Genomic DNA, 53,785 nt, shown 5'->3' on the forward strand with positions numbered 1-53,785 from the left:
GGCCGTTCTCACAGCTCTCCCAGGGCCGGCAGCAGCTTCGTGGCGGACCGGTCCAGGAACGGTTCCTGTTGGTAGCCGCCGATCTGGACCAAGGCGATCTCTGTGAATCCGGCGTCGGCGTAGGGGCGTACCGCGTCGACGAAGGCGTCCACGTCGTTGCCGCAGGGGATGGCAGCCGCGACGTCCTCGGGCCTGGTGTACTGCGAGGCCTCATCGAACCCGCGGGGCCGGGGAGTTCCGCGTTGACCTTCCAGCCGCCCAGCGCCCAGCGGAACTGGTCGTGCGCCCAAGCCACCGCTGCATCACGGTCGGGGTCGTAGGAGACCGGGAGCTGGCCAACCCGTGGTGCGCCGGAGCCTCCGTACGCGCCGAACCCGGTCACCAGTTCTGTCCTGGGCTCGGTGGCGATGAGCAGGTCGCCGTAGCGGCCCGCGATCTCGCAGGAGCGGTCTCCGGAGACGGCGATGCCGGTCGGGGGTGGTTCGTCGGGGAGGTCCCACAGTCTGGCGTTCTCGACGTCGAAGGGCCGCGGCGAGCAGCCGGGTGTCCGCCTGCGGCCGGTAAACACCGGGCAGAGCGATCAGGCCGGCCGGCAGCGTGCTCCCGGCCAGAGCCGAACAGGACATGGCGCACCTCCTTGACCGACCGACACGCTCGCTATGACGGATCACGGGGCCGTCAGACCGCTGAGGCTTTGCGCCTGCCCCTCCGACTGATCACCATCCGGAAGTCCGTCGACCTTAGGAGGATCAGACGAAACTCCGATTCGGGCGCCCGCCGCATTCATTACTTGAAAATTCCAGTTACCCATGCACTGGCAACAAGGGTGACCGTGCGAGCGGTCTTGCAACTGCGGTCTCAGCCGTCTTCCGAGTCCGCCTGCCGGGCGTCATCCGGGCGGTTCTGCTCTTCACGGCCAATACCGGGACGCTGCCGCTTGGCACGGTGGCCCCCAGCATCCGCATCGTCCTCCACCCTGCTCGAAGGCCGGACGGCGGCATCGTCCGTCTGCCGGCGGACCTCACGGCCCCCGCTCTCGCCCACGGCCTCGGCCGACGCCGTCGGCGGGTAGCGTCTGGACCTCTCTCGGCCTGTCATCGCGCCTCCTATGTGGTGTCTGTCCTCAGCCGCCTACCCCGCCTCATCGCCCCCACGTCTTCCACCCGTGAACGCCACTGGGCGCGGTGCTGGTCGGTGCTTGCCGTCCAGCGGAGGCCTCGCGCACTGGGCAGGGCCCTCCGCCGCGCACGCCACGCCGACGGTGACGAAGCCGCCTAGGCTGGAAGAAGCGTCACAGTGAATCGGAGGGCCTCATGATCGTCCTCGGCGTAATTCTGCTTGTCGTCGGCTTCGTTACGGGAATCAGCATCCTGTGGACCATCGGCATCATCCTCGTCATTATCGGAGTCATTCTCTGGATCCTCGGCGCCCTCGGACATTCCGTCGGCGGACGCAAGCACTACTGGTAATAGACCGGCCACCACGGGGGTTTCTCCACACCCACAGGAAAGGCAGGCAGGAAAAATCATGGCCAAGCAGCCAGAGTCATCCCAACCCAGGCACGGTGAGGGCCCCAGTCGACACAAGGGCACCAAACAGCACGGCTGGTCTCCCGATGTCGACGAGACCCGTCAGCAGGACAACCCGAGCGCCCACCGCTCCTTCCACCCCGACCAGTACGCCCCCGCCAAAGGCCCCGGGCGCGAGGTTTCCAAAGAGGAAGCCGGGAACCCGCACGGCCGGCCCGTGAAGAGCAGCGGGCGCCGCGGCGAGGACCAGAGCAAGGCCGGCCGCGACGAGAAGGGCATGCATGACACCGGTCCCCGAGGCCGCTCCCAGCGTCCCAGCGGAACCAAGGATGCGTCCGCTTCCACCGGCATCGACCCCCAGGACCCGCCCGGCACACGCAGCGCCGGCTGACCCCCGCATCTGCACCCGTTCTGCACGCCCTCTAGGGCGGCCCCTGCTCCCCGCGCAAACGTGTGACGGCTTCGCAAGGAGCAGGAGTCCTGGTCGCCACGGCAGGTGGACAAAGGTGCACCGCCAGCAGCGCCCCTCCATCAAACAACAAGAACTCGCGGCCACATGGCAGCCGTACCGCAAGCCCCACCTCGGCCCACCCGTCCGGCGCATCCCCTGCACGACTACGGCTGCCCCGCTCTCTCGGTTCCGGCAGAAGGACTTGACCCATGGCTGTTCGACACCAGTTGATCCGGCGTCCCCCTCAGGCGGTGTGGGCGGTCCTCGCGGATCCGGACGCGTACGGGGAGTGGGTGGTGGGGCCCTCCGAGTCCGCGCCCCTTGATGGCGCCTGGCCCGCGGTCGGTGCGCGGCTCCGCTACACCGTCCGCCTGGGCCCCTGGTCGCTCGACGGCGTCACCACCGTCCGGCACACCGAGCCGGGCCGGGAGCTGGAACTGGAAGCCTCTTTCAAGTCCCTCGGCACGGCGCGGATCTTCCTCCAACTGCGTCCGTGGGGCGAGGAGACCCTCGTCGTCTGCGACGAGCACCCCCTGCGCGGCATCGGCGGCACCCTCCACAACCCCGCCACCGAAGCGCTGCTCCAGCTCCGACACCGCGGCATGCTGCCCCGTCTGGCCAAGGTGGTGGAACGGCGGCAGGGCGAGGTGCTCCATGCCTGACGCGGTCGTGATCGGCGCGGGTCCCAACGGGCTGGTGGCCGCGAACCTGCTCGCGGACGCCGGCTGGAGCGTGGAGGTCCTGGAAGCGCAGGAGGAGCCCGGCGGAGCGGTACGCAGCGACCGGGGTGTCCATCCGGATTACGTCTCGGACCTCTTCAGCGCGTTCTACCCGCTCGCCGCCGCCTCTCCGCTCCTCGCCCGCCTCGACCTCGCCGCCGAGGGCCTGCGCTGGAGCCACGCTCCCCGCGTACTGGCACACCCCCTGCTGGACGGCAGGTGCGCGGTGCTCGAACGCCGCGTGGAGGAGACCTCCGCCGGGCTGGAGGCGTTCGCGCCGGCCGACGGGGACGCCTGGCGGAACATGTACAAGACATGGAGCCGTGTGGGGCCCGATCTCGTACAGGCCCTGTTCACCCCCTTCCCCCCGGTCCGCGCCGGGCTCCGCCTGGCCGGGAAGCTCCGAGCCGCAGGCGGACTCCGGCTGGCCCGGAACCTGGCCCTGCCCGTGCGCCGCCTGGGCGAGGAGGAGTTCGCGGGCGCGGGCGGCCGGCTCCTACTGGCCGGCAATGCCCTGCACGCCGACCTGTCCCCCGAAGCCGCGGGCAGCGGCGGATTCGGCTGGATGATGTCGATGCTCGGCCAGAGCCACGGCTTCCCGGTCCCCGTCGGAGGGGCCGGCGCCCTGACCGCAGCGCTCGTCAGCCGTCTCAGGCGCCGCGGAGGCACCCTGCGCTGCGGGGAACGCGTCGCCAGCGTCGTCATACGGAACTGCACGGCCGTCGGGGTCAGGACCGAGGCCGGGGAGACCATTGGCGCGCGTCGGGCTGTGCTGGCCGACACCTCGGCACTGGCCCTGTACCGGGACCTCGTCGGGGAGGAGCACCTCCCGTCCCGTCTCCTGCGGGACCTGGAGCGCTTCCAGTGGGACTTCGCGACCTTCAAGGTCGACTGGGCCCTGACCGGACCGGTGCCGTGGACGGCACCGCAGACCGCCGGGGCCGGCACCGTCCACGTCGCCGACGGCATCGACGGCCTGACCCGATTCGCCTCACAGATCGCCATGGGACACGTCCCCGACGAACCCTTCGCCCTCTTCGGGCAGATGACCACAGCGGATCCCAGCCGCTCGCCGGCCGGCACCGAATCCGCATGGGCCTACACCCACCTCCCCCAGCACATCACCCGCGACGCAGGCCCCGACCACATCACGGGCCGGTGGGACGCCCGTGAGCAGGAGGCCATGGCGGACCGCATCGAAGCGCAGGTGGAGCGGTTCGCTCCCGGATTCCGTGCCGGCATCCTCGCCCGCCGCCTCCTGGCCCCCACCACCCTCCAGACCATGAACGAGAACCTCCACAACGGCGCCATCAACAACGGCACCACCGCCCTGCACCAACAGGCGATCTTCCGCCCCACCCCCGGCAGCGGCCGCCCCGAGACCCCCGTCAAGGGCCTCTACCTCGCCTCCGCAGCCGCCCACCCCGGCGGAGGAGTCCACGGAGCACCCGGTGCGAACGCAGCCCGGGCAGCGCTCCGGACCCGGGGATTGCGCTCCCTCTTCCACGGCGCCCAACGCATCTGACGACGAGTCCCGGCTGGTGTCCCCAGCCCCCGCACCCAGGTGTCAGCGCAGCGCACCTCGTGCGGCACACGCAGACCCTAGGTGTCGCCGTTCCCGCTTGACGCTTCCCTATCCGGGTAGGCGCCAGCCGTGTCCGGTGGGTTGTCCGGGCACCGACGCAAGGAGCAGTCCATGATTCTCATCGTGGGATTGATCATTCTGATCGCCGCAGCGAGCATCGGCGTCGTCGGCGTGTTCGGCAACATGGGAGCCGAACACGCTCTCGGCACCGGCGGCGATTTCTCCATTTTCGGCTACCACGTCATGGGCTCCACAGGAAGCGTGTTCCTGGCAGGAATCGTCGTGGGCGGCGCCGCCCTGCTAGGCCTGGCCCTGGTCATGCTCGGAGTCCGTCGCTCCGCGCGGGCCCGACGCGGAGTCCGCATGTCACGCCGCGAGGCCGCTGTCGTCGACCGGGAACGCGACGACCTGATCAACCAACGCGACATCGCCCGCGCCGAGACCGACGGCCCGGTGAGCGAATCCCCCGGCAGCCGCCGCCACTGGTTCGGTCACCGCACCGCGACGCGCTGAACGCACCGGCTCTTCGAGCGCAGCGTGTACCCACGATCGGAACAGGCTTAGCCGGTACGGCCGTTCTTGAGGTGCCTGAGGCGGGCAAGGGAGAAAGGGTTGCGCCAGGGCGCGACGGCCATCAACCGGTCGGGCGGCAATGGATGGCAGGCCGGGGAATCCGCAGAGGGAGACACCAGAAATGGCCCAGAAGAAGGCGACGACTGCAGCCGGCCAAGAAGACCACGACAGCAAGGTCCGGAAAGCAGGCGAAACCCGACACCGCCCCCGGCAGGCCCGCACCGAAGCCTCTGAAGGTGACCGAGGCCACCGAGCCGCGCGCGCCCCTGCCGCCCGAACAGGACCAGGCCGGCCCGGACACGCTCAGCCCCACGGGACAGCCCACCGGCGCACCCCAGGCCGCCGTGGCCCAGGGCGGCGCCTACCTGACCACTGCTCAGGGGGCCCGGCTCTACGACAGTGACCATTCGCTGAAGGCCGGCCCACGGGGGCCTGTGCTCCTGCAGGACCACCACCTGCGGGAGAAGATCACCCACTTCGATCACGAACGGATTCCAGAGCGGGTGGTGCACGCGCGGGGTGCCGCCGCCCACGGGGTCTTCCAGAGTTACGGCACGGCGGGCAAGGTCACCAAGGCGGCGTTCCTGGCGAAGGGCGTGGAGACGCCGGTGTTCGTCCCTTCTTCATCCAGGACGCGATCAAGTTCCCCGACGTCATCCACGCCGGAAAGCCCCACCCGGACCGGGAGATCCCGCAGGCCCAGAGCGCCCACGACACCTTCTGGGACTTCGTGTCCCTGCACACCGAGGCCACCCACCACACCGAAGCTCGGCGTCCACTCGCTGGTCTGGGAGGAAGCGCAGATCACCAGCGGAACGGACCCCGACTTCCACCGCAGGGATCTCGCCGACGCGATCGAGGCCGGCGCGTACCCGCGGTGGGAACTGGGCATCCAGACCTTCCCCGACACCCCGGAACAGACCTTCGAGGGAATCGACCTCCTCGACCCCACCAAGATCGTCCCGGAGGAGCTCGCACCCGTGCGGCCCGTCGGTGTGATGACGCTGAACGCCAACCCGGCCAGGCGAGGACGGTCTTCGGTGTCAGGGTCAAACGTGCGGAGAACAGGGAAGCGGTAGTAGTCATGATCGCGGACTCGTTCCCGGACCGCCCTGCCGGGCGGCGCTTTGTCTTGATCGCCGGAAACGACGTCCGCGTGGGCGCGGGTGCACGAGCTACTCCCGGTGATCCCAGCTTACTCCGCGGCGGGGTCGGACGAGAGGCTTCGAAAGTCGGCCTGGGCGGCGACGCCTGGGGACGAGGTGCCCACGCGCTCCGTCATCCGCGCCACTCGACGAGGACGAGGGTGGCGTCGTCCGAGGTGACTTCGCCGCGTGCCCGCTTGAGGGTGTGAGACAGGTCCCGGGCCACCGTGCGGATCCCGTGGTCGGCCTGCTCCAGTTGGTTCACCCAGTCGATCAGCTGCTTCTCGCCGAACTGCTCCTGCCCGCTTTTGTGTTCTTCGATCAGGCCGTCGGTGAAGCAGAGGACGCGGTCGCCTGGCTCCAACGCCACCGCGCTGACCTGTGGCTGAGCCCCTCCGAAGCCGACGGGGAGGGTCGTGGGGCTGTCCAGACGGCGTACGACGCGGTGCGCGCGGATCAGCATGGGCGCGGGATGCCCCGCGTTGACCCACTGGAGGCGCCCCGTGTCCGGGTCCAGCCGCATCATCTGGGCGGTCACGAAGTGGTCCGGGTCGAACTGCTCCGCGACCGCCCGGTCCATGAAGAGGTAGATCTCCGACAGTTCGATGCTGATCCGGCGGGCGTGACGGTACGCGCCGATGGCTACCGTGGCCATCGTGGCCGCGTCCAGGCCGTGCCCCATGGCGTCGACCATGGCGAGATGGAGGACGTCACCGTTCAGGGCGTAGTCGAAGCTGTCTCCCGCCACGGCGTAGGCGGGCTCCAGGACTCCGGCGACCGCGACGTGCGGCATCACCATCGACAGCGGGGGCAGCAGGGACCACTGGATCTCCGCGGCCACGCTCATCGGTTCTCTGCGGCGGGTCCGGAAGAAGAGGTCCGTGTAGCCGTTCTTGGTCTGCAGCAGGTCGGCCGCCAGGCCCGCGATCCTGCGCAGGAGGCGGCGGGTGTCGTCGTCGACCGCGTCCAGGGTGGCCGCGAGGACCCCCACTTGGTCGCCGCCGTCCAGCAGGGGCAGGTGGACCCGTATGCCGTCGGGCGTCAGGACTTCGACGGGGCGTGACTCCAGGAAGCACCGGCCGGCTTCGGACCGGTCGATGGGCTGCGGGTCACCGGCGGCCATGCCGCCGGCGGGCAGGGGGACCAGCTGTTGCTGTCCGTAGTCCTGGAGCAGGATCTGTGTTGCGCGGCCCCCTATCCGGGCCACCGTCTCGGCGACGAGCGGGCCGACCAGATGGGGCGGCAGCTCGTGCGCCCCGTCCAGGAGCGGCCCGAGCAGCTCCTCCCCGAAGCTCTCCGAGCGATCCGGGTCCGCGCGGCCTCCGACGGTCATCCTGTTGCCTCCAACCGGGCGGCGGGCGGGCGTCCGGGCTGCACGGGCGGCGTGGCTTCCAGGATGCTCCCCGGCGACCGGGCACGCCACACGGCTTTCGTGCCCGGCGGCCTTCACGACCCGGATCCCCGGCGGGCCGGTTCACGCAGGGCTTGCGCGGCCGGGTTTCGTCGCGCGTCGGCGGAGGCTGACCGGTTGCAACCAGGTGTTTCCGGCCCGCGGTGGTGAGGAGGGAGCCGCCTGGCGACAAACCACCCCGTCGCTGACCTGGGGCTTCCTCACGGAGCGGAGGACAGCAGCCGCGGCGGGGTCTGCCCCCGTGAGGTGCCGCTGTGCCGTCCAGTGCCGCCGGCCTGAAGGCCGACGGGCGCGTCCCGCACACATCGGCCGATGATGGGAGTACGGCCGAACACGCGGAGCTGATCATGACGGGTTGGCGTGTCAGGGACTACGCCCAGGACGATCTCGAATCGGTACTCCGAGTCGACGCCGAGAGCGGCACGGCCGAAGGGCCACCGCTCTTTCCGCTCTCGGACGCCGTGGCGGCCCTCCAGGCCCTCCACCCGGCGGTGGTGGCCACCGCGGACGACGTGGTGGTCGGCGCCGTGGTGAGCAGGGTGGAGGGTGAACGGGCGTGGATCCTGCGCATCAGCATGGCGCCCGCCTGGCGGCACCAGGGTCTGGGCAGCGACCTGATCACGGCCCTGGAGCACCGGCTGTTCGCCGGTGGCGTCCGAACCGTGCACGCCGTCCTGCCCGACGGCGAGACCGGCGCCACCGCCTTGCACAACTGCGGCTTCGAGGCCCGTCCGGGCCTGGTCTTCTTCGAGAAGCGTGGGCGAGTGACCCCTCAGGCGGTCAGCATGCTCGCGTCGCTGGGAGCGGAGCTGCCGCCCGGGAATCTGTGGCAGAAGGTCGCCGGCATGCAGAAGGAGAAGGAGCTCATCGAGCGGCGCCTGGTCCTGCCACTGGCCCATCCCGAAATGGCCGCCCAGCACGGCGTGGAGCTGCCACGGGCGGTGATGCTGTTCGGACCGCCCGGGACGGGGAAGAGCACGTTCGCGCACGCCATCGCCAGCCGCCTGCAATGGCCGTTCCTCGAACTGTTCCCCGCCCGGCTGGCCGCCGAGTACGGGCTGGCGAGCGGGCTGTACCGGCGCTTCGACGAGATCGCCGGGCTCGACCACGTCCTGGTCTTCATCGACGAGGTCGAGGAGATCGCCGGAACCCGGAGCGGTGCGGACGCGACCGCGGTCGGCGTCGTCAACGAACTGCTCAAGGCGATCGTCCGGTTCCGGAGCCAGGACGGGAGGCTTCTCGTCTGCGCCACGAACGACGTGACCACCCTCGACTCCGCGTTCCTACGGCACGGCCGTTTCGACTACGTCCTGCCGATCGGCCCCCCGGACCAGCGCGCGAGGACTGCGCTGTGGGAGAGCTACCTGACCCGGGCGGGAGCGCAGGCCGACAGTGCGGCGCTGGCGTCAACCAGCGAGGGGTTCACCCCCGCCGACATCGCCCATGTGGCACGCACCGTCTCACAGGTCCAGTTCGAGCACACCTTCGACACCGGGACCCGGGCCCGCCCCACCACGGAGGACTACCTGCGCACCATCGGCGAAACCAGGCCCACGGTCAGCGCGGCCATGGCCCAGGAGTTCGCCCAGCAGACCGAGAAGTTCGCCCGTGTATAGGACCTGTGTTGGGGCCTGTCCCTCGAATCAGGCCGAGCCCGCCGTCCCTTCCTCCTGGGCCTCCATGTGCCGGATTCCCTCGTGGGTGAGGGTGACCATCGCCGGGGTGTTGCCGGGTTCCCAGTCGACGGTGATCAGTCCTTCGCCCGCCAGGTAGGTGCAGGCGGCGGCCAGGTCCTGTTCCGGTACGTGGAGGTCGCGCCGCAGCTGTGCTCCGGTGGTGCCGAGGAGGCGGTTGCCCTCGACGGCTTCGTACAGGACCCGGAGCACCTGGTCGCGGTAGGTCTTGCGTTCGCGCAGTGTGGCCATGACCGCGTCCTTTGTGTGTGGGGTGGAGTGGGCTCCGGTGCCGGTCGGGGCTTCTCAGATCTCGTCGGAGTGTGCGCCATTGCCGGCGGAGGGCCTGATGGCGGCAGGCCGGGAGCGGTCGAGGCCCGCGGGTGTCGCCGTGTCCACGGTGAGGTGCAGGCGGGTGTCGCCGTCGAGGGCGGGGTAGCTGCGCTGTTCCCCGCCTGCGAAACAGCGGCGGAGCGCCTCCGCGACCGCTCGGGCGGCTTCGGGCGTGTGCGCGATGATCCGGACCTCGGCGTGCCCGAGCGAGGGCAGTGTCTGGGTCTCGATGAACTTCACGTAGGCGTGTTCCCTTTCTGAGGGGGTGAGGAGGCCGGCGGATGCGGGGCGCCGGGGCGTCCCGCCCGCTGCCCCCGGTCGGAGGAAGGTCTGTTCCTCACCGGTCGGCACCCGTGTGGTGGGCTCGACGACCGGTGTCGTCCGGCAGGCCGGGAGGCCTCGGCCGGGGGTCGCTGAAGCGGTAGGCCTCGATCCGCGCATCGTGCTGGGCGTTCAGCAGGTGGATCCAGCGCATCCCGATGCCGATCATGAAGATGATCACCGCGATGAGGACGACGGTCTCCACGGAGCTCACCTCCACCTGTTTCCGGACAGCGGCAGGGCGCTTCGGCCCATCGGCTCCCCGAAGGGGGACATGCAGGCCCCGCCTTCACCCTCCCAGGTGGCTTCCCGGCGGCGGGCGTCGCGGATGCCGCGCCCGATGACGGTTTCGTTGGCCATCAGGACGTCTGCGGCCAGGACGCTGCCAGGGATAGCGGCGGCGGCCATCAGCCGGGCCGCGGCCGCGGGCTCGGTCTCGGGCGGGATGACGAGGAGGTCCCAGCGGCCGACGGTGTAGGAGAGCAGGATCAGCTTGTCGGGGTCCTGCTCGGTGAACCAGCCCACGTGCAGCGTCCGCCCGTCCACAGCAACCGTGTGGGGGATGACCGGCCAGCGGGCGGGATTCACGGTGACGCGGGTGATGCGCCCCCAGGCCTCGTCCAGTGCGGCGGCGAGCGCCGGAAGCTCGGCTTCGAGGTCACGTGAGTGGGGCCACCAGGCCCCGTCCAGCTGACCGGCGAGGGTGGTCTTGGGGGTGAGGGACAAGCGGGCCGGGACGACTGCGGCGAGGTCGCGGGGCGCGGTCCGGTCGAGGGTGGAGGTCATGATGCGGACCTGCCCCCGGACTGCCCGTCAGCAGTCCGGTTTCTAGGCGATCGCCGGAAACGACACCCGCGTGAAAGCCGGTGTGCGAAGTACTCCCGGTGCTTTCACTGTACGCCTGTTCGGCTGGCCATGGCCGATCTGACCAGGCATTTTTCCGGCGGGCGGCGGAGCGGGCGGCGGAGCGGGCGGCGGGAGTACCGTGAAAGGACGACAGGCCCGCGCACGTCGCCCGACCGGCACCCATGCTGACCTGTGACGCAGTACCGCAGCACCCGTAGACGGGCGGACCCACATGGCTGACTCCGACATCCCCCACCCTTCCTCGCTGCTCCTGCCAGATGAGATCCACCAGGCGGTCAAACCGGGTACGGCCCTGCTGCGGCTGGAGACGACGCGGTCCCGGGAGGGGCTCCTGGACGGTGCGTGGTGGCCGCGCACGCGCGACATCGAGACCGAGCTGCCCGCCCTGATCACGGCGCTGACCGGGCACCTTGGGCCCATCGAACGGATCGGCCTGGACGCCACCGCCTGGCACAACATCCCTACCCGCTTGGTTGTCGACGACCAGGTCGTGCACCTCGACTCCGACCCGGTCGGAGACGACACCGTGCTCATCACCCGCGGCCACAACGACCACTTCGCGCTGCTGGTGGTCCCCCCGGACACCACCGCCGACGCCGCCCGCGAAGCGATGGCCCGCGCCGTCCGCGCCGACAACGTCACCCAGGCCGCACAGATCCTCATCGCCACCACACCCGAATGCACGGGCGGCGGCCCCACCGACCCGGCGGTCTTCCCGAAGCCTTAGCGGCCGAGGTACGGCTCGACGGCCGCGGCGACGGCCTCGGCGGACTCTTCCGGTGCGTAGTGCCCCGTGTTCGGGAGCACCTCCAGCTGGGCGTTCGGATACCACTGCATCCAGGGGGCCCGCAGGGCCTCGGCTCCCAGCGGCGGGCACCGGCGAGATGCCGATGACCGAGCGGATCCGCTCCGGGGCGTCCAGCAGCATCAACTGGGCCGCCTTGGCGCCCATGGAATGACCGGATGACCGAGAAGGGCTCCCAGCCCAGATGGTCGGCCACGGCCAAGGCATCCTCGGCAACTTCCTCCATCGTGAACGCACCGTCGGCGCCGATCGCCTCGCCGTACCCGCGGCAGTCCAGGAACGCGTAACTGAACGCGTCCCCGCTCAGGTGCTCGCGCATCGGGTCGAAGCCCGACCGGTCGCCGAACCAGCTGTGCAGCAGAAGGACCCGCTCGGAGCCGGTACCCACCACGTCGTGCGGAAGGACCAGTCCTGTCACAACATTCCCTGCGCAACAGGTGATCGCGTACGGTCACCGGCGATCAAGTCTTGCGACCTCCACCAGGCTGTGCAACGCGACCCCGCCCGCACGCGTTGTACGACGAGCGCGGAGGGGAGTTGCCGGCGTCACCTGAAGGAGAGCGCCGACGCGGTGGATCGGCGCCCAGCCGCAGTGGTGAGGTGTAGGACGTCGCGGCCGGTGCTACCGAAGGCGGCGACGATTCGAGGACCGGGAACGTCGTACGGCCATGAACCCCAGGTCGGCCACGACGAGCACGATGGGGCGATGACGAGGAGATAGAACAGGCCCGTCCATCACCGCGCCGATGAGGCCCAAGACGAAGGCCACAAGCAGCAGCGACAAGAAGATCACCAATCGCCGAACACCTCCTCCGATGTCGGGCTGGGGCGCTCAGCGGCGCGCCGGTCGGCGTTCGCCGCCGACGCCAGGCTGATAGGGCACGCCGTAGTGCTTGAAGATCGCTTCTTCCTGCTTGGCGGGCAGGATGTCGTCGGTGCCGATGGCCGGGTACTCCTTCACGACTGCCCCGGCGTGCGCGACCTTGACGTGGCGGTGTCCGCATAGACCGCTTCCAGAGCGCCGATCCGGTGCCCTTTCGTGTCGAGGACGTCACAGTCGCGCCAGTCCCGTACATCGGCTGAACGGATCATGTCTCGCCCCCCTAAAACGCGACGACGGTGATACAACGACCCCGGCACATTCACACGCCGGGGTCGCCCTTCCGGACGCCACACGTGAGAGTGCGACGACCTACTACCAGGATATGCCCCCTGGCGACCCTCCGGCAGTGGGGACTTTGTCCCGCCGATACAGGCCGGTCGATCGACATGGATTTAGCGCACCTCGATCGAGAGGCTCGCGACGACGATCGTGGCCACTCGGGCCGTCGTTTACGACGTCGATCGGGTCGTGGAATCCGGCGGACCGCAGTCCCACCCAAGCCACCACAAGCAGGCGGCCAATCCGAGACGGGGCACCAGTTGAGCGGTCCACATGACAGTCTTCCTGTCATGACTCTGCCGCCCTGGGAAGACGGCGAGTATTACCTGCGAACGACCTGTGTGCGAAGCGATGACGCTGCACTTCAGAGCAAGCTCGTCCAGCAACCTCGCCCAGAACAGCCAGATACCGCCGCGACACCCTCCCGGGGCCTCGCCGCCGTCCCCGTCGTGGCCTGTGCCCGCCCATCAGGAGAAGAAACCGCCCATCGTCGGCTTCGACGGCCTGCAGGAACTCCCGTCGTTCGAGGCACTTGCGCCCTTCGTTAGACGAAACGACAAGTTCAAGGCATCCCTGAAGCGCCCGCAGATCCGGACCCGGCGGCCGCTTCCGGGGACGTACCGTAAGACAAGGAGATCCACCATGGCCGAACGGCCGACGCTGCTGTACGACGGCGACTGCGGATTCTGCACCCAAGCCGTCAACATCGCCTTGCGCCTGCTGGATCCCGACGCCGTCGTCACCCCCTGGCAGTATGCCGATTTGGACGCACTGGGCGTCACCGCCGAACGAGCCGACCGGGAGGCCCTTTGGATCGAGCCCGGTAGGGCCGATGTGCACGGCGGCGCGGAGGCGGTTGCGCAGCTGCTCAAACAGGGCCCGCGCCGGCCCTGGCGGCTCGCAGGGCAGGCCATGACGCTGCCCCCGATCAGCTGGATCGCCCGGCTCGTGTACCGGGTGGTGGCCCTGAACCGGCACCATCTACCGGGGGGCACGGTGGCCTGTTCCCTGCCTGCTCATCTGCGATCTGCCGCGCGTGATGGTGCATGACAGCGAACCCGCCAAAGCCTGAAGACGACACAGTGATCGTGGCCACCAGCTGCGACGGGGACATCGTCACCGGGCGACCCCGGGCCCCTGCCGACCACTGAGATGGCGTCACAGCACTGCGCCCTGAGCGCTCCGGGCGCAGTGCTGGGAGTCACCGGCGTGGGCGGCGTTGCCCCCCCCGCACGACCACGGGGTCCTTCAAGCTCCTTGCAGAGGGGCCCGCTGTGGAGATCCTCGCCGATGCACCTGGGGCCCTTGGACCGGCGGGCGCGTGGTGACGGCCCCGCCCCACAAGTCCAAGAAGAACGCTCCGTCGTATGGACGAGGCGGGGTCTCGCCGGGAACAGCACTTTCGGTCGGAGCAGGTCCAGAGTCTTCTCGGTGCACCGGTGGGAGTGTGCGCCACTCGCCCCATCCGGCATCGGAGGGTCGAAGAGGTCGCTTTGGTGCGCGAGCATGGTCCAGGCAGGTAAGGGACATATTGATGGGCGAATGCTTCCACCCAGGTGACGGTACGGTGCGGGTTTCCTTGTCGCCGCCACGCCCACTCACTCCAGATCTCGTCGAATCACTGGAATGGCGGAACTTTCACATGTGTGCCGGGGTGGGATTGTCGGACTGATTTGAGGCCGAGTGCCCACATAGGGGTAATGACACCCCTACGCCCGGGCATGACATCGGATGACCATCCATATGAACTCAGATATTAAGGGCGCATACTACGGCGCTCCGTCCTCAATCACGGGCCTCGCCCTGCCGCTTGAAATCGGTGCACCCAATTGCCCGCGTAATATGCCATCTCACTAGTACGGCTTCCCGGGCAATCGGTTAGGGCCCGGCACGCCACGGCCCCCACAGAAAATGGCCTCTCGATGAAGCTGAGATTTCCTCAAGCGGCTCGACTCCGTCCTCTGTCCGGCTGGCTGGCCTCGGCCCTTGCCGCAACAGTTGCCGCTGCGATGGTCGCCACGACGTCGACGCCGGCGTCGGCCATCGCAACACCCGTACCTCTGGGCACGACCGCCAGTTACTCCGTTCTGGCAGGTCAGGGAGTCACCAACACCGGCCCCTCAGTGATCAGCCACGATCTCGGGACGCACCCGAACCCGGCCATCACCGGGTTCCCGCCCGGCCTGGTGCTCGGTGCCGTGCACGCAGCGGACGCTGCGGCCCTCCAGGCCAAGAGCGATCTGACCGTGGCGTACAACAATGCGGCGGGTCAGGCCCAGGACTTCGCACTTGCGGCGGGGATCGGCGCGGGCCAAACGCTGCTTCCGGGCGTCTACAAGGCTACGTCCGGTGTCGGACTCACCGGCGACCTGATCCTGAACGCCGGGGGAGACCCCAACGCGGTGTGGGTGTTCCAGATTCCGGAAGCCCTGACGACGGCATCCTCCAGCCGGGTCCTGCTCACGAACGGCGCTTCGGCGTGCAACGTGTTCTGGCAGATCGGGAGTTCGGCGACCCTCGGTACCGACTCCACCTTCGTGGGCACCATCATGGCTCTGACCTCGATCTTCGTGACAACGAGGGCGAACATCGAGGGCCGGGCGCTGGCCCGTAACGGCGAGGTGACGCTCGACAACAACCGGATCTTCCTCGGGACGTGCGCGACCGGCGGCACGGGTGGAACGACGACCGGCACCACGACCGGCACCACGACTTCGGGTGCGACCTCGGGCGTCCTTGGCGGCGTGCTCGGTGGCGTGACGACGGGAGGCGGTCTCCTGGGCGGCCCGATCGCCAGCCTCGTGACGGGCGGCACCTCGGGGAACATCTCCGGCAACACCTCGGGGAACGTCGCGGGCAATACGACGGGAGCGAGCACCGCGGGGAGCACCACGGGCGGTAACACCACCGGTGGAAGCATCACCGGCGGGAACGTCACGGGCGGGAACGGCGGCAAGCCCGGCCACCAGCACGGCGGCAAACCCGACCACGAGCACGGCGAGGGACCCGGCAAGCCCGACCACGAGCACGGCGAGAAGCCCGGCAAGCCGGGCTACGGCGAGCACTACGACCACGACTACGGATACGGCAGCAAGCCCATGAGCACCGAGGGCTAGCCAGCGGACTGCACGAGGTCCGCTCGTCGGACAGCGGCGCGCGGCGGAGCCCTTTCGACTCCGTCGTGCGCCGCCGCCGGATCCAGCGGGAAACCAGACGCGAGCAGTTGATACGAGAAAGACAGGGTGGGCTGGTGTCGAGCAAAATTGAATCAGCGGCCGTGAAGGAACTCCGGGTGTCCGATTCTGATCCGGACCCCCGGGCACGTCGCGATGAAGCGGCCACGCCGTGCCGGCGACCCCGGCGTTCCCGTCAACTGGCAGCGGTACTGCGCACCGTCGTGGCCCTGTGCCTGGCGACGACTGTGACCCATGTGGTTCTGGTGTTCCTCCACGTGGCTCCCCCCAATGCCGTCTCGAAGCGGTACGGCCCACAGATCAACGCATGGGTGTACCCCCTCTTCGAGCAGAATTGGCGGCTTTTCGCCCCGGATCCCGACTCCGTCAACCGGCGCATTCTCGCGAGAACCGCACGCACTGCCCCGGACGGTGCGACTCAGGTGAGCAGCTGGGTCGATCTGACATCCGTGGACAATTCCGCAGTCAAACACAACGTGTTCCCGAGCCATACGACACAGAATCTCTTGCGCCGCGCCTGGACCTCCTACGTCGACACGCACGGCGCAGACGACAGGACAGACTCGGATCGCGCCGTGATGATGCAGAAGTACCTGCGCAACATCGCTGCGGACCGGGTCGCCGCCCACGACCAAGGCGCCACCTTCGGCTTCATCCAGCTTCGTGTCCTCACGTTGCCCGTCGCCGCGCAGGGCGCAGCAGCTGGCAACCGCCCGCCGACGCCCGCCGAAGAGCGGCTTCTTCCCTGGTGGAAGGTGACCCCCCGTGGGAACTGAGCACATCACCCAGCCCCCCTCCACGGCAGCTGCATCGGGGGGCACCGCCGACCGGAGAACCACGGGCGCAGCCCAGCGGTTCGTCGCACTACTGACCGGCCGGCCGGTGTCCCTGTACGCCGTGTCGGTCATGCGCGCCGGCTACGGAATGCTCTACCTGGTCTTCCTTCTGCGTGAATTCCCGCACCGTCACGAGATCTGGGGCCCCGGCTCCCCGTGGACGCCCGCGCTTGCGGAGCAGCTCTTCGCACAGACGGGCTGGAACAGCATCCTGACCCTCTCCGACAGCCCGGCCTACTTCGAACTCTGCTATGTGACGGCCCTCTTCACCTCCGCGCTGTTCATGCTGGGGTGGCGGACCCGCGCCATGTCCGTCCTGTTCGCCATCGTGGTGACCTCGTTCCATGCAAGAGCGATCTTCATGACGGACGGCGGCGACAATCTGATTCTGCTGATGGCCGTCTATCTCGTCTTCACCGCGTGCAGTCGCCGCTGGTCCCTGGACGCACGCAGGAACCGTCTCAAGACGGCTCGTGCGGGCGACGATCCCGAACGGGCGAGAAGATTCGCTTCGCCCCGACTCCGTCAAGCACGGAGCACCTTGACGACGGTCGTGCACAACTGCGGCATCTTCGTCATGGCGGCAGAGGTCTGTTTCCTCTACGGGTCAGCCGGCCTGTACAAGGTCCAGGGCGCTTCCTGGGTCGGCGGCACCGCCCTCCACTACGTCCTCAACCTCGAACTCTTCCAGCCCTGGCCCGCGCTCTCCCACCTTGCGGACGACTACGCGGTCCTGATCGCGGTCGCCAGCTACGCGACGGTACTCCTGCAAGTGGCCTTCCCGTTCGTGCTCTTCGGCAGGCTCAAGTACCCGGTTCTGGCCATGTTGCTGGGGATGCACGTCGGCATCGCGGTGGTCATGGGGCTGCCTCTCTTCTCCGGAGCGATGATCGTGGCGGACGCCGTGTTCCTCCCTGACCGCTTTTACACCTCCCTGGCTCACCTGTGCCGCCGCGCGACACGGCGAACCGGCGCGTCGCGGCCGGTGTCCCGGGGGCCGGGATCCGGATCGGTACCGCAGCAGGGCAGGACCGGCCTGCCCGGCTCGCGGCAGCGCGCTGCCTCCCCTCGCACATAGCGATGACCGAACGCCTACCGGGCGGCCCGGGGCCAGGGCCCCAGGCCCGTCTCGACTGCGAGCTGCGGCAGTGCAGCCAGGCGGGGGACGCACGGCTATCAAACGACAGCAGACGACTCATTCGGCCATCTCGATGACGACGGCTTCCCCGCCTACACCATGGGCCGGGCCGCGGAAATGCTCGGCACCACCCAGAGCTTCCTCCGCGCCATCGGCGAAGGCCGCCTCATCACCCCGCTCCGCTCCGCCGGCGGACACCGCCGCTACTCCCGCCACCAACTGCGCATTGCCGCCCGCGCCCGGGAACTCGCCGACCAGAGCCCCCATCGAGGCCACCTGCCGCATCGTCATCCTCGAGGACCGGCTCGAAGATGCCAGCGCCTCAACGCTGAATACCGCCGCGCCGCCGAACCCAGCTACCGCAGCCTGAGGTGGGTGCGCCAGTATGGGTAGACCCGCACGCACGTCCAGGGCCTGACGCGTGGTCGTTGCCCCTGGGACAGGGCGTGTGGACGTGTACCGTCTGCGTCAGCTGTCGTGGTTCGGAAATTCCCCTTGCCCACACCCTCGGCGTGGGCGTTTTGCTGTGCTGTGCCGCAGGAACCAGGGCGATCACCTCTGCCTTCCGCAGCAAGCGGGAGGCGTCATCGACTGGAGGCATGTGACATGGCTACGGGAACTGTGAAGTGGTTCAACGCGGAGAAGGGATTCGGCTTTATCGCCCAAGACGGCGGCGGGCCGGACGTCTTCGCCCACTACTCCGCGATCAACTCCTCGGGCTTCCGCGAGCTCCAGGAAGGCCAGACCGTGACGTTCGACGTCACCCAAGGCCAGAAGGGTCCGCAGGCCGAGAACATCACCCCGGCCTGACTCTTCCCACCCACCTGCGGACCAATCAGCGTTCGGCGTGCGGGCTGCCTCATGCAGCCCGGCCCGAACAGCTGGTCGCCGGACTTGTCCGGCGACGTCGGCAGGATCCGAGGCGCACGCGATAAGGGCCGTAACGACCACTTCGCCCTGCTGGTGGTCCCCCCGGACACCACCGCCGACGCCGCCCACGAGGCGATGGCCCGCGCCGTCCGCGCCGACAACATCACGCAGGCCACTCAGATCCTCATCGCCACCACACCCGAACCTGAGGACGGCCCCGCCGACGCGGCGGGCTGACCCCGAATCCTCAGCGGCCGAGTGGTCTAGTGGTGCGCCGATCAGAGCCCCTCGTCGTGCAGGTCCTCCTCGCGCAGAAGATCTACATTTTCGGCACGCACGTGTTCGCCGGGTTCATCTGGCTGCTGTTCTACCTGGGGCAGCACGCCCAGAAGTGATACCGGGACCGAATGGGATCCAGGCGCGCCCGGAGTGCGGGTTCGGCATGGGAGAGAGCGGCCGCCTTCCGGTGTCAGAAGCGCGTTGAACCCGCACTAACGGAAGACGGCCGCCGCATGTGGGGGCGGGCCCCGCAGGGCCGACACCGTGGAGCACCGCTCAGGCGTGGCGGCCGGCCTTGAGGTCGGCCAGGAGTTCCGCCTGGCCTTCCAGAACGCCGGAGAGGATGCCGCGGGCGACCCGCAGGAGCTCGGCGATCTGGGGATGGGTCAGGCTGTAGTAGACGTTCGAGCCTTCGCGGCGGGTGACCACCAGGTTGGCCTTGCGCAGGACGGCCAGCTGCTGGGAGAGGCTAGCGGCCTCCACCCCGACCTCGGGCAGCATCTCGGCGACCGCGTGCTCGCGTACGGCCAGGAGCTCCAAGACGCGGATGCGGACCGGGTGCCCCAGCGTTTTGAAGAACTCCGCCTTCAGCTGGTACAGCGGCGTGCTCACCGGTGTGCCTCTCCCCTGACTGCCCATCTCATCCACCCAGAACCGTTCCTTCGTAGGGGCATCCGTTCGCCCCTCTTCACACGTTGCGACCTCCACAATTGCAGATCCCTGCAACTCGCGGGACCTGGCAGGGCGTCTTCGTGACCTTCGACTCCCCAGAGCGGGTCCTTCGCGGGTCAGGACCTCTTGAGGAACTCGGTCTTCAGGACCAGACCCTTGGATGGTGGTGCTGGTCTCAGATGAGGGCGGATGCCTCGGGCGACTGCTCGGCGGGCCAGTCATCGGTGGCCCACTGCCTGACCGTCCCGCGTGCTCCGTGGGCGGCCAGAGCGGCGGCGAGGTCGCAGTGGACGGGCACGGGCGGGCAGGTCGCATCGGGGACGAGCGAGCCGTCGGCGGGGATCGCGGCGAGCTCCAGTCGGCGCCCGCTCTCGCCGAGACGGCGGGCGGCCTGGGCGACGGCGATCTGCCCGCCGGCCGACCAGCCCAGCAGGCCGGTCAGATCGAGGATGACCGGTCCGGTGCCCCGGGCGAGCGCCCAGCCGATCGCTCCGGTGAACCGGTCTGTGGCCTCCGCGCCGAGATACCCGGCCAAGGACAGCACGCCCAGGTCCTGACGGGTGGTGTAGCGCCATTCAATCGTCATCGTCAGCTCCTCGGTTCACAGGGGAAGGGTGATCCAGATGGCCTTGCCACGCCCGTCCGCATCCGCCCGTACGACAGCGGTGCCGCCGAGCTCCATCGTCATCTCCACCACCATGGCCAGGCCGCTGCCCGGCGCGGTGCCGAGCGCACCGAACAGGGCAGGCTGGTAGGGGTGGCGGTCGTGGACGGCGAACGCAAAGGCCCCGGGTCCGTGGGCATAGGTCACGGTGATCATCGGTGAGGACCCGGCGGCGTGACGGACGGCGTTGGTGACCAGCTCGGCCACGATCAGCAACGCCGGCCCCACGCTCGGATGCCGCAGGCCCACCCCGCATTCCACGAGGACCAGCTCGGTGGTCTCCCGGGCGATGCGCACGGCCGAGCCCGTGGTCGGCACGTCCAGCACGTGCCGGTAGGGCATCGCCTCGGCCCGGACGCTCACCGGCCCGCCCCCGAGACCGTACGGGCCAGACGGAACCCCGACACGGACTGCGGGTGCAGGCGCAGCAGGGTGTCGTGCGGGCCGTGGCTCCAACCGGGCAGGGTGCGCCGGTAGTGGGCGGCCTCGTCCGGGTCGGCGATGACGTCAGCCGGCCCGTGAGCGCTGACCGTCCAGCCGGTGCCGGCCGAGCTGCGGATCTCGTCCACCTGGTAGGTCAGTAGCGCCCGGCCGGGAATCGTGGCGGCCTGCACGGGGGCTCGGACGACGAGCCGCCCGTACTCCATCACGTGTGCGGCGGGGCGGACGACGGCCACCTCCCGCTGGACGTAGACGAGGCGGCCCCGGGCGGAGCCTTCAAGGAGCCACAGGGCCTCGGTACCGGAGACCTCGATCATGCGCAGGTCGGCGGGGACGGTCATCGTGAGGCCTTCCGGATGCGGTGCGGTCGGTGATGCGTACGGGGCAGCAAGCCCGCCTGCTCCAGGTACTTACGGGCGCCGGCGATCGCCTCGGGAGTGGTGGCGTACTCGCGGCCCTCCAGACGCAGCAGCTCCAGGGCGCCGACGGCGTCCAGGGCCTGGCGCTGGCCGGGGCGGATGCCGGAGGTCATCACGGCGATGCCGCGCCGGTTCAGCTTCTCCACCGCGTCCTTCAGGACGAGGGCGCCGGTGGCGTCCAGGGTGGTCACCCTCGCCATGCGCAGGATGACCACCTTGACGTCGGCGACCCCGGAGAGTTCGAGGAGGAAGCGGTGGGCGCCGGCGAAGAAGAGGGGTCCGTCGATGCGGTAGGCCACGATGTGCTCGGCCAGCAGGGCGTGCTCTTCGTCGCTGTGCTCGCCAGGCAGATCCGGGCGGAAGTCGACCTGCTCCATCTGCGCCTGGCTCGCCACCGCCCTCAACGCCAAGCCACCCGCGACGACGAGCCCGATGACCACCGCGTACACGAGGTCGAGGAGCAGCGTCGCGGCGGTGGTCAGGACCAGGACGACAGCGTCCGAGCGGGTCGCCTTCGCCATCGCGCGCAGCGAGCCGACCTCCACCATCCGGATCGCCGTCGCCAGCAGCACCCCCGCCAGCGCGGCGAGCGGGATTTTCGAGACCAGAGGAGCGGCGGCGAACACGATCACCCCGAGAACCGCGGCATGGGTGAGCGCGGCCAGCCGGGAGGAGGCGCCCGTACGGACGTTGACCGCGGTCCGCGCGATCGCGGCGGTGGCTGGTACGCCGCCGAACAGCGGGGCCGCCAGGTTGGCGACGCCCTGCCCGAACAGCTCCTTGTCCGGATCGTGCTGCTGCCCCACCGTCATGCCGTCCGCCACCGTCGCCGACAACAAGGACTCCAGCGCGGCGAGCGCGGCGACCGCGACCGCCGGGGCCAGCAGCGACCCGAACGCGGACACGTCGAGGAAGGCCAGAGACGGGGCGGGAAGCCCGGAAGGCAGGTCACCGATCGGGGCCGCCGCGTCGAGCTGGAAGAGCTGGGCGACCACGGTCGCGGCGATGACCGCGACGATCGAGAACGGGACCGTCGGCTTCCACCGCGCCCCGGCCAGCATCACCGCCGCCACACCCACGGACAGGCCGATCGCCGTCCAGTTCGGGAACGCCACGAATTCCACGACGGCCCGCCACGCCACCAGCAGGACCTTCTCCCCCTCCGGCTTGTCGACGCCGAGCGCGTTGGGTATCTGCTGGAGGCCGATCACGCACGCGATCCCGAGGGTGAAGCCCTCCACCACCGGAGCCGGCACGTACCGCATGTACTGTCCGGCCCTCAGCAGCGCGAGACCGATCAGAAGCACCCCGGCCATCAGACCCACGGTGAGGACGCCGCCGGGCCCGTACTGGGCGACGATCGGCACCAGGACCACGGTCATCGCCCCGGTCGGGCCGGATACCTGGAGGTTCGACCCGCCGAACAGGGCGGCGAGCGCGCCCGCGACCACGGCGGTGGCCAGCCCCGCCTCCGCGCCCAGGCCGGAGGACACCCCGAAGCCGAGCGCGAGGGGAAGCGCGACGATCGCCACGGTGAGACCGGCCAGCAGGTCCCGGCGGGGAGTGTGGGCCATCACCGCATAGTCGGCACGGGCGGGCAGGACAGAGCGAACCCGGCTCACTACGGCCGTCACCGTAGTGTTCACGCTCACGAGGCCGCACCCTCGGACTCGCGCAGTTCCTCGAGCAGCACGCTCTGCCCCGTCAGGACCTCGGTCAGGATCCGCCGCGCCGCCAGCATCAGCTGCGCCACGTCCCCGCCCGCCAGCTGGTAGACGACCGTCGCGCCGTTACGGATCGAGGTGACGATCCCCGAGCGGCGCAGGACCGCGAGCTGCTGGGACAGGGCGGAGGGCTCGACCTCGATCGCGGCCAGCAAGTCCCGGACCGGCATCGGCCCGTCCTGCAGCAGCTCCAGAACCCTGATCCGCACCGGGTGCGCGAGCATCCGGAAGAACTCGGCCTTGGCCTGGTACAGCGGAACCGGCACGGTCTCGCACCCTTCTCACCACCCCGAGCGGGGCAAGCGCCTGGTGTTGTGCCCGCGGCTACCTACGGACACAACATCTGCAGCATCTATGAAATTGCAGACTTTTGCAATTTGCTACTATCGCTACTCCATCGCGCGGGTGCCCGTTGGTCGGCCAGCCGGTCCCCTCCAGGGCGCCCCGCTTCCCGACGTCCAGAAATCTGCGTGAATGAGCGACAACCTTCCTCCATGTCCGAAGTGCTCCAGTGAGTACACGTACGAGATGAACGCGCTGGTGGTCTGCCCGGAGTGCGGCCACGAATGGGTACCGGCCGAGAGCACGGGAGGCGACGCCGGCGACGCCGGGGAGCGGGTGGTCAAGGACGCCGTCGGCAACGTGCTGTGCGATGGCGACAGCGTGACCGTCGTGAAGGCGTTGAAGGTCAAGGGCAGCCCCTCGGGGATCAAGGCGGGCACCAAGGTCCGCAACATCCGCTTGATCGACGGCGTCGACGGCCACGACATCGACTGCCGGATCGAGGGCTTCGGATCCATGCAGCTCAAGTCGGGCGTGGTCAAGAAGGCCTGACCCGCGGATCGCGCACGCAAGACTGCCGTCTCGGCTGCGTGGAGCGCACGACTCCCCTCCGCTCCCCCGCGGCGAGCCTGGTGACGAGCGCCCCCGTAGGCCGACCTCGGTGTCGGCCCGGATTCAGAGCGAACTCGAGGACACGGCGGGCCAGGGCGTCGGAGCCGTCCGACCCATCCGGGACGAAATCAAGGCTCTGCTCTCAGCGACCCGAAGGTGCGGGAGCTGTTCGCCGAGAGCGGGCAGGACCAGTCCGGTGAGGTCGTCCGGACGGGGCAGGGCGAAGCCCGGCAAGCCCTTTGGCACAGCACCGCTGACAGCAATGCCCTGGCCCTCGTCCAGTGCAAAGGATGCGACTGCCGCCGTGGCCGGGGGGCGGAGTCGTGAAGCGCGCGGGCGGCGGCTACGGGCTGCTCGGCAGCAGCCGGAATCCGGTGACGAGGTCGGGCCTGATCCGGATGGCTCCGGACGTGGTGCCCTCGACCCAGGGTTGCAGGAGGCCGGCGTAGCGCTCGATCTCGTGGGGGTCGGTCACGGCGGTGGCGTAGCCGGTGACGACCACGCTCCAGCCCAGGTGGTCAAAGGGCTCGATGGAGTCGGCTTCATAGGCGACGACCACCCCCGTACCCGCATGGGCGCTGAGGAGGGCGGCCAGGGTCGAGTCGTCCTGCACGCGTATGACGATGTCTCCGGCGTCCACGACATGGTTCACCGGGCGCACCGCGGGCAGGGCGTTGCGCGTGAAGACGACCCGGCCCACTTCGACCGTGTCGAGGAGTGCCAGCGCCTCGTCCGTCTCCATCTCCTCCGCTCGACGTACGGGTCTGGCAGCGGACAGCTGACCGGCGGGCTGACCGGACGAGCGGCTCTTCATCGTGGGACCCTTCAGTCGAGCGGGGGCGGGCATGCCCGTTCCCCGCTGTCGGCATCTCAACGGGGCGTCGGCCCCGCGGCATGGCTCCGCAGCACGGCGAGCCGCCGCTTGTACTCCTCGTCGTCGATCTCGCCCCTGGCGTACCGCTCGGCGAGGAGCGGCTCGGCCCTGGTGGAGGCAGTTCCCGCAGCCGGACGGGGTGCCGCTCGTCCGGCCGCACCATCGCGCTTGAGGGTCCGGACCACCAGGACAGCGACAGCGGCGATCAGTCCCCAGACGATGAGCGTCGTGAAGGACATCGCGAACCAGTCCCAGGCACCCATGTGATCGTTCCAGTACATCGCGCACCTACCAGATATGGAGGGACGGGGCGACGGTGTCTCTCGGCCGTCTGCTGCCAGGATCCCCGGCAAGTCGGCACGGGGGCGTGGGCCGGTCGGGCCCCGGAGGGGGCCATAGGGCCCCTGCCTGGGAAAGGCCGGCCAGCGAAGACTGGAGGCGGACTCGAACCTGGAGGCCGTCCATGAGCACTTTCTCCCCCACCCGCATCGCCGCCGCGCTGCCCGCCGAATACCGCTCGCGCCTGATGGAGCTGGCACGGGAGGTCAACTTCGCCGAAGGGACCCGCCTCTTCCGCGAAGGCGGCCACGCCGACCGGTTCTGGATCGTCCGGTCGGGCAGCGTCACCCTCGACGTCCACGTGCCCGGCCGGCGCGCGGCCGTCATCGAGCACCTCGGCGCCGGCGAGCTCGTCGGCTGTTCCTGGCTGTTCAAGCCGCACACCTGGCGCCTGGGCGCCGAAGCCATGACCCTCGTCCGCGCATACGAGTTCGAAGCCGAGCCCGTGCGGATGCTGATGGACGCCGACCCCGGCTTCGGCTCGGCCATCGGGCACTGGGTCGGGCAGGTCCTCGCCCGTCGGCTCCAGGCCGCCCGGGTCCGCCTGCTCGACCTGTACGCGCCGTACGGCAGCGGCAGCTACCTCTGACCCCACCCACCGCACCCCGAGGAAACCGCCATGTCCGCATCCCGCCACACCGTCAGTGACGTCATGACGCACACCGCCGTCGCGATCGGACGCGAGGCGTCCTACAAGGAGATCGTCGAGCTCATGCACCAGTGGAAGGTCAGCGCGCTGCCCGTCCTGGAGGGCGAGGGCCGTGTGGTCGGGGTCGTATCGGAGGCGGACCTCCTGCCGAAGGAGGAGTTCCGGCGCACCGAGCCCGTGCTGCCCGACCAGCTGGAGGAGGCGTCCAAGGCCGGCGGGGTACTGGCCGAGGAGCTCATGTCGAGCCCGGCCGTCACCGTCCATCCGGACGCACCGGTCGCCGAGGCGGCCCGGATCATGGCCCGCAAGCACGTGAAGCGCCTGCCCGTCGTGAACGATGTCGGCATGCTCGAGGGCGTGGTGAGCCGCAGCGACCTCCTGAAGGTGTTCCTTCGCCCCGACGAGGAGCTCCGGGAGGAGATCCGTCTGTCGGTACTGCCGGAGCTGACGCCTGGCGTGACGCTGGACTTCGTCGTCCAGGACGGTGTCGTCACCCTGCGGGGACCGGTACGGGACCGTGCCCTGATCCCCCTGCTCGCGCGGGCGATCCGCGCGGTCGAAGGGGTCGTGGACGTCCGGATGGATCTGGAGGGCGCTCTTGGCACCGCGGCTTGGCCGCCCACCACGTTGGTGTGGCAGTGACCGTCGTGGGGTGAGTTACGCCCCTTCCTGGGATAATTCGGGTGAAGCGCACAGGCCGGACCGAACCAGGGGCGCGACCATGTCCGACGATCCGAATGCCTCGCGCGAGGCGCCGATCAAGGTGTTCCTCCTCGACGACCACGAGGTGGTCCGGCGCGGCCTGCGGGACCTCCTGGACGCCGAGCCGGACATCACCGTCGTGGGTGAGGCGGGCACGGCCGAACAGGCGCTGGCCCGCGGGCCGGCGCTGCGTCCGGACGTCGCCGTGCTCGACGTGCGGCTGCCCGACAGCGACGGCATCACCGTCTGCCGGGAGCTGCGGTCCCACATGCCGGGGCTGGCCTGCCTGATGCTGACGTCCTTCGACGACGAGGACGCGCTGCTGGACGCCATCATGGCCGGCGCGTCGGGCTACGTGCTCAAGCAGATCAAGGGCTCCGACCTGGTCTCGGCGGTGCGTACGGTCGCCACCGGGCAGTCCATGCTGGACCCGGCCACGACCGCCCGTCTGATGCACTCCCTGCGCGACCCGGAGGCCGCGAAGGCACCGGAGGACGCCCGCCTGGCGGCACTCACCGAGCGGGAGCGCGCCGTCCTGGAACTCATCGGGGACGGTCTCACCAACCGGCAGATCGCCAAGCAGCTCTACCTGTCCGAGAAGACGGTCAAGAACCACATCTCCCGGCTCCTGGGCAAGCTCGGCGTGGAACGCCGGGTCCAGGCAGCGGTGATCGCCGCACAGGTCCACGGTCACGACCACAGCGGCCCGGTCGAACGATGAACGCTTTCCGTCCACGTGTGGACGGAAAGAGCCCGCCCGCTTCTCGCGGAACCTGATTGTGCGGTGCACGGCCGTGAGCCGCTTCTCCGCGTCCTTTCAGGGACTCTTTCCGTCACCTTCATGACAGCACGGGTCAACGCGGCCCACCAGGGCCGAACGGTCCCACTGTGGTCCCGTCCGGCCCTGGTGCCGGGCGACATTCACGCCGGTGAGGGGGCCAGCGGTACTTGCCATTCGAGGCGGGTGCCGTGCTCGCCGGGGCCCGGGGAGGCCACGGTCATCCGGCCGCCCAGTTTCTGCGCGCGTTCGCTCAGGTTGCGCAGGCCACTGCGGCGGCCGCCCTCGGGCATGCCGGTGCCGTCATCCGTCACCGCGACGGTGAGGACGCCGTCGGCCGCGGCGATCAGGACCTCTGCGTGCTCGGCACGTGCGTGGCGGGCGACGTTGGTCAGTGCTTCGCCGATCACGGCCAGGGCCTCGTCGGCGACGGCCGGGGGGACGTCGGTGTCGATCAGGCCCTCCATCCGCAGGGCCGGCGCGAAGCCGAGGCAGGCTGCGGCCTCGTCCAGGCCCTGGACGGCGCGGGCGCGGAGCTTGGAACCCATGGCCTGGGTTTCGTGCTCGCGCAGCCCGAAGATGGTGGAACGGATGATCTTGATGGTGGCGTCCAGGTCGTCGACCGCGCGGGCAAGCCGTTCCGAGGCTTCGGGGTGGTCGACGAAGCGCTGGGCGCTCTGCAGGGTCATGCCGGTGGCGAAGAGGCGCTGGATGGCAAGGTCGTGGAGGTCGCGAGCGATGCGGTCGTGGTCCTCCAGCATGCTCATCTGCTCGGCGTCGCGCCGGCGGTCGGCCAGTTCCAGGGCCAGAGCCGCCTGGCCGGCGAAGCCGGGGAGGGCTACAACCTCTGAAGGTGCGAACACGGGACGCCCTTGGCGGCGGGCCAGCATCAGGACGCCGCTGAGCTTCTCCTTCGTGCCGACCGTGACGGCGACGGCAGGCCCGAAGCCCTGCCAGCGTTCGGGCTGCACGGTGACTCGTTCGTCCGTCGCCACGTCCGTCACCGTGATCAGGCCGTCGCGGGCCAGTGCGGCCTCGGCCAGGGTGCCGCGGGTGCTGGGCAGGACAATCCCCCGGTGCGCCTCGGCGCCCTCTCCGAGAGCCAGGGAGCCGCGCAGCTCGCCGCCGGCGCCGAGGAGGTAGACGACGCCCAGGTCGGCGGCGGTGATGTCCTTGGCACGCTCCAGCATTCCCTGGAGGACCTCGTCCTGAGGGGTGCCGGAGAGCAGGGCGCTGGTGATGTCCGCGCCGGCCTCGAGCCAGCGCTCGCGCAGTCGTACTTCCTCGAAGAGGCGGGCGTTCTCGATGGCGATGCCGGCGGCGACGGCGAGGGTGGACAGCACTGCCTCGTCCTCGGGGTCGAAGTCGGCTCCGCCGCGCTTCTCGGTGAGGTAGAGGTTGCCGAATACTTCTTCGCGGACCCGGATGGGCACGCCGAGGAAGGAGTGCATCGGCGGGTGGTGGGCCGGGAAGCCGTACGAGGCGGGATGCTCGGACAGCTCCGGGAGCCGGAGGGGCTCGGGGTGGCGGATGAGCTCGCCGAGGATGCCGTGGCCGGACGGGAGGTCACCGATCTGGGCGCGGAGTTCGTCGCTGATGCCGACGGGGAGGAACTCGGCGAGCTTCTTGTCGTCGCCGATCACGCCGAGAGCGCCGTACTGGGCGTCCACGAGGACGACGGCTGCCTCGACGATGCCCCGCAGCACCTGCGGCAGGTCCAGCTCCCGGCCGACGGACATGACGGCTTCCAGGAGACCGTTGAGCCGGTCGCGGGCTCCGCGCACCTCCTCGATCCGTACCTGGAGCTCGTCGAGGAGCTCGTCCAGGCGCAGCCGGGGCACGCCCTGTCCGGCAGGCCGGTCGCCTGCGCTCATGTCCCACCTCCGGCCGGTGGCAGCAGTGACGGCACTTCTCCGTCCCCTCACACGGTAATCCCAGCACGGCCGAAGGTGCTGGCGGGCCGGTGGCCGTGGCCGTGGCGACGCCCCGGCCTGTACGACGACGGTACCGGCGCTCACCGGCTCGCCCACCGCCCGGGGACGCCGTCGCGCAGGACCCGGGCGTGTGGGGCGGACAGGGCCGGTGCGTCGGTCGCCTGGGTGGTCATCGTCGGCTCAGCCGGTGGGGACGGTGATCACGGGGCAGTGGGCCCGGTGCAGGAGGCCGTGGGTGACGGAGCCCAGCCGCATGCCGGTGTAGCCGCCCCGGCCACGGCGCCCCACGACCAGGGCGAGGGCGTGTTCGGCGGTCCGGGCGAGTTCTTCGACGGGGTGGCCGGTGAGGACCTCGTGGGTGACGTGGACGTCCGGGTACTTGTCCGCCAGGCCGGCCGTGGCCTCGCTCAGCAGGAACCGCTGGGCCTTCAGCGCGACCTCCTCGTCGTTGAGCAGGAACAGTGGCGGCTGCCACACGCACACGACCCGCAGGGCGGCGCCGCGCCGGTCGGCCTCGTCGATGGCGAAGGTCAGGGCGTCGGTGGTGGCCGCGCTGCCGTCGATGCCGACGACGAGGTAGGCCGGCTGCTGGGTGACGTGCTCGGCGTCGCCGACCACGGCGACCGGGCAGGCGGCCTGCGCGGTCACGGGGACGACGGTCGAGCCGGCGCTGAAGAGTTCCGCCGCGCGGCCCAGGTGCCGGGACCCGAGGACGACGAGACGGGCGTGCCGGGCCTGTGCCAGCAGGACGTGGGCGGGGAAGCCGCCGAGGAGGTCGGTGTGGACGGTGACCTCCGGGTGGCGGTCGCCGACCCAGCTCGCTGCCTGGTCCAGCCGGTCGGCGCCGGTGCGGCGCAAGGCGGTCTGATGCGGAGCGTCGTCCACGTGCTGCGTGTCGTGTTGCGGTGGTATCGCCAGCACCAGACGCAGCGGCAGGCGGCGCCGATGGGCCTCGTCGGCGGCCCAGGCCATCGCGAGGTGCCAGTCCCGGACCGGGTCGACGCCGACGACGATGTCACGGGCCTGTTCCCAGGTGGCGGTCATGACGTGCTCCCGGAGTCGCTGCCGAGCCGGGGAATGAGCAGGACCGGGCAGTGGGCGTGGTGCAGGAGGCTGTGCGTAGCCCACCCGAGGCTGGGCCGCAGTCCCAGCGGGGTGGGGGCGCGGCGGCCACCCATGACGAGCAGGTCGGCGTGGCGGGATGCCTCGACGAGGACTCCGGCCACGGAGACGCTCTTCTCCGCATCGGTCTCGATGGTCAGGTCGGGGAACTCGTCTCGGATCGTGTCCGTGATGGCGAGGAGGGTCTCCTCGTGGCGGCCTGCGATCTCGTCCACGCCGTCGAGCATGGGCACCACGGTGCCCATGGACTGGAGCATGGTCCACACGTGCAGCAGGCGCAGTGACGCCTTGCGCAGTTCGGCTTCCCGGGCCGCGTAGCGGGCGCACATCAGGTCGTGCTCATCGCGGACGGCGACGAGGACGGTGCCGCGTTCCTCCGCCCCCTCGACGCCGCGGACGACGATGACCGGGGTCCGGGCGGTCGCCGCGGTGTCCAGGCCGACGGATCCGAGCATGAGGGAGTTGAAGCCGCCCAGGCCCCGGTTGCCCACGACGACCGTGCCGTGCAGGCCGCCCGACCGGTGCAGGCTGGTGACGGCATCGGCGCGGCTGAACTCGGTGGTCACGTTCAGCCCCGGATACTCGGCGGCCACGGCCTTCGCCGTGTCGTCCAGGAGTTCCCGGCCGGCGGCACGGACCCTCTCGATGGTCTCCGCCGACAGGTACAGGGCCCTGCCGTCGGTGTCGGCACCGTGGACGATGTGCAGGGGGCGGCTGCGGCGCACGGCCTCCCCCGCAGCCCACAGAGCGGCGTCGCGCGCCTGCGCCGAGCCGTCCACGCCGACGATGACGGAGCTGGTGTCCGGGGTACGGATGGTGCTTTCCACGGTTCCTCCCAACTGAGAAGCCGACGGGTGTCACCTCTGACGCTGGCACCGCGGAGGGCTGGGAAAGAGGGCCGTCAGGGGCCGCCCGTGGGGCCAAAGGTCCCCATCGGGCCGGCCCGGTCCCGTGCGGCCGGGCGGGAGGGGCCTCCCGGTCCCCGGACGGGACCGTTCGGCCCTCGAAGCCCGCTCCGCCGCGGCGGATGGTGAGTGGCACACACCGGATGCCGGCCACGCCCACGACGCAGCAGGAGGGCTTCATGAACCACATCAAGGTGGCGGACCTCATGACCGACGAGGTCGTCTCCGTTCCCCCGGGGATGGCCGTCAAGGAGGTCGCGAAGGTCCTGGCCCAGTACGACATCAGCGGGGTTCCCGTCCTGGACGACGAGGACCGCGTGGTGGGCGTGGTCTCCCAGACCGACGTCCTGGGCCTCGCCTCACCCGGTCCCCACGCGCAGGGCGCCCCTCAGGCCGCGTCCCTCACGGTCGGCGAGATCATGTCCGCGCCGGCCATCACCGTCCGTGCGGAAGAGACCGCGGCCGACGCGGCCCGGCTGATGACCCGACGCGGTATCGAACGGCTGCCCGTCGTCGATGTGGAGGACCGGCTGGTCGGCATCGTCACCCGGCGGGACTTGCTGCGCATGTTCCTGCGCCCGGACTCGGAGATACGGCGGCGCGTGGCCGACATCCTGGCCGATGTGCTGGCCGTGCCGGCCGGTGACGTCGACGTCCACGTCGTGGACGGCATCGTCACCCTGAACGGCCGCGTGCACCAGCAGAGCCAGCTGCGCTCCCTGCTCGGCCTCGTCGAACGCATCGAGGGGGTCGTGGCTGTCGCCTCGCGCGTCACCGCCGGCTTCGACGACACGGCGAGCACGGCCGTCGGCGGCAGCCACAGCGCGATGTCCTGGTGAGGCGCGGATCCCACGAAGGAGCTCCAAGCCATGAACAAGCACGTGACCGTCGGAGTCGACGGCTCCGCCGAGAGCCGGGCGGCTGCCCGATGGGCCGCGCAGGAGGCCGTCCTGCGACAGGTCCCGCTGCGCCTCGTCCATGCCGTCGACTGGCCCTTGGACCCGGTACTCCCCGGCGTCGGCCGCCAGGACGTGGACCGTTGGGCGGATCAAACGCTGGCCGAAACCTCGGGAGAGCTCCGCCGGCGCCATCCGCGGCTGGAGGTCACGCCCCGGGCGCTCTCGGCCCGTCCCGCAGCCGCCCTGGCCGCCGAGGCTTCCGACGCCGACCTGCTGGTCCTGGGCTCACGGGGCCTGGGCGGACTGGTCGGCTTCATCGTCGGTTCGGTGGCCATGTCCACCCTGGTCGCGACCGACACGCCCGTCGTCCTCGTCCGCCCCACCGACGACCCGGACGGGCCTGACACCGGCTCGGCCGGAGAGATCGTCGTGGGCGTCGACATCCACGAAGCGTGCGACCGGGTCCTCGCCTTCGCCTTCGAGGAGGCGGACCGGCGCGGCTGCCCGCTGCGGGCCGTGCACGCCTGGAAGATGCCGGCCGCCTACACGTACGTCCCCTTCGCCGACGCCGAGAACGAACGGGACATCGACCGGAGCATCACCCAGATGCTGGACGACACGCTGCTTCCCTGGCGGCACAAGTTCCCCGATGTCGCCGTCACCCCGACGGTGTTCAGAGGGCCTGCCGCCGAGCGGCTCGTCCCGGCGAGCGAGGGGGCGCAGCTGGTCGTCATCGGCCGACGTCTGCGCCGCTCGCCCCTCGGCGTGCACCTGGGCTCGGTCGCCCACGCGGTCCTGCACCACGCCGCCGCCCCCGTCGCCGTCATCGCCCACGACTGACCCCCGCACCCACCACGTCCACCCCATGCCCCTGGGAGGAAGGCCATGAAGCGCCTGCGCACCGTGGACGACGTCATGACACACGCCGTGGTCTCCGTCGACCGGGAAACCGCCTGCAAGGACATCGTCGAGATCCTGCGCATGTGGCACGTCAGCGCCGTGCCCGTGACCAGCGGGGACGGGCACGGCCGACGTCGTCTCGGAGGCCGACCTGCCGCTCACCACGCAGAACGAGGCCGCTGCATCCCGCGACGTCACCGCCGGGCAGTTGATGACGCGCCCCGCCGTGACCGTGACGAAGGACGCCACGATCGCCGGCGCGGCCCGCCTGATGGCCCGGGGCCACCGTCCGGCTCTGCCCGGCGGCTGCTTCCACCGAGCCCACGCGGGAGTCCCGAACGGCGTCATCACCCCACGCGGTGACGCACCACGTCGCATCACCGGTGGCCGTCGTCACGCACGACTGACACCACACGGACAGGAACGAGCCATGACCACAGACCGCATCGACGCCGACATCGCCGAAGTGCTCGTCGGGGACGCCGTCATCGCACCCTCGATGCACAACGCCCAGCCCTGGCGGTTCGTGTTCCGCCCCACCACCGGTGTCATCGAACTGCACGGCGACCCGGAACGGGCGATGAAGCGCACCGACCCCGATCACCGCGCCCTCCATATCGGCTGCGGCGCAAGCCTGTTCAACTTGCGCGTGTCCGCGGCGTGGAACGGGATCGGGGTCACTGTGGGCCTGCTGCCCGACAGCCCCGACCCCTGGCTGCTGGCCACCGTCGTCCTCGGCACGCCGACGACTGAAGACCGCGAACTCGCCGCGTTGCACGACGCACTCCGCCACCGGCACACCAGCCGCCACCCCTTCAGCGACGAAGCCGTTCCGCCACCTCTGCTGGACGGCTTGCGAGCAGCCGCCCGGCTGGAAGGCTGCCGCCTGACCATCCCCGACCGCTGGCACACGGAGGCCGTGCTCTCACTCGTACGGGACGCGGAGCACCACGAGGAGATGGATCCGCCGGCCCAAGCGGAGACGGACGCCTGGACCACTCATGCGCAGGGCTCGGCGCCCACTCCGAGAAGCGACGGCATTCCCGCCGCGGCTTTCGGCCCACGGAGCGCCGGCCCGGCACCCGTACGGGACTTCGGCCGGGCACGCCCGGTCCCGGACCGCGGATGGGCCGTATTCGAGGAGCACCCCCAGCTGGCCCTGCTGTGCACTCCGAACGACACCGCGGCCGACTGGCTGCGTGCCGGCCAGGCGCTCGAGCGCGTGCTCCTCCAGGCCACCGCCGACGGCCTCGCCACCTCGATGACCTCCCAGCCCCTGGAATGGCCGGAGCTGCGCTGGGCGGTCCGCGATCCGCTGGTCTCCACGGGCCACGTCCAGATGGTCCTCCGCCTGGGCTACGGCCCCTCGGGACCGGTCACGCCGCGCCGCCCCGTGACGGAGGTCCTGGAACTCCGGTGAGACGGTGGTGGTGCGGAACGGCACCCGTGCACGAGGAGCCGGTCGGCCCCTCGTGCACGGGTGTGGTGGGTTCACCGGATGGCTCAGGAGGGCCAGGACCAGTCCGCGACCTCCGGCAGGTCGGTGCCGTGTTCCCGGATCCAGTCGTGGTGGCGGACGCGCTGGGCGGCCATGGCCCGGCGCAGGTCCCCGGCACGGCCCGCGAGACCGGGGACGCGGTCGATGACGTCCATGACCAGCCGGTAGCGGTCCATGTCGTTGCGGACCACCATGTCGAACGGGGTCGTGGTCGTGCCGGACTCCTTGTAACCGCGCACGTGCAGCTGGGAGTGGCCGCCACGGCGGTAGGCGAGGCGGTGGATCAGCCACGGATAGCCGTGGTACGCAAAGACCACAGGCCGGTCGGTGGTGAAGAGGGTGTCGTATTCGGTGTCCGTCATGCCGTGGGGATGTTCCTCGTGGGGCATGAGGCGGGCGATGTCGACGACGTTGACGACGCGGACGGCCAGCTCCGGGAGGTGCTCGCGGAGCAGTGCGGCGGCGGCCAGCACCTCCATCGTGGGCACGTCGCCCGCGCAGGCCAGGACGACGTCCGGGGTGCCTGAGCCGTCTTCGGTACCGGCCCACTCCCAGACTCCGGCGCCGCGCGCCACGTGCGCGCGTGCCTCGCCGATCGGGAGCCAGTCGAAGCAGGGCTGCTTGCCTGCGACGATGACGTTGACCCGGTCGCGGCTGCGCAGGGCGTGGTCGGCCACGGCAAGGAGGGTGTTGGCGTCCGGCGGCAGGTAGACGCGCACGACCTCGGGGCTCTTGTTGAGCACGTGGTCGACGAATCCCGGGTCCTGGTGCGAGAAACCGTTGTTGTCCTGGCGCCAGACGTGCGAAGTGAGCAGGTAGTTGAGCGAGGCGATCGGTGCCCGCCAGGCCAGTTCCCGCGCGGTCTTCAGCCACTTGATGTGCTGTCCGACCATGGAGTCGACGATGTGCGCGAAGGCCTCGTAGGTCGAGAACAGGCCGTGGCGGCCGGTGAGGAGGTAGCCCTCCAGCCAGCCCTGGCAGACGTGTTCGGAGAGGATCTCCATCACCCGGCCGTCGCGGGACAGGTTCCGGTCCGTGGCCTCGGTGGTGCCCTGCCAGGCCTTGCCCGTGGCTTCGTACAGGTCGTCCAGGCGGTTCGAGGCGGTCTCGTCGGGCCCGACGACCCGGAAGTCCCGGCGCGCGGCCGTCTCCCGCATGACCTGGGCGAGGAAACGCCCGAGGACGCGGGTCGGTTCGTGCAGGGTGTGGCCCGGCTTGTCGACCGGGACCGCGTGCCCGTCGAGCGCGGGCAGCGGCAGCGGGCGCAGCAGCCGGCCACCGTTCGCGTACGGCACGGCGCCCAGGCGGCGGTCGCCTTCCGGGACGCAGGCCAGGACCTGTTCGGTCGGACGGCCGTGGGCGTCGAAGAGCTCCTGCGGCCGGTACGAGCGCAGCCAGTCCTCCAGCTGCCGCAGGTGCGCGGGGTTCTCGCGTACCGCCGCGAGCGGGACCTGATGGGAGCGCCACGTACCCTCGACCGGGTCGCCGTCGACGGTGGCGGGCCCTGTCCAGCCCTTCGGTGTGCGCAGCACGATCATCGGCCAGAGCGGGCGTTCCCGCCCCGGTCCGGTGGCCGCGTCCCGGGCGGCGGCCTGGATGTCGGCGATGCGGTCCAGGGCGTGGTCCATCGCGCGGGCCATGGAGTGGTGGACCAGGGCGGGGTCGCTTCCGGTCACGTACAGCGGCTCGTGGCCGTAGCCGCGCAGCAGCGCGTCGAGCTCGGCCTCGGGGATCCGGGACAGCACCGTCGGGTTGGCGATCTTGTACCCGTTGAGGTGCAGGATGGGCAGGACGGCGCCGTCGTGGACCGGGTCGAGGAACTTGTTCCCGTGCCAGGACGCGGCCAACGGCCCGGTCTCCGCCTCGCCGTCTCCGATCACGCAGGCCACCAGCAGCCCGGGATGGTCGAAGGCGGCTCCGTAGGCGTGGGCGAGGGAATATCCGAGCTCGCCGCCCTCGTGGATGGAGCCGGGTGTCTCCGGTGCCACGTGGCTGGGCACTCCGCCGGGGAACGAGAACTGCCGGAACAGCCTGGCCATGCCTTCGGCGTCCCGTGACACGTCCGGGTAGGTCTCGCTGTACGTCCCTTCCAGCCAGGCGTTGGCCAGGACCGCGGGGCCGCCGTGACCGGGGCCCCAGACGCACAGGGCCTCCAGCGAGCGCTCGCTGATCACGCGGTTGAGGTGGGTGTGCACCAGATTCAGACCGGGCGAGGTGCCCCAGTGACCGAGCAGCCGTGGCTTGATGTGCTCCGGCTGGAGCGGTTCGGTCAGCAGGGGGTTGCCCATGAGGTAGATCTGGCCGACGGCCAGGTAGTTGGCGGCGCGCCAGTGGGCGTCCAGCTCCGCGATCGAGTGCGCGGTCAACGCGGTCATGTCCGCTCCTGCGGGTGAGGGCCAGGGACGTTCGTCGACTGAGCCGATGCCGACACCCTCTCGCGCCCGGCAGGTGGCCGCCAGGGGAGGACCGGCCCTCGGGGAGGGACCGTCGGCCCTTTCGCGCACCTGCCCGGCCCGGGGAAGGTGAATCCCGGAGGCGCCCGGCACTCCCCCCACGGGTGCCACCCGTCCGGTCATGAACCCCGATGCTCGCGCATCAGTACGGAGGTCAGAGCTGTGAAGCGCACCGTTGTCGTCGGCGTGGACGGTTCTCCCGAGAGCCGGGCCGCGGCCGGCTGGGCGGCTCGGGAGGCCGTACGCCGGGACATGCACGTGCACGTGGTCCACGCCTGGCTGTGGCAGCCGCTCGCTCTCCCGGTCGTCCAGGACCGCGACTCCGAGGCCCGCCGGGCCGAGGAGATCCTGGAGGAGACGGAGGCCGAGCTCTCACGCAGGCACCCGGCGCTCTCCCTCACCGCGGAGGTGGTGCCGGACGTCCCCGTACCGGCCCTGCTGGGCGCTGCCAAGAACGCGGAGATGCTGGTGCTCGGCACCCGGGGCCACGGCGCTCTGGCCGGCTTCCTGCTCGGTTCGTACGGGCAGCAGCTGATCGCCGCCGCCGCGTGCCCGGTCGTCTCCGTCCGGGCCCGGCACGGCACGGCGGTGACCCGGTCCGCAGAGGGTGAGGTGGTCGTCGGTCAGCAGGGCGGCGTAGAGGAGTCCGCCGACGTGCTGCGTTTCGCCTTCGAGGCGGCCTCGTCGCGCAAGGCCCCGCTGCGCGCGGTCCGGGCCTGGACTCTGCCCCCGGTCTACGCCTACAGCCCCGGGTCGATGTGGATCTCGGACCAGTTCGGCGGCCTGGAGCCGTTCGAGAAGGCGGCGCTGGAGCAGGCACTGGATCCGTGGCGGACGAGGTACCCGGAGGTGGTGGTCGCCGAGCACGTGGAGCTGGGCAGCGCGGGTCAGGTGCTGCTCTCCGCCGCTTCGGACGCCCGGCTGCTCGTCGTCGGCCGGCAGATCCGGGAATCGGCGCTGGGGTCACGCATCGGATCGGTGGCCCACGCCGTCCTCCACCACTGCGCCTGCCCCGTCGCTGTCGTGCCGCACCACTGAGGCGCCGCCGGCCTACTCCGCGATGCGGATCTGGTGCCGACCGGGCGGGGTCAGGGCGTGGCTGGCGATCACGGCAGCCTGGACGCGCCCCTCCACCCCAAGCTTGACGAACAGGCGCGAGATGGTGTTCTTGACGGTCTTCTCCGCGAGGTAGAGCTGCTTGCCGATCTCCCGATTGGTCAGCCCCTCGCTGACCATGAGGAGGATCTCCTTCTCCCGGTCCGTGAATCCGGGAAGCCCGGGAACCCGCTCCTCCTCGGGCACGTCTCCACGCACGCGTGCCATCAGCCGGGTGGTGGCCCCGGGGTCGAGCATCGACTGGCCCGAGGCCACCGTCCTGACGGCGGTCACCAGGTCGGTGCCGGTGATCTGCTTCAGGACGTAGCCGGAGGCCCCTGCCATCACGGCGTCCAGGAGGGCCTCCTCGTCATCGAACGACGTGAGCATGAGGCAGGCCAGTTGGGGCATCCGCGATCGCAGCTCACGGCACACGCTCACCCCATCGCCGTCCGGGAGCCTTACGTCCAGGATCGCGACCCGGGGGCGCAACGCCGGAATGCGGGCAAGCGCCTGTTCGGCCGTGCCCGCTTCGCCGACCACGGTCAAGTCGGGTTCGGCGTCCAACAGGTCGTGGACTCCCCTGCGTACGACCTCGTGGTCGTCGAGCAGGAAGACGCGAATGGGCTCGGCCGCGGGGGAGGTGGCACTGCTGCCGGTCATGACGCAACTCCTTCGCCTGGGTTCGTCCCTGGACACACGAACACCGGCATCCTGCCCGCTGGACGGGCCGGACGGACAGGGCCGATCGGCCCTCATCGGACCGCGGCGACCTGGCGGGCACCACCTGCGGTCCCTCCGATGAGGGACCTTCGGCCCTCCCCCGAGGGCCGGCCGGGACCTCCCCGGTCGACCCGGCGCCCGATGGACTGGTGGCGCACGGGGAACGCCGCGACTCCACGGAGCCGCACGCAGCACGGAGGATGTCATGACGACCACCGCTTTGATCGACCTCAGGACCGTGGCCCGGGACGACCACGGACTGCGGATCGCCATGGCCGGAGAGCTCGACTTCCACACGGCCGGACAAGTGAGGCCGAACCTGCTGGAACTCGCCGCCTCCGGGCACCGGCGCATCATCCTGGACCTGTGCCGGCTCTCCTTCTGCGACAGCGCCGGCATCGACCTCCTGGTCCGTCTCGACCGCCGCTGCCGCGCGGCAGGAACGCGACTCCTCCTGTGTGACGTGCCACCCCTGGTGGTCAACGCGATGCGGGTGCTCGCCGCCGACCGCGACCTGACGTTCGTCGTCTCGTGAGGGCGGAGCCGTTCGGGTCAGGCACAGCGTGACCCGGCAACGCCTGGGGCCGCCCGCCGGACGGAGCGCCTGCACGTACGCCGTCCGGCACATGCGTGAGCTGGACAGGGCCGCCGCGCTGGGGCTTCTCGCGACGGTGTCCCTGGGACGCCTCGCCTTCACTCACGCTCTGCCCGCCGTTCGACCGGTGAACCACCTCATCGACGGCGAGGACATCATCATCAGGATCCACGAGGGCGGTACAGGAGTTTGTTGCGCCCGTGGGCGAAACCACCGCTGACCAGCACCGTGCGGATCCACCCTGATCTCGTCACGGGGTTCCGGCTGGAGGCCGCACCGCCCTCCTCGGGCGTCTGCGGCTGACCCCGTCCCCCTTAGCCATTGCGGGCGAGCGGCGCCCGCCACACCAGCCGGCTGCCGCCCTCGTCGGGAGTCTCGACCGTGAAGGTGCCGCCCACCACCCGGGCCCGCTCGTCGAGGTTGCGCAGACCGCTCCTGCGCCCCTGCGCGGGGATGCCCACGCCATTGTCCGAGACGGTCAGTACGATCTCGCCCTGGCCGGCCTTGAGGATCACCGCGACCCGCGTCGCCTGCGCGTGGCGGGCCGCGTTGCTGAGGAGCTCGCCCAGTACCGCCACCACGTGGTCGGCGATCTGCGGAGGTACGTCCGTGTCGAGGAGCCCCTCCATGCTGAGGAGCGGCGGATGGCCGAGAGAGGTGGCCACGTCGCCGACGGCGCGGGCGGCGCGGGCGCGCAGCCCGGGTCCCCCGTCGCGGTCCTTGGTGCGCAGTCCGAAGATCGTCGATCGGATGATCTTGATGGTCTCATCCAGGTCGTCGACCGCCCGGCCGACGCGCTCGGCAGCCCCTTCGTGCTCCACGAGCCGGGCTGCGCTCTGCAGCGTCATGCCGGTGGCGAAGAGCCGTTGGATGGCCAGGTCGTGCAGGTCGCGTGCGATCCGGTCGCGCTCCTCCAGCAGTGCGATCTGTTCGGCGTCCCGGCGTCGTTCCGCCAGTTCCAGGGCTATCGCGGCCTGGCCCGCGAAGGCGACGAGCGGCTCCAGCTCGCCCTCGCCGAACGCCGGGTCTCCCGTCGGCCGGGCGAGCAGCAGGACGCCCCGGCTCTCCCCGCCCGCGGTCCCGAGCGGGACCGCCACCGCCGGTCCCAGCCCCTCCCATCCCTGCATCCGGGCCTCGGTCGCGTAGAGCCCGTCGTCCGACGCCTGCATCGCCGTCACGGGCTTGCCCGCCCGGTGCGCGGCCCCTGTGAGCGTGCCCTCGTACGGGACGACGAGCCCCTGCCGGGCGGCTCGGTCCGCGCCCGCCACGAATTCGACGACCAGGCCTTCACTGCCGTCCACCGGAACGGCGATGCTCGCGATCCGTGCAGCGGTGATCTCCTGGGCGCGGCGGGCGATGAGTTCCAGCACCGCCGGGCGCGAACTCCCGGACAGCAGGCTCTCGGTGATCTCCGCGTTGGCCCTGAGCCACCGCTGCTGGCGCTGCGCGCCCTCGTAGAGCCGCGCGTTGTCGATCGCCACGCCCGCCGCCACCGAGAGCGTGGTGATCACCGTCTCGTCCTCCGTGTCGAAGTCGACCCCGCCCCGCTTGTCGGTCAGGTAGAGGTTTCCGAACACCTCGTCACGGACGCGGATCGGCACACCGAGGAAGGTGCGCATGGGCGGGTGATGGGCGGGGAAGCCCTGGGAGGAGGAGTGCGCTCCCAGATCGGTCAGGCGCAGGGGCTCCGGGTGGTGGATGACCTCACCCAGCAGTCCGTGGCCGGCCGGCAGCGGGCCGATGGCAGCGATCTCCGCGTCGGTGAGCCCCACGGTCAGGAACTGCGCGAGCCGGCGGCCGTCGGGGCCGATCACGCCCAGAGCCCCGTACTCGGCGTCCACCAGTAGCGCGGCCGCCTCCACGATGCGCCGGAGCACCTGGGCGAGGTCCAGCTCCCGTCCCACCGACACGACGGCTTCGAGCAGGCTGTGCACCCGGTCGCGGGTGCCGCGCACCTCGTCGATGCGCACCTGGAGTTCGCCCAGGAGCTCGTCGAGCCGCATCCTCGGAACCTGCGTCAACGGATCCCCCACACCCACGCGTTTCCCCTCCGCCTGCCGCCAGAAAGCCCGACCTCGCGGCCAGGGTATCGACACGCCGAGGCCCGAAGGACGTGCTGGCGCACGGATGTCCCCCGTGACTGACTGGATCGAAACGCCCGCGACGATGGGGAGGCACGGACGCGGGACTCGGCAAGGCGGCCTACGAGGCGGAACTGCTGCGACTCCAGACGGAGCTGGTCAGGCTCCAGGAATGGGCGCGCGCGAAGGGGCCCGGTTGGTCGTCGTCTTCGAGGGCCGTGACGCGGCGGGCAAGGGGGGCACGACCAAACGCGTCGCCGAACACCTCAACCCCCGCGTGGCCCGCATCGCCGCCCTTCCGAAGCCGGCGGAGCGCGAGCGCACCCAGTGGTACTTCCAGCGCTACGTGGGGCACCTGCCGGCCGCTGGGGAGATCGTGCTGTTCGACCGGAGCTGGTACAACCGCGCCGGCGTGGAGCACGTCATGGGCTTCTGCACGCCCGCGGAGCACCAGCTCTTCCTGCGCCAATGCCCGGTCTTCGAGCGCATGCTGGTGGAGGCCTCCGACGCGGCCGAGGTCGCCGCGGCCGCGATGGGTGCACGGTACGTGTGTGTCCCATGACGTCCTCCGTGGCCGGTGTGCCGGCAGCGGTTCAGTACGGCAGGGGGCGGCCGGACGGCGTGCGCAGGTCCAGCGGGGCGGGCTTGTGGAGTTGCTTCGGCCGGGTCTGGATCCGTATGCGCTGCATCGTGGTCACCCTCTTCGAGGAACGGCGCCTGGACCGGCGTCCGGGTTCCACGGTCACGCTCCGGGGTGGGTGCGCCGCAGTGCCGAGCGGGCCCTTCTCTCGGGGCCGACCGGTCCGTTTCCGCGCGGGGCCGATCGGCCCACATGGCGCGCGCCGGGTGGCCGTACGGACCTGCTGGAAACTCGGTCCGCCCAGGTCAGCCGGACGTGGAGGACCGCCAGTCGCGTGGGACCGGCGCTCCTCCCTCGGAACTCTGCTTCACCGCTGCGGGACCCAAGGGGCCTGCCCGGTGGGTCAGGTCACTCGACGGACACGTCGTGCCGAACGATCGTCACCGGGCACGGGGCGTGAAGGGCCACCTGCTGGCTCACGGAACCGAGCAGTGCACGTCGGAAGCCACCGCGCCCTCGGCTGCCCACGACCAGCATCTCGGCGCCGTCGGCCACGTCCACCAGGACCTCGACCGGATGGCCGTGCACCAGGCGTTCCCGGACCAGCGAGGCGTGCTCTTCTCCGAGCACCGTGCGGACCTCCTCGACCAGGCGTCTCTGTGCGTCTTCCTCGTCGAACGTCGCGTCCACCGCGGGCGCCGACCAGGACGCTTCGCCGGGGACCTCCCAGGCCGTGACCGCCTCCACCTTTCCACCGACGAGACCGGCGTACCGGACCGCCCAGCGCAACGCGGCCTGGGACGAGGGCGAACCATCGACGCCCACCACGATCCTGGCTGCCGAATGCTGCGTCTCCATGCCCTTCACCCCTTTCGACGCTCTGCTTCCAGCGTGTGCGCCGGGCGGTCACACCGCCACAGGGCGACCCGCACCTCTGAATCTGTGCAGGTCAAGCCGGGGACACCGGCTCAGCCCCCGGAGCCTGAACCACCGTTCCTGGCCCGGGGCGGCCTGCGTGCCCCGGCCGCCGGGAAGCACCAAGGGCACCGGTCCCAGGAGCGAGGGCGGGACCCGGACGCCGAGCCGGCCGGGCCGGAAGCGGATGCGGATGTCCCGGTGCCGGAGGCAGGAGACGGAGAAGGCGGATCCGGGGACCTCGGTGAGTGGCACGGGGTCGATGTGATGTCGCCGAGCAGGGCCGGGTCGTAGCGCTGGTACTCCCATTGCCAGGCGCGGTTCACGGCGGCCCGCCGGTGAGGGCGGCGAGCGCTGCGGGCAGTCCCCCGTTCCGTGCGGGGATCGCGGGCCCTGTCGAGCCCGACCACCAGGCGGAAACCGCCGCGTCGGCCGGCCTCGACCCCGACCACTGCGTCCTCGACCACGGCCGCGCACCCCGGCTCCACACCGAGCAGGCGGGCCGCTTCGAGGAACAGGGCAGGTGCGGGCGTGCCGGGCAGTGACAGCGCGGCCGCTTCCTTGCCGTCGACGAGGACGTCGAACAGGCCGATGAGGTCCGCCGACTCCAGGAGGGCGCGGGCGTGGCGTGAGGCCGAGAGCGCGGCGCACCCGAGGTTCATCTCCCTCAGTCGCCGGAGTGCGGGTCGGACGTTGTCGGTGTCGAAGACGGCCCCGCTCGGGGCGTTCATGACTCGTGCACCACTCGGCGGCCCGTGAGGCGGAGGGGAGCGAGTTTCATCCAGTGGGTCCGGGGGCCGCCCGCCCACGGGTGGGAGCGGGCCGTCGTGGTCAGGTGCTGGATCTCTTCGGGGTCGGTGACGGCCTGCAGTTCGCCCACGGCGAGGACGCTCCAGCCGCCGGCGGTGACGTCGTCGATGTTGTCGATCTCGAAGGCGATCTCCGTGCCCGCCGCCCTGGCCGCGAGGGCCTCTGCGGCAGTCCGGAACACGATGGCGGTACCCACCACCATGTAGTTGACCGGGAGGACGGCCGGCCCCTCGGGGGTGAAGACCGCGATGCGGCCCACGCCGTGCGTCCCCAGGAGCATGCGGCACTCTTCCTCCTCCAGGGGGACGAGCGCGGTGTCGCGGCGGGCCGTGGCGCGACCGCGCACCCGGTCGGCGCTCGCGCCGGTGAGGTCGTCGACCGTGACGCCGAGGACGTCGGCGACCCGGACGAGGGTGCCCATGGCGGGGCTGGCGGCGTGCTCCTCCAGGTAAACGATGTAGTTGCCGTCGGCGCCGCACTTCCGGCCCAGCTCTTCCCGGCTCATGCCGAGGGCTTCACGGCGGGCCGCCAGGCGGCGGCCCAGGTCCGTGCGTCCGGCCGTCCCTCCGGACGGAGGGTAAGGGGTGCGGGAGATGCTCTTCATCGCGATCACTGCTCCAGGGGCGGTACGGCGACCGCGTCGTGTTGGGGGCCTCCGAGGACGACCTTGAGCGCGCCCGTCTCGCCGGCCCGGGAGAAGACGTCGTACGCCTCTTCCATCTGGTCGAGCTCGAAGCGGTGGGTGACCATCGCGGCCCCGGGAAGCCGGCCGGCGGCCATCATGCGCAGCAGCATGGGGGTGGAGTGGGTGTCGACAAGGCCGGTGGTGAGGGTGACGTCCTTGATCCACAGGTCTTCGAGGTGGAGGACGGCAGGCTTGCCGTGGACGCCGATGTTGGCGACCCGGCCGCCGGGACGGACCATGCGGGTGCACATCTCGAACGCCTCGGGCACGCCGACCGCCTCGATGACGACGTCCGCGCCGAGTCCGTCGGTCAGGTCCTCGACCAGCTTCTCCGGCTCCTCCTGCGCGCTGGCGGTGGCATCGGCGCCGAGGTCTCGGGCGGCGGCGAGCCGAGAGGCGGCCAGGTCGATGGCGATGGTTCGGTACGGGCTGTAGAGCGAGGCAGTGCCGATGGCCGCCAGCCCGATGGGGCCGGCGCCGACCACGACGACGGTGTCGCCGGGGCGGACGTTGCCGTTGAGGACGCCGACCTCGTAGGAGGTCGGGAAGATGTCGGCGAGCAGGACCGCTTCGTGGCTCGGCAGGGCGCTGGGCAGCGGGTGCACGGAGAGGTCGGCGAAGGGGACGCGTACGTACTCGGCCTGGGTTCCGTCGATGGTGTGGCCCAGGACCCAGCCGCCTCCTCCTCGGCACTGCCCGTAGCGGGCTTCGCGGCAGAAGCGGCAGCGGCCGCAGGCGGAGATGCAGGAGATCAGGACGCGGTCGCCGGGGCGGACGGTGCGGACGTCGCCGCCGGTCTCGACGACGGTGCCGACGGCCTCGTGGCCGAGGACGCGGCCCGGCGCGACCTCGGGGACGTCGCCCTTGACGATGTGCAGGTCGGTGCCGCAGATGGTGACGGCGTCGACCCGCACGATCGCGTCGGCGGCGTCCTTGATCGAGGGGTCCGGGACGTCCTGCCAGGAGGTCTGTCCGGGCCCGTGGAAGACGAGTGCCTTCATGGCGCGGCTCTTTCTCTGTGCGGTGCGGAAGTGGGGTCACCGCCAGCCTGTGCCCGTATCCCGCCGTCACGCTTGGGCCGGTCGGCCCCTCACCGGGGACCGGTAGGGCCCCTCCCGCCCGGCCCGGCCGGTGCGACGGTGAAGTCCGGCATCCGTCCCGAGAAGCCGGAAAGGATGGGCCTGCCATGTCTCAGCCGACCCCGTCTCCCACGTCCGTCACCGCCGCGACCCGGCCGGCGCTGCTGCGCTTCCTGGGGGGTGTGCGGACGGTGACCGGGAGCAAGTTCCTGGTCGAGAGCGACCACGCCCGGATCCTCGTCGACTGCGGACTCTTCCAGGGTGTCGCGGACCTGCGACGCCGCAACTGGGACAAGCTGCCCTGCGACGCCTCCGACATCCATGCCGTCGTGGTCACCCACGCCCATCTGGACCACTGCGGCTATCTGCCGCGCCTGGTCCGGCAAGGCTTCCGCGGTCCCATCCTGACCAGCGCCCGCACGGCCCGCCTCGCCGAGATCGTGCTCCGCGACAGCGCCCGCCTCCAGTCGGAGGCCGCCGAGCACGCCAACCGGCACGGCTGGTCCAAGCACCGGCCCGCCAAGCCCCTGTACGACGATGACGACGTCGACCACACGGTGAAGTTCTTCGACCCGGTCTCCTTCGGCAGCGAGGTCGAGATCATGGCCGGAACGAAGCTCACGCTCCACCGCGGCGGCCACATCCTCGGCTCCGCCTGGGCCCACCTGACCCTGGAGGACGGCCACACCCTCGCCACCAGCGGCGACCTCGGCCGGCCCGGCCACCCGCTCCTCCTGCCACCCGAGCCGTTCGCCGGCGCCGACGTCCTGCTCATGGAGTCGACGTACGGCAACCGCCGCCACGACCACGAGACCGCGCGACGCGCATTCGCCTCGGTGATCACCCGCACGCTCTCCCGGGGCGGCACGGTCGTCATCCCGGCGTTCGCGATCGACCGCACCGAGGTCGTCCTGCACGAACTCGCCGCGCTCCGGGACGACGGCACGCTCCCCCGCCACGTGCCCGTCTACGTCGACAGCCCCATGGCCCTGGCCGCCCTCGACGTCTACCGCGACGCCGTACGGGCCCACTCGCCCGAGCTGCGACCCGAGATCCTCGCCGCCGGTGAGTCCGCCATCAGCCCGGACCCGTTCCTCGCCGCCCGCACCGTCCAGGAGTCGATCGACATCAACGGCGCCACCGGCCCGGCGATCATCGTCTCCTCCGCCGGCATGGCCACCGGCGGCCGCGTACTGCACCACCTCCACCGCATCCTCCCCGACCCCCGCAACGCCGTCGTCATCGTCGGCTTCGCCGCCGCCGGCACCCGCGCCCGGGACCTGGTCGACGGCGCCCGCGTGCTGAAGATGTTCGGCGAGTACGTCCCCGTGCGCGCCGAGGTCGCCGACGTACCGCACTTCTCCGCCCACGCCGACGCCGGCCAGATCATCGACTGGCTGCGCTCCGCGCCGCCCCCGCACACGACCTACCTCGTCCACGGTGAGGAGAGCGCCGCCGAGACCCTGCGCGACCGGATCACGGACGAGCTGGGCTGGACGGCCGTCGTACCCAGGTCCGGGGAGGCCGTCCTGGTCCGCTGAGAAGGGCCGGCCGGCCCCGCGGTCTGCACCGCGCGGCCCTGCCGGCCCCCACGGCACCCGGCAGGGTGAGGGGGAAGGGTTGGAGGCACACCATGAGCACCGTGCGCAGCATCCTCGAACAGATGACTCAGGAAGCCCGCGAGGCCCTGCTCGCCCACTCCACCGGGTCACGTTCCCGGCCGGCACCAGCATCTTCAAGGAACACCAGCGGGCCGAGAAGTTCTGGATCATCGAATGCGGCACCGTCGACCTCGACACCCACGTGCCCGGCCACAAGAACGCCGTCATCGACACCCTCCGCCACGGCGAACTACTCGGCTGGTACTGGATGTTCCGCCCCTACACCTGGCACCTGGGCGCCACCGCCTCCCGCGAGGTCACCGCCCTCGAGTTCGACGCCGCCACCGTACGGGAGCTGTGCAACGAGGACTCGGCCGTCGGCCGGTCCCCCGCTCGCCTACGCACGCTGAGGACCCCGCCATGACCTCCACCCCCTACACCGTCGCCGACGTGATGACCACCAAGGTCATCGCCGTCACCCCGGAGACAGGCTTCAAGGACATCGCCGCCGCGATGGAACGCTGGAAGGTGACCGCCCTCCCCGTCATCCAAGGTGAAGGCCGCGTCGTCGGCGTCGTCTCCGAAGCCGACCTCCTGCCCAAGGAGGAGTTCCACGAACACCGCCCGGGCCTGATCGAGCAGATGCGCCGCCTGGGCGACACCGCCAAGGCCGGATCCACGCGCGCCGAGGACCTCATGACCACCCCCGCCGTCACGATCCGCCCCGGCGCCACCCTCCCCCAGGCGGCCCGCCTCATGACCGAGCGGCACATCAAGCGCCTCCCGGTCGTCGGCGCCGACGGCACCCTCAAGGGCATCGTCAGCCGCGCCGACCTCCTCAAGGTCTTCCTCCGTACGGATGAGGACCTCACCACGGAGGTCCGCGAGAGCGTCGTCAAGCGCCTCTTCCCGCTCTCCCACGAAGCAGTCAAGGTCACCGTCTCCCACGGGATCGCCACCCTGACCGGCCACGTGAAGGACCACACCCTGATCCCTCTCGCCGATCGCCTCACCCACTCCGTCGAAGGAATCGTCGACGTGCGCTGTCGGCTTGAAGCCGGCTCCGACGGTTGACGAGCGAAACCGAGCCGTGCCGTCGGTTGGCCCTCGTCCCCGCCCAAAGGTCCGACAACCGGGCCCGGCTCAGTGCCGTCCTCGTCCTCCAAGTGTCCCTCCAGCCGGCCGGGGTCATGTGACCGTCGCTCCTCCAGGTGGCGTCAACCTGTGCGGGCTGGGCGCGGGCGGCTCCGTGAGCCCGGTGCCGGCGGCGCTGCCGCGCAGCGCCGGCAGCATCGTCGGCGGCGGTTCCGCCCGCCTGGTCAACCACACCCCGCGTCTGCCGCGGGTGGACGGGGACCGACTCAGGTCGGCGCTCGACCACGCCCGCGGTCCAATGCCGTGACGGGGAGGGTCCAACGGAGAGAGACCAACTCTTGCCGCAGTCTTGCCCACCGCTTTGGTGAGCCTTCGACGGAGCCGAACTAGCCTTCCCGCCATGCCCATTCGCCCGCCACGTCCCCTGGCCCTGCCGGTCCTGCCGTACCGCAAGCCCACCCGCGGCCGTGACTACTGGGTCCTGGACGACGTGCTTCCCGACGTGGACGCCGTACGGGCCCGCTGCCTGGCGAAGGAGGACTGGGTCCAGGGAGCCCCGCACAAGCCCGAGCCCTGGCCGGGGCTGCGCGCCATGCCCGGACTGGAACCGGACGAACTGGCCCGCGTGGAGCGGAAGGTGCGGCAGGCGACCGGGGCCCAGCGGATCTGGCCCGAGAACCCGGCCGGCGCCGGCACCTTCAACCACAACTGCGTCCAGGTCGTCGGCAAGGACGAGTGCGAGCCCCGCCCGCACACCGACTCCCGCACCCTGTGCCGCTACGCCGCCGTCCTCTACCTCAGCCCGGCCATCCCCAAGGACTGCGGCACCAGCTTCTACCGCCAGCAGCTCCCGGACGGCGCCCTCGGCGGCAATCAGGTCCTCGCCCCCCACAACAACCTGGTCGACGCCCTCGGCACCCGCTTCGTCCCCGAGGACTCCTTCACCGAGGACGTCCGCGTCCCCCACCGCTACAACCGCCTGCTGCTCTACTCGGCCAACCTCATCCACAGCGCGACGGGCTACTGGGGCACGACACTGGATGACAAGCGGATGACAGCGGTCTTCTTCTGGATGGCCTAGCACCGGTCGCCGGGCAGCCAGGACGTCGCGGCGACCCGCGCATGCGGGATGGGCCGGGCTCCGTCAGCGGCTTGCGTACGGCAGTAGGGCCATCTCGCGCGCGTTCTTGATGGCGGTGGCGAGGGCCCGCTGCTGCTGGGCCGTCACTCGCGTGACGCGGCGACTGCGGATCTTCCCGCGGTCGGAGATGAACCTCCGGAGCAGGTCGGTGTCCTTGTAGTCGATGGACGTGATCCCGGCGACGTCGAGGGGATTGGGCCGGGACTTCACGGGCTTGCGGGGGTACGGAGTTCGGGCCATGGTGGCGTCTCCTTGAATTGGTCGTCGGACGGTTCAGGCGGCGTTGAGGAGGGAGTCGAAAGCGGCGGGCAGGCCCTTCCAGGCCTCGCGCCCGGCCGTGTACTCGGCGTCCGTCAGCAGGCAGGAGTCGAGGAGCCGCTCCAGCCCGTCCCGGTCGAGACCGGGCGAGGTGAAGACGAGGTGCTGGCAGCAGTCTCCGTGGTCCGGGTGCCAGTCGAGCGCGGCAGCCGCGCGGCGCATCGGCGGAACCATCTCCCACGCCGCGTCCGGCAGCGATGCCAGCCAGGGGCCGGCGCTCTCCACGCACAGGGCTCCTCCGGCCGCGTCCCAGGCGAGCAGCGTGTCGGGGCGGTCGGCGAGCCAGAACCGGCCCCGGCTGCGGGCCGCGGCGCAGCACAGGTCCTCGAGCGCCTGGTAGAGGCGTTCGGGGTGGAAGGGCCGCCGGCGGCGCCAGACGAGCGTGGCGACGCCGGCTTCGTCGGCGTCCTGGGGCAGGAGCGCGCAGGCGGGGTGCTGGGCGGCCGCGGCGGCCTCGACGTCGAAGCCTGCGAACGCCGCCCGGGCGAGTTCGACGGAACCGGCCAGCACCCGCTGGGCGGTGGGGTGCAGCTGCGCGAGGAGCGCGCGGTCCTCGTCGTCGGCCTCTTCGCTGTCGACGAGGGCGAGGACCGGAGCGTACTCCAACTGCCGGGCCCAGGTGTCCCCGATGGTCCTCTGGTCGGTGGGGGCCGCGGCGAGGCCGGCTTCGGCCAGGTCGTCGCCGTTGCCGAGGCAGGGCAGGACGAGCGCGGGGTCCACGGCGGTGATCACGTTCGTCAGGACGAATCGGTCTCCGCCGTGGCCCGCGATGACCTCGGCCATGGCCTTCGGTTCGACCGAGTCCCACAGCTCGACCACGGCGAGCCGGGCCAGGCCGCTGTCCGCCATCCGCTCCAGTTCCGGCACCAGGTCCTCGCGCAGGGCGCAGCACGCGCAGTCGTTGACCAGCGGTGCATCACCACGGGTGAGGGTGCCGGAGGCGTCGCGGACCTCGCGGAGCACGGTGCCGTCGGAAGCTCTGGCCAGGTCGTGGTGGAGCGCGACGCTGCCGTGCACGGACCGCAGCAGGCGTTCGACGACCTCCTTGCGTGCGTCGGCGTGCATTCCGGCGACGATCACGACGGGGAGCTGGTTCTCGCGGTCCATCACCGGGTTCCGTAGCGGCGCTGGAACTTCTCGACACGGCCGGCGGTGTCGAGGACGCGGGCGGTGCCCGTGTAGAAGGGGTGGCTCGCGGAGGAGATCTCGACGTCGACGACCGGGTAGGTGTTGCCGTCCTCCCAGTCGATCGTCTTGTCGCTCGTCATCGTGGAGCGGGTGAGGAAGGCGGTGCCGGAGGCGGTGTCGCGGAAGACGACGGGCCCGTAGGCGGGGTGGATGCCGGGCTTCACGGCAGGAACCTTTCGACGGTGGGGCGGGGGTGCGGGGGTGCGGAGGGTCAGCGCTCTTCGCGGAAGTCGACGTGCCGCCGGACAACCGGGTCGTACTTGCGCAGTACCAGCCGGTCGGGATCGTTCCGACGGTTCTTGCGGGTGACGTAGGTGAACCCGGTGCCCGCGGTGGAGCGGAGCTTGATGACCGGGCGGATCTCGTTGCGTGCCATGCGGCTACTATATGGGAATGGTTTCCATTTCCAATACGGAGACCTCGACGAAGGGATCCTCACCCATGTCAGCGCACTGCCAACTGACCGGCAGCAAGCCGGGATTCGGCAACAACATCTCGCACTCACACCGGCGCACCTCCCGCCGCTTCGACCCGAACATCCAGCACAAGCGCTACTGGCTGCCCAGCGAAGGGCGCCATATCCGCCTGACCCTGAGCGCCAGGGCCATCAAGACCGTGGACGCGATCGGCGTCGAAGCCGCGGTGGCCCGCATCCGCGCACGGGGAGGGAAGATCTGATGGCGAAGCGGAGCAAGATCGCGAAGAACGAGAAGCGGAAGGCGGTCGTCGAGCACTACGCCACCCGACGGGCCGAGCTCAAGGAGATCATCCGCCGCCCGTCCTCCACCGCGGCGGAGCGCGAAGCCGCGTACACCGAACTGCGCCGGCAGCCGCGCGACGCCAGCGCCACCCGGGTGCGCAACCGCGACAGCGTCGACGGCCGCCCCCGCGGCTACCTCCGCACGTTCGGACTCTCCCGCGTCCGCACACGGGAGCAGGCGCACGCGGGCTTCCTGCCGGGAGTGACCAAGTCGTCCTGGTAGGCGCCACCCAGGCCGCACGCCCGCCAAAGGAGTCGGGCGTGCGGCCATGGCGCCGCACGAGCACCATCAAGCTCGCGGCGGCGAGGAAAGCGACGATCGCGTGCGGGGTTTTGGAGCCGACGACCCGGTCGCCCTGGCCGACGCCCAGGTCGCGCAGGGTGGCGGCGACGGAGGCCACCTGTGCCCGCAGCCGGCCGCCGACCGCCGGTCACCTCGTATCCGGAGCCGGTCTCGTCGAGGGCGATGATCGCCACGATGTCGTCGGTGAGGGCGTCGGGGAACCAGTGGGCGCCCGGCATCCGCTCCCGCGAGCACCTGTTCGTACGGGGAGTCCGCGTCGACGTCGAAGTAGTCCCACACCGCGGACCAGAAGCCGTCCAGGTCGGTGACCGACCAGTGGTGCAGGGCGGCGTAGTCGGTGCCGGCGAGCCCGGCGTGGCGGGCGGAGTCCATGATGCGGCTGTCGGCGACGGCCTGTGGGTCGGGCGTCCACGGCCGGGTAGGGCGTGGTCAGCGGGGGGCGCGCCTTGGCCGGCTGGTCTGGGCGGTCCGGGCGGAAGGGTGGGGGCTGCGCGTGGTGTGCAGGAGGGACGCCCAGGCGGCGGTGTCCGTGAAGTCGTGCCTCCCGGCCGGGACGAGGTCCATGACGACGCGGTCGGGGCGCAGCAGGACGGCGTCCGCCCGGCCGGCGCGCAGCCAGGCGGTGAGGGTGCCGTCGTCACGGAGGCCGGTCACGGGGATCGCCGGGACGCCGAGCCCGTGGGCGAGGGCGCGCACCGAGGGAGAGGGATCAGCGGCGGTCAGCACGGTGAAGCCGTCGCCGAGCAGTTCGTCGAGGCGGGAGCGCCGGCCGTCGGGTCCCACCACCCGTGGTTGCGGGCAGTGGGTGCCCGCGAGGCTCCCGCGCGTACGACGCCGGACGAGGGGTCCGGCGGTCAGGGGTGGGCTGAGGTCGCGGCCCGCCGCCGTGGTGAGGCCGGGTATGCGGCAGGCCGCGGCCAGGATCCCGCGGCGCAGTGCGGCGGCGCCGTCCTGGCCGCCGGTCATGGCCCAGCCCATGGCGACCGCGAGCCGGATCGCGTGCCGTGCGTGCGGTTTGCGCTCGCTCTCGTAGGTGTCCAGCAGCCGTTCGTCGCCGCCCTGCTGGAGGACTCGGGCGAGCTTCCAGGTGAGGTTGTGGGCATCACGCAGGCCCGAGCAGAGTCCCTGCCCGATGAACGGCGGGGTGAGGTGGGCGGCGTCGCCGAGGAGGAAGACCCGTCCGTTGCGCCACCGGTCGGCCACCCGCGCCCGGAAGGTGTACTGCGTCTCCCGTACGACGTCGAAGTCCCCGTCGTACGAAGGCGACAGCCACGGGGCGATCAGTTCACGGACCGGCTGCCGCCCGTCTTGCAGCCGGAACTCCCAGCGGTAGCGGTCCTCGCCGACGCGCATGAACGTCGCCGGCCGGTGCGGGTCGCAGACCTGGTCGACGCCTTCCCAGCAGCGGACGTCGGCCTTCGTGCGGACGTCGATGACGGTCCAGCGTTCCTCGAAGCGCAGGTCCTCCCATGAGGCGCCGATGGCGGCACGGGTGAGGCCGCCCGCGCCGTCGCAGCCGAGGACCGCCTCGGCCCACAGGTGGTGCTCACCGTCGCCGTCGCGGTAGGTCACGCGGACGGGGCCGGTGGGCTCCGGGCCGACGCCGGTCACTTCGACACCGCCCCGCAGCTCGCACTCGGGGCGCTGGGCGAGGGCGTCGCGTAGCAGTCGTTCCAGCTCGGGCTGGTCGAACATGCTGGTCTGCGGGTAGCCGTGGTGGCCGTGTTCGGAGCGCGGGAACTCGGCCATGACCCGGTGCCGGGCGTCCAGCAGCCGCAGTCCGTGCGCGGGGCGGGCGATCGCGGCGAACTCCTCGCCCACGCCCGCGGCCTGGAGGATGCGGCGCACCTCGTCGTCGGTGGCGACGGCGCGCGGGAGCGGGTAGACGTCCTGGTGGCGTTCCAGGATGACGGTGCGGATACCGCGCCGGGCGAGGAGGAGGGCGGCGGTCACGCCCACCGGCCCGGCGCCGATGATCACGACGGGTGCGGGGGCTGTCCGTGCGGGCCCGGGTGCGGTGGGCCGGGGGCCGGCCTGGTCGGCGGTCATGTGCGGCT

At 70.8% G+C, this 53,785-nt stretch carries 58 protein-coding genes and 8 pseudogenes (1 of these 66 running past the window's edge); 34 read left to right on the forward strand and 32 right to left on the reverse strand.

Going from position 1 to position 53,785, the window contains the following annotated elements; all coding sequences use genetic code 11:
- Positions 1-8 precede the first annotated feature (8 nt).
- Positions 9-523 (reverse strand): annotated as a pseudogene (locus tag D1J60_RS04830) (LLM class F420-dependent oxidoreductase); the annotation flags it as partial.
- A gap of 790 nt (positions 524-1,313) precedes the next feature.
- On the opposite strand from D1J60_RS04830, the gene D1J60_RS37145 reads away from it, so the two are divergent.
- From D1J60_RS37145 to D1J60_RS04860, 6 genes and pseudogenes are all read left to right on the forward strand, one after another.
- Positions 1,314-1,469 (forward strand): DUF6131 family protein, encoded by a 156-nt coding sequence (locus D1J60_RS37145; protein WP_164720837.1) that lies wholly within the window; start codon positions 1,314-1,316, stop codon positions 1,467-1,469.
- A 58-nt stretch (positions 1,470-1,527) separates the two neighbouring features.
- A complete protein-coding gene (locus tag D1J60_RS04840) occupies positions 1,528-1,920 on the forward strand; it encodes a hypothetical protein (protein WP_125820261.1) in 393 nt (130 codons plus the stop codon).
- A gap of 269 nt (positions 1,921-2,189) precedes the next feature.
- Complete coding sequence (locus D1J60_RS04845; RefSeq protein ID WP_125820262.1) at positions 2,190-2,642, forward strand: SRPBCC family protein; 453 nt, start codon at positions 2,190-2,192, stop codon at positions 2,640-2,642.
- On the forward strand, positions 2,635-4,224 hold the full coding sequence (locus tag D1J60_RS04850; protein WP_125820263.1) for an NAD(P)/FAD-dependent oxidoreductase: 1,590 nt from the start codon (positions 2,635-2,637) through the stop codon (positions 4,222-4,224). Before D1J60_RS04845 ends, D1J60_RS04850 begins: the two co-directional genes overlap by 8 nt.
- Positions 4,225-4,395: 171 nt before the next feature.
- Positions 4,396-4,797, forward strand: a complete 402-nt coding sequence (locus D1J60_RS04855) for a hypothetical protein (protein ID WP_125820264.1) — start codon at positions 4,396-4,398, stop codon at positions 4,795-4,797.
- 181 nt (positions 4,798-4,978) lie between these two features.
- Positions 4,979-5,876: pseudogene (locus tag D1J60_RS04860) on the forward strand (catalase); the annotation flags it as partial.
- A gap of 259 nt (positions 5,877-6,135) precedes the next feature.
- Here D1J60_RS04860 and D1J60_RS04865 read toward each other — a convergent pair.
- The gene (locus tag D1J60_RS04865) at positions 6,136-7,335 is read right to left on the reverse strand and encodes a GAF domain-containing SpoIIE family protein phosphatase (protein ID WP_125820265.1); all 1,200 of its coding nucleotides are present in this window, start codon (positions 7,333-7,335) and stop codon (positions 6,136-6,138) included.
- 425 nt (positions 7,336-7,760) lie between these two features.
- Here D1J60_RS04865 and D1J60_RS04870 point away from each other — a divergent pair, with 425 nt between their 5' ends.
- Positions 7,761-9,029 carry a bifunctional GNAT family N-acetyltransferase/ATP-binding protein gene (locus D1J60_RS04870; RefSeq protein WP_125820266.1) on the forward strand — a complete coding sequence of 423 codons (1,269 nt, stop codon included), beginning with the start codon at positions 7,761-7,763 and terminating at the stop codon, positions 9,027-9,029.
- A gap of 27 nt (positions 9,030-9,056) precedes the next feature.
- Here D1J60_RS04870 and D1J60_RS04875 read toward each other — a convergent pair whose 3' ends face one another.
- The 4 genes from D1J60_RS04875 to D1J60_RS04890 all read right to left on the reverse strand — a co-directional run bounded on the left by D1J60_RS04875 (position 9,057) and on the right by D1J60_RS04890 (position 10,526).
- Entirely contained in the window at positions 9,057-9,338 is a 282-nt protein-coding gene (locus D1J60_RS04875; protein WP_125820267.1) for a hypothetical protein, read from the reverse strand.
- A gap of 54 nt (positions 9,339-9,392) precedes the next feature.
- The gene (locus D1J60_RS04880) at positions 9,393-9,659 is read right to left on the reverse strand and encodes a hypothetical protein (RefSeq protein ID WP_206436484.1); all 267 of its coding nucleotides are present in this window, start codon (positions 9,657-9,659) and stop codon (positions 9,393-9,395) included.
- 97 nt (positions 9,660-9,756) lie between these two features.
- Positions 9,757-9,945: a hypothetical protein gene (locus tag D1J60_RS04885; protein WP_125820268.1), complete on the reverse strand. Its 189-nt coding sequence runs from the start codon at positions 9,943-9,945 to the stop codon at positions 9,757-9,759.
- A gap of 5 nt (positions 9,946-9,950) precedes the next feature.
- Positions 9,951-10,526, reverse strand: a complete 576-nt coding sequence (locus D1J60_RS04890) for a DUF5994 family protein (RefSeq protein WP_125820269.1) — start codon at positions 10,524-10,526, stop codon at positions 9,951-9,953.
- Positions 10,527-10,818: 292 nt separating this feature from the next.
- Between D1J60_RS04890 and D1J60_RS04895 the strand changes: the two genes are divergently transcribed.
- On the forward strand, positions 10,819-11,334 hold the full coding sequence (locus tag D1J60_RS04895; RefSeq protein ID WP_125820270.1) for a DUF5994 family protein: 516 nt from the start codon (positions 10,819-10,821) through the stop codon (positions 11,332-11,334).
- 910 nt (positions 11,335-12,244) lie between these two features.
- Here the strand turns inward: D1J60_RS04895 and D1J60_RS04905 are convergent.
- Positions 12,245-12,504 (reverse strand): annotated as a pseudogene (locus D1J60_RS04905) (PRC-barrel domain containing protein).
- Between the two features lie 712 nt (positions 12,505-13,216).
- On the opposite strand from D1J60_RS04905, the gene D1J60_RS04910 reads away from it, so the two are divergent.
- The 8 genes and pseudogenes from D1J60_RS04910 to D1J60_RS37915 all read left to right on the forward strand — a co-directional run bounded on the left by D1J60_RS04910 (position 13,217) and on the right by D1J60_RS37915 (position 19,007).
- A complete protein-coding gene (locus D1J60_RS04910; RefSeq protein ID WP_125820271.1) occupies positions 13,217-13,624 on the forward strand; it encodes a DUF393 domain-containing protein in 408 nt (135 codons plus the stop codon).
- 872 nt (positions 13,625-14,496) lie between these two features.
- Positions 14,497-15,690, forward strand: a complete 1,194-nt coding sequence (locus D1J60_RS04915; protein ID WP_125820272.1) for an ice-binding family protein — start codon at positions 14,497-14,499, stop codon at positions 15,688-15,690.
- A gap of 134 nt (positions 15,691-15,824) precedes the next feature.
- Positions 15,825-16,544 (forward strand): DUF5819 family protein, encoded by a 720-nt coding sequence (locus D1J60_RS04920; protein ID WP_241253147.1) that lies wholly within the window; start codon positions 15,825-15,827, stop codon positions 16,542-16,544.
- A gap of 130 nt (positions 16,545-16,674) precedes the next feature.
- Positions 16,675-17,682: an HTTM domain-containing protein gene (locus tag D1J60_RS04925; protein ID WP_125823869.1), complete on the forward strand. Its 1,008-nt coding sequence runs from the start codon at positions 16,675-16,677 to the stop codon at positions 17,680-17,682.
- A gap of 159 nt (positions 17,683-17,841) precedes the next feature.
- A pseudogene (locus D1J60_RS04930) lies at positions 17,842-18,135 on the forward strand (MerR family transcriptional regulator).
- A 213-nt stretch (positions 18,136-18,348) separates the two neighbouring features.
- The gene (locus D1J60_RS04935; RefSeq protein ID WP_048475199.1) at positions 18,349-18,552 is read left to right on the forward strand and encodes a cold-shock protein; all 204 of its coding nucleotides are present in this window, start codon (positions 18,349-18,351) and stop codon (positions 18,550-18,552) included.
- Positions 18,553-18,603: 51 nt separating this feature from the next.
- Positions 18,604-18,849 (forward strand): hypothetical protein, encoded by a 246-nt coding sequence (locus tag D1J60_RS04940; protein ID WP_125820273.1) that lies wholly within the window; start codon positions 18,604-18,606, stop codon positions 18,847-18,849.
- A gap of 56 nt (positions 18,850-18,905) precedes the next feature.
- Positions 18,906-19,007 carry a DUF6126 family protein gene (locus D1J60_RS37915; RefSeq protein ID WP_241253530.1) on the forward strand — a complete coding sequence of 34 codons (102 nt, stop codon included), beginning with the start codon at positions 18,906-18,908 and terminating at the stop codon, positions 19,005-19,007.
- A 160-nt stretch (positions 19,008-19,167) separates the two neighbouring features.
- On the opposite strand, the gene D1J60_RS04945 is transcribed toward D1J60_RS37915, so the two are convergent.
- The 6 genes from D1J60_RS04945 to D1J60_RS04970 form a co-directional block, all read right to left on the reverse strand.
- A complete protein-coding gene (locus D1J60_RS04945) occupies positions 19,168-19,503 on the reverse strand; it encodes a metalloregulator ArsR/SmtB family transcription factor (RefSeq protein ID WP_054225130.1) in 336 nt (111 codons plus the stop codon).
- A 235-nt stretch (positions 19,504-19,738) separates the two neighbouring features.
- On the reverse strand, positions 19,739-20,149 hold the full coding sequence (locus D1J60_RS04950; protein ID WP_125820274.1) for an STAS domain-containing protein: 411 nt from the start codon (positions 20,147-20,149) through the stop codon (positions 19,739-19,741).
- 15 nt (positions 20,150-20,164) lie between these two features.
- A complete protein-coding gene (locus D1J60_RS04955) occupies positions 20,165-20,590 on the reverse strand; it encodes an ATP-binding protein (protein ID WP_241253148.1) in 426 nt (141 codons plus the stop codon).
- Positions 20,587-21,009, reverse strand: a complete 423-nt coding sequence (locus D1J60_RS04960; protein WP_241253149.1) for a pyridoxamine 5'-phosphate oxidase family protein — start codon at positions 21,007-21,009, stop codon at positions 20,587-20,589. The genes D1J60_RS04955 and D1J60_RS04960 overlap by 4 nt, the downstream gene beginning before the upstream one ends.
- On the reverse strand, positions 21,006-22,661 hold the full coding sequence (locus tag D1J60_RS04965; RefSeq protein WP_125820275.1) for a SulP family inorganic anion transporter: 1,656 nt from the start codon (positions 22,659-22,661) through the stop codon (positions 21,006-21,008). The genes D1J60_RS04960 and D1J60_RS04965 overlap by 4 nt, the downstream gene beginning before the upstream one ends.
- 74 nt (positions 22,662-22,735) lie before the next feature.
- A complete protein-coding gene (locus D1J60_RS04970; protein WP_125820276.1) occupies positions 22,736-23,077 on the reverse strand; it encodes a metalloregulator ArsR/SmtB family transcription factor in 342 nt (113 codons plus the stop codon).
- Positions 23,078-23,285: 208 nt separating this feature from the next.
- Between D1J60_RS04970 and D1J60_RS04975 the strand changes: the two genes are divergently transcribed.
- Complete coding sequence (locus D1J60_RS04975) at positions 23,286-23,645, forward strand: zinc ribbon domain-containing protein YjdM (RefSeq protein WP_125820277.1); 360 nt, start codon at positions 23,286-23,288, stop codon at positions 23,643-23,645.
- 403 nt (positions 23,646-24,048) lie between these two features.
- Here D1J60_RS04975 and D1J60_RS04980 read toward each other — a convergent pair whose 3' ends face one another.
- Both D1J60_RS04980 and D1J60_RS04985 read right to left on the reverse strand, forming a co-directional pair.
- Positions 24,049-24,519, reverse strand: coding sequence for a pyridoxamine 5'-phosphate oxidase family protein (locus tag D1J60_RS04980; protein ID WP_125820278.1), 471 nt, complete (start codon positions 24,517-24,519; stop codon positions 24,049-24,051).
- Positions 24,520-24,575: 56 nt separating this feature from the next.
- Complete coding sequence (locus D1J60_RS04985) at positions 24,576-24,860, reverse strand: SHOCT domain-containing protein (protein ID WP_125820279.1); 285 nt, start codon at positions 24,858-24,860, stop codon at positions 24,576-24,578.
- 182 nt (positions 24,861-25,042) lie between these two features.
- On the opposite strand from D1J60_RS04985, the gene D1J60_RS04990 reads away from it, so the two are divergent.
- The 3 genes from D1J60_RS04990 (at position 25,043) to D1J60_RS05000 (ending at position 26,990) form a co-directional block, all read left to right on the forward strand.
- Positions 25,043-25,507, forward strand: coding sequence for a cyclic nucleotide-binding domain-containing protein (locus D1J60_RS04990; protein ID WP_125820280.1), 465 nt, complete (start codon positions 25,043-25,045; stop codon positions 25,505-25,507).
- 30 nt (positions 25,508-25,537) lie between these two features.
- The gene (locus D1J60_RS04995) at positions 25,538-26,209 is read left to right on the forward strand and encodes a CBS domain-containing protein (RefSeq protein WP_125820281.1); all 672 of its coding nucleotides are present in this window, start codon (positions 25,538-25,540) and stop codon (positions 26,207-26,209) included.
- Between the two features lie 79 nt (positions 26,210-26,288).
- Positions 26,289-26,990, forward strand: a complete 702-nt coding sequence (locus tag D1J60_RS05000; protein WP_125820282.1) for a response regulator transcription factor — start codon at positions 26,289-26,291, stop codon at positions 26,988-26,990.
- A gap of 200 nt (positions 26,991-27,190) precedes the next feature.
- Here D1J60_RS05000 and D1J60_RS05005 read toward each other — a convergent pair whose 3' ends face one another.
- From D1J60_RS05005 to D1J60_RS38600, 3 genes are all read right to left on the reverse strand, one after another.
- Entirely contained in the window at positions 27,191-28,921 is a 1,731-nt protein-coding gene (locus D1J60_RS05005) for a GAF domain-containing sensor histidine kinase (protein ID WP_125820283.1), read from the reverse strand.
- A 240-nt stretch (positions 28,922-29,161) separates the two neighbouring features.
- Positions 29,162-30,025 carry a universal stress protein gene (locus D1J60_RS05010; protein ID WP_125820284.1) on the reverse strand — a complete coding sequence of 288 codons (864 nt, stop codon included), beginning with the start codon at positions 30,023-30,025 and terminating at the stop codon, positions 29,162-29,164.
- Complete coding sequence (locus D1J60_RS38600) at positions 30,022-30,930, reverse strand: universal stress protein (protein ID WP_125820285.1); 909 nt, start codon at positions 30,928-30,930, stop codon at positions 30,022-30,024. Before D1J60_RS38600 ends, D1J60_RS05010 begins: the two co-directional genes overlap by 4 nt.
- Positions 30,931-31,187: 257 nt before the next feature.
- Here D1J60_RS38600 and D1J60_RS05020 point away from each other — a divergent pair, with 257 nt between their 5' ends.
- The 3 genes from D1J60_RS05020 to D1J60_RS05030 all read left to right on the forward strand — a co-directional run bounded on the left by D1J60_RS05020 (position 31,188) and on the right by D1J60_RS05030 (position 34,227).
- A complete protein-coding gene (locus D1J60_RS05020) occupies positions 31,188-31,847 on the forward strand; it encodes a CBS domain-containing protein (RefSeq protein WP_164720838.1) in 660 nt (219 codons plus the stop codon).
- Between the two features lie 30 nt (positions 31,848-31,877).
- On the forward strand, positions 31,878-32,747 hold the full coding sequence (locus D1J60_RS05025; RefSeq protein WP_164720839.1) for a universal stress protein: 870 nt from the start codon (positions 31,878-31,880) through the stop codon (positions 32,745-32,747).
- Positions 32,748-33,237: 490 nt separating this feature from the next.
- Positions 33,238-34,227 (forward strand): nitroreductase, encoded by a 990-nt coding sequence (locus D1J60_RS05030; RefSeq protein ID WP_125820286.1) that lies wholly within the window; start codon positions 33,238-33,240, stop codon positions 34,225-34,227.
- Between the two features lie 83 nt (positions 34,228-34,310).
- Here the strand turns inward: D1J60_RS05030 and D1J60_RS05035 are convergent, their stop codons facing one another.
- The gene (locus D1J60_RS05035) at positions 34,311-36,680 is read right to left on the reverse strand and encodes a phosphoketolase family protein (RefSeq protein WP_125820287.1); all 2,370 of its coding nucleotides are present in this window, start codon (positions 36,678-36,680) and stop codon (positions 34,311-34,313) included.
- A gap of 240 nt (positions 36,681-36,920) precedes the next feature.
- Between D1J60_RS05035 and D1J60_RS05040 the strand changes: the two genes are divergently transcribed.
- Positions 36,921-37,796 (forward strand): universal stress protein, encoded by an 876-nt coding sequence (locus D1J60_RS05040; RefSeq protein WP_125820288.1) that lies wholly within the window; start codon positions 36,921-36,923, stop codon positions 37,794-37,796.
- 12 nt (positions 37,797-37,808) lie between these two features.
- On the opposite strand, the gene D1J60_RS05045 is transcribed toward D1J60_RS05040, so the two are convergent.
- Positions 37,809-38,516 carry a response regulator transcription factor gene (locus D1J60_RS05045; RefSeq protein WP_125820289.1) on the reverse strand — a complete coding sequence of 236 codons (708 nt, stop codon included), beginning with the start codon at positions 38,514-38,516 and terminating at the stop codon, positions 37,809-37,811.
- A gap of 265 nt (positions 38,517-38,781) precedes the next feature.
- On the opposite strand from D1J60_RS05045, the gene D1J60_RS05050 reads away from it, so the two are divergent.
- Together D1J60_RS05050 and D1J60_RS05055 are read left to right on the forward strand one after the other, a co-directional pair.
- On the forward strand, positions 38,782-39,111 hold the full coding sequence (locus tag D1J60_RS05050; RefSeq protein ID WP_125820290.1) for an STAS domain-containing protein: 330 nt from the start codon (positions 38,782-38,784) through the stop codon (positions 39,109-39,111).
- A gap of 91 nt (positions 39,112-39,202) precedes the next feature.
- Positions 39,203-39,474, forward strand: a pseudogene (locus D1J60_RS05055) (pyridoxamine 5'-phosphate oxidase family protein).
- 11 nt (positions 39,475-39,485) lie between these two features.
- Here D1J60_RS05055 and D1J60_RS05060 read toward each other — a convergent pair.
- Positions 39,486-41,174, reverse strand: coding sequence for a GAF domain-containing sensor histidine kinase (locus D1J60_RS05060; RefSeq protein WP_164720840.1), 1,689 nt, complete (start codon positions 41,172-41,174; stop codon positions 39,486-39,488).
- A 212-nt stretch (positions 41,175-41,386) separates the two neighbouring features.
- On the opposite strand from D1J60_RS05060, the pseudogene D1J60_RS05065 reads away from it, so the two are divergent.
- Positions 41,387-41,754: pseudogene (locus tag D1J60_RS05065) on the forward strand (polyphosphate kinase 2); the annotation flags it as partial.
- A gap of 486 nt (positions 41,755-42,240) precedes the next feature.
- Here D1J60_RS05065 and D1J60_RS05070 read toward each other — a convergent pair.
- The 4 genes and pseudogenes from D1J60_RS05070 to D1J60_RS05085 all read right to left on the reverse strand — a co-directional run bounded on the left by D1J60_RS05070 (position 42,241) and on the right by D1J60_RS05085 (position 45,243).
- Entirely contained in the window at positions 42,241-42,690 is a 450-nt protein-coding gene (locus D1J60_RS05070) for a universal stress protein (protein ID WP_164720841.1), read from the reverse strand.
- Positions 42,691-43,136: 446 nt separating this feature from the next.
- A pseudogene (locus tag D1J60_RS05075) lies at positions 43,137-43,394 on the reverse strand (HAD-IA family hydrolase); the annotation flags it as partial.
- A gap of 80 nt (positions 43,395-43,474) precedes the next feature.
- The gene (locus D1J60_RS05080; RefSeq protein ID WP_125820292.1) at positions 43,475-44,161 is read right to left on the reverse strand and encodes a pyridoxamine 5'-phosphate oxidase family protein; all 687 of its coding nucleotides are present in this window, start codon (positions 44,159-44,161) and stop codon (positions 43,475-43,477) included.
- Between the two features lie 5 nt (positions 44,162-44,166).
- Positions 44,167-45,243, reverse strand: a complete 1,077-nt coding sequence (locus D1J60_RS05085) for an alcohol dehydrogenase catalytic domain-containing protein (RefSeq protein WP_125820293.1) — start codon at positions 45,241-45,243, stop codon at positions 44,167-44,169.
- A gap of 185 nt (positions 45,244-45,428) precedes the next feature.
- Here D1J60_RS05085 and D1J60_RS05090 point away from each other — a divergent pair, with 185 nt between their 5' ends.
- From D1J60_RS05090 to D1J60_RS05105, 5 genes are all read left to right on the forward strand, one after another.
- The gene (locus tag D1J60_RS05090; protein ID WP_125820294.1) at positions 45,429-46,862 is read left to right on the forward strand and encodes an MBL fold metallo-hydrolase; all 1,434 of its coding nucleotides are present in this window, start codon (positions 45,429-45,431) and stop codon (positions 46,860-46,862) included.
- Complete coding sequence (locus tag D1J60_RS05095; RefSeq protein WP_125820295.1) at positions 46,762-47,346, forward strand: cyclic nucleotide-binding domain-containing protein; 585 nt, start codon at positions 46,762-46,764, stop codon at positions 47,344-47,346. The genes D1J60_RS05090 and D1J60_RS05095 overlap by 101 nt, the downstream gene beginning before the upstream one ends.
- Positions 47,343-47,996: a CBS domain-containing protein gene (locus D1J60_RS05100; protein WP_125820296.1), complete on the forward strand. Its 654-nt coding sequence runs from the start codon at positions 47,343-47,345 to the stop codon at positions 47,994-47,996. Before D1J60_RS05095 ends, D1J60_RS05100 begins: the two co-directional genes overlap by 4 nt.
- Before the next feature lie 175 nt (positions 47,997-48,171).
- Positions 48,172-48,324, forward strand: coding sequence for a hypothetical protein (locus D1J60_RS37150; RefSeq protein WP_164720843.1), 153 nt, complete (start codon positions 48,172-48,174; stop codon positions 48,322-48,324).
- 93 nt (positions 48,325-48,417) lie between these two features.
- Positions 48,418-49,098, forward strand: coding sequence for a DUF6445 family protein (locus D1J60_RS05105; RefSeq protein WP_125820297.1), 681 nt, complete (start codon positions 48,418-48,420; stop codon positions 49,096-49,098).
- A gap of 63 nt (positions 49,099-49,161) precedes the next feature.
- Here the strand turns inward: D1J60_RS05105 and rpsR are convergent, their stop codons facing one another.
- From rpsR to rpmG, 4 genes are read right to left on the reverse strand one after another with little or no spacing between them, the layout of a single operon-like run.
- Positions 49,162-49,398: a 30S ribosomal protein S18 gene (rpsR, locus tag D1J60_RS05110; RefSeq protein ID WP_125820298.1), complete on the reverse strand. Its 237-nt coding sequence runs from the start codon at positions 49,396-49,398 to the stop codon at positions 49,162-49,164.
- Between the two features lie 33 nt (positions 49,399-49,431).
- Positions 49,432-50,583 carry a GTP-binding protein gene (locus tag D1J60_RS05115; RefSeq protein WP_125820299.1) on the reverse strand — a complete coding sequence of 384 codons (1,152 nt, stop codon included), beginning with the start codon at positions 50,581-50,583 and terminating at the stop codon, positions 49,432-49,434.
- On the reverse strand, positions 50,583-50,828 hold the full coding sequence (locus D1J60_RS05120; protein WP_125595129.1) for a type B 50S ribosomal protein L31: 246 nt from the start codon (positions 50,826-50,828) through the stop codon (positions 50,583-50,585). Before D1J60_RS05120 ends, D1J60_RS05115 begins: the two co-directional genes overlap by 1 nt.
- 47 nt (positions 50,829-50,875) lie before the next feature.
- A complete protein-coding gene (gene rpmG, locus D1J60_RS05125; RefSeq protein WP_125595130.1) occupies positions 50,876-51,040 on the reverse strand; it encodes a 50S ribosomal protein L33 in 165 nt (54 codons plus the stop codon).
- A 65-nt stretch (positions 51,041-51,105) separates the two neighbouring features.
- Between rpmG and rpmB the strand changes: the two genes are divergently transcribed.
- Positions 51,106-51,342, forward strand: a complete 237-nt coding sequence (gene rpmB, locus D1J60_RS05130) for a 50S ribosomal protein L28 (RefSeq protein ID WP_125820300.1) — start codon at positions 51,106-51,108, stop codon at positions 51,340-51,342.
- Entirely contained in the window at positions 51,342-51,647 is a 306-nt protein-coding gene (rpsN, locus tag D1J60_RS05135; RefSeq protein ID WP_125820301.1) for a 30S ribosomal protein S14, read from the forward strand. The genes rpmB and rpsN overlap by 1 nt, the downstream gene beginning before the upstream one ends.
- A 67-nt stretch (positions 51,648-51,714) precedes the next feature.
- Here rpsN and D1J60_RS37930 read toward each other — a convergent pair.
- From D1J60_RS37930 to D1J60_RS05150, 3 genes and pseudogenes are all read right to left on the reverse strand, one after another.
- Positions 51,715-52,100, reverse strand: a pseudogene (locus D1J60_RS37930) (acetyl-coenzyme A synthetase N-terminal domain-containing protein); the annotation flags it as partial.
- A gap of 57 nt (positions 52,101-52,157) precedes the next feature.
- The gene (locus D1J60_RS05145; protein ID WP_241253150.1) at positions 52,158-53,777 is read right to left on the reverse strand and encodes a bifunctional 3-(3-hydroxy-phenyl)propionate/3-hydroxycinnamic acid hydroxylase; all 1,620 of its coding nucleotides are present in this window, start codon (positions 53,775-53,777) and stop codon (positions 52,158-52,160) included.
- A gap of 7 nt (positions 53,778-53,784) precedes the next feature.
- A protein-coding gene (locus tag D1J60_RS05150) for a fumarylacetoacetate hydrolase family protein (RefSeq protein ID WP_125820302.1) crosses the window boundary here: on the reverse strand, position 53,785 shows a 1-nt sliver of it. 950 nt of this gene lie beyond the right edge of the window; only 1 of the gene's 951 nt is visible here; its start codon lies off the right edge, out of view; only part of the stop codon is in view: it crosses the right edge, with 1 base visible at position 53,785.

It is taken from the genome of Streptomyces sp. W1SF4 (assembly GCF_003950035.1).
Taxonomy (GTDB): domain Bacteria; phylum Actinomycetota; class Actinomycetes; order Streptomycetales; family Streptomycetaceae; genus Streptomyces; species Streptomyces racemochromogenes.

Coding starts and splice junctions, on each gene's coding strand:
- D1J60_RS37145 (WP_164720837.1), top strand. CDS start 1,314: ATGATCGTCCTCGGCGTAATTCTGCTTGTCGTCGGCTTCGTTACGGGA.
- D1J60_RS04840 (WP_125820261.1), top strand. CDS start 1,528: ATGGCCAAGCAGCCAGAGTCATCCCAACCCAGGCACGGTGAGGGCCCC.
- D1J60_RS04845 (WP_125820262.1), top strand. CDS start 2,190: ATGGCTGTTCGACACCAGTTGATCCGGCGTCCCCCTCAGGCGGTGTGG.
- D1J60_RS04850 (WP_125820263.1), top strand. CDS start 2,635: ATGCCTGACGCGGTCGTGATCGGCGCGGGTCCCAACGGGCTGGTGGCC.
- D1J60_RS04855 (WP_125820264.1), top strand. CDS start 4,396: ATGATTCTCATCGTGGGATTGATCATTCTGATCGCCGCAGCGAGCATC.
- D1J60_RS04865 (WP_125820265.1), bottom strand. CDS start 7,335: ATGACCGTCGGAGGCCGCGCGGACCCGGATCGCTCGGAGAGCTTCGGG.
- D1J60_RS04870 (WP_125820266.1), top strand. CDS start 7,761: ATGACGGGTTGGCGTGTCAGGGACTACGCCCAGGACGATCTCGAATCG.
- D1J60_RS04875 (WP_125820267.1), bottom strand. CDS start 9,338: ATGGCCACACTGCGCGAACGCAAGACCTACCGCGACCAGGTGCTCCGG.
- D1J60_RS04890 (WP_125820269.1), bottom strand. CDS start 10,526: ATGACCTCCACCCTCGACCGGACCGCGCCCCGCGACCTCGCCGCAGTC.
- D1J60_RS04895 (WP_125820270.1), top strand. CDS start 10,819: ATGGCTGACTCCGACATCCCCCACCCTTCCTCGCTGCTCCTGCCAGAT.
- D1J60_RS04910 (WP_125820271.1), top strand. CDS start 13,217: ATGGCCGAACGGCCGACGCTGCTGTACGACGGCGACTGCGGATTCTGC.
- D1J60_RS04915 (WP_125820272.1), top strand. CDS start 14,497: ATGAAGCTGAGATTTCCTCAAGCGGCTCGACTCCGTCCTCTGTCCGGC.
- D1J60_RS04925 (WP_125823869.1), top strand. CDS start 16,675: ATGCGCGCCGGCTACGGAATGCTCTACCTGGTCTTCCTTCTGCGTGAA.
- D1J60_RS04935 (WP_048475199.1), top strand. CDS start 18,349: ATGGCTACGGGAACTGTGAAGTGGTTCAACGCGGAGAAGGGATTCGGC.
- D1J60_RS04940 (WP_125820273.1), top strand. CDS start 18,604: ATGCAGCCCGGCCCGAACAGCTGGTCGCCGGACTTGTCCGGCGACGTC.
- D1J60_RS04950 (WP_125820274.1), bottom strand. CDS start 20,149: ATGACGATTGAATGGCGCTACACCACCCGTCAGGACCTGGGCGTGCTG.
- D1J60_RS04960 (WP_241253149.1), bottom strand. CDS start 21,009: ATGACCGTCCCCGCCGACCTGCGCATGATCGAGGTCTCCGGTACCGAG.
- D1J60_RS04965 (WP_125820275.1), bottom strand. CDS start 22,661: ATGGCCCACACTCCCCGCCGGGACCTGCTGGCCGGTCTCACCGTGGCG.
- D1J60_RS04975 (WP_125820277.1), top strand. CDS start 23,286: ATGAGCGACAACCTTCCTCCATGTCCGAAGTGCTCCAGTGAGTACACG.
- D1J60_RS04980 (WP_125820278.1), bottom strand. CDS start 24,519: ATGAAGAGCCGCTCGTCCGGTCAGCCCGCCGGTCAGCTGTCCGCTGCC.
- D1J60_RS04985 (WP_125820279.1), bottom strand. CDS start 24,860: ATGTACTGGAACGATCACATGGGTGCCTGGGACTGGTTCGCGATGTCC.
- D1J60_RS04990 (WP_125820280.1), top strand. CDS start 25,043: ATGAGCACTTTCTCCCCCACCCGCATCGCCGCCGCGCTGCCCGCCGAA.
- D1J60_RS04995 (WP_125820281.1), top strand. CDS start 25,538: ATGTCCGCATCCCGCCACACCGTCAGTGACGTCATGACGCACACCGCC.
- D1J60_RS05000 (WP_125820282.1), top strand. CDS start 26,289: ATGTCCGACGATCCGAATGCCTCGCGCGAGGCGCCGATCAAGGTGTTC.
- D1J60_RS05005 (WP_125820283.1), bottom strand. CDS start 28,921: ATGAGCGCAGGCGACCGGCCTGCCGGACAGGGCGTGCCCCGGCTGCGC.
- D1J60_RS05010 (WP_125820284.1), bottom strand. CDS start 30,025: ATGACCGCCACCTGGGAACAGGCCCGTGACATCGTCGTCGGCGTCGAC.
- D1J60_RS05020 (WP_164720838.1), top strand. CDS start 31,188: ATGAACCACATCAAGGTGGCGGACCTCATGACCGACGAGGTCGTCTCC.
- D1J60_RS05025 (WP_164720839.1), top strand. CDS start 31,878: ATGAACAAGCACGTGACCGTCGGAGTCGACGGCTCCGCCGAGAGCCGG.
- D1J60_RS05030 (WP_125820286.1), top strand. CDS start 33,238: ATGACCACAGACCGCATCGACGCCGACATCGCCGAAGTGCTCGTCGGG.
- D1J60_RS05035 (WP_125820287.1), bottom strand. CDS start 36,680: ATGACCGCGTTGACCGCGCACTCGATCGCGGAGCTGGACGCCCACTGG.
- D1J60_RS05045 (WP_125820289.1), bottom strand. CDS start 38,516: ATGACCGGCAGCAGTGCCACCTCCCCCGCGGCCGAGCCCATTCGCGTC.
- D1J60_RS05050 (WP_125820290.1), top strand. CDS start 38,782: ATGACGACCACCGCTTTGATCGACCTCAGGACCGTGGCCCGGGACGAC.
- D1J60_RS05060 (WP_164720840.1), bottom strand. CDS start 41,174: ATGCGGCTCGACGAGCTCCTGGGCGAACTCCAGGTGCGCATCGACGAG.
- D1J60_RS05070 (WP_164720841.1), bottom strand. CDS start 42,690: ATGGAGACGCAGCATTCGGCAGCCAGGATCGTGGTGGGCGTCGATGGT.
- D1J60_RS05080 (WP_125820292.1), bottom strand. CDS start 44,161: ATGAAGAGCATCTCCCGCACCCCTTACCCTCCGTCCGGAGGGACGGCC.
- D1J60_RS05085 (WP_125820293.1), bottom strand. CDS start 45,243: ATGAAGGCACTCGTCTTCCACGGGCCCGGACAGACCTCCTGGCAGGAC.
- D1J60_RS05090 (WP_125820294.1), top strand. CDS start 45,429: ATGTCTCAGCCGACCCCGTCTCCCACGTCCGTCACCGCCGCGACCCGG.
- D1J60_RS05100 (WP_125820296.1), top strand. CDS start 47,343: ATGACCTCCACCCCCTACACCGTCGCCGACGTGATGACCACCAAGGTC.
- D1J60_RS05105 (WP_125820297.1), top strand. CDS start 48,418: ATGCCCATTCGCCCGCCACGTCCCCTGGCCCTGCCGGTCCTGCCGTAC.
- rpsR (WP_125820298.1), bottom strand. CDS start 49,398: ATGGCCCGAACTCCGTACCCCCGCAAGCCCGTGAAGTCCCGGCCCAAT.
- D1J60_RS05115 (WP_125820299.1), bottom strand. CDS start 50,583: ATGGACCGCGAGAACCAGCTCCCCGTCGTGATCGTCGCCGGAATGCAC.
- rpmG (WP_125595130.1), bottom strand. CDS start 51,040: ATGGCACGCAACGAGATCCGCCCGGTCATCAAGCTCCGCTCCACCGCG.
- rpmB (WP_125820300.1), top strand. CDS start 51,106: ATGTCAGCGCACTGCCAACTGACCGGCAGCAAGCCGGGATTCGGCAAC.
- rpsN (WP_125820301.1), top strand. CDS start 51,342: ATGGCGAAGCGGAGCAAGATCGCGAAGAACGAGAAGCGGAAGGCGGTC.
- D1J60_RS05145 (WP_241253150.1), bottom strand. CDS start 53,777: ATGACCGCCGACCAGGCCGGCCCCCGGCCCACCGCACCCGGGCCCGCA.